This window comes from Streptosporangium sp. NPDC004379, assembly GCF_042873875.1.
In the GTDB taxonomy this organism is placed as follows: Bacteria; Actinomycetota; Actinomycetes; order Streptosporangiales; family Streptosporangiaceae; genus Streptosporangium.
Window position 1 is genome coordinate 57518 of the sequence record NZ_JBIAMC010000012.1, and the last position, 57671, is coordinate 115188.

Consider the following 57671-nt stretch of genomic DNA (forward strand, 5'->3'; position numbering starts at 1 on the left):
GCGGCCCCGGTGGTCTCCCCGTTCTCGCCGGGACCCTCGCCTGCGTCGTCGATGCGGGCGGACGTGGACGCCTCCCCGGACCGGTCCGGGGAGGGAGGCGCGGAGGTCGCACCCTCGGGAGAGCCCGGAGAGGCCCCGGGAGAGCCTGCGGAGGTCACGCCCTCGGGAGAGTCTGGAGAGGAGACCGGGGCGTCGCCCACGGGGGCCTTCTCCACGGGAGCGCTGCTCATGGGGGCGGCTGATGAGGCTTCATGACCGCCCGCCGGCGACGCGGGCGCGTCGCCGGTCAGGGCCGCGATCCTCGCCTGGGCCGCCGCCGCGGCGGCACGGAAGGCGGCCATCGGGTCGTCGGCCGTCGCGGCGGCGCGGAAGTCCGCGAGCGGGTCGCCCGTCGGCGGGCCGGCGGGACCGTTCACCGGCGGGGAGGCGGCCCCACTCCGCGGGGGCACCTCGCCCGAGGGCCGGGCAGGCGCGTCCGCGGGCCGTCCGGGAACATCGGGCCGCGCGGGCGTTCCCCCCGGATGACGGGCAGGCCCCGCACCCGGCGGGGGCGGTCCCGCGGCGCCCTCGCGGGGCGCGGGCGCGTCGCCGGTCAGGGCCGCGATTCTCGCCTGGGCCGCCGCCGCGGCGGCACGGAAGGCGGCCATCGGATCATCGGCGGGCGGGGCGGTGGATCCGCCGGCGTCCCCGACGGCCGGGGGCCGGCCGGACGCGCGGGGGTCCTTGGCGGGGTCGATGGCTCCGAAGGCGAGGGTCTGCTCCCCGGGCGACTCGGCGTCGTCCGGAGCGGCGTCGCCGGAGGGCTCCCGTGAGGCGCGGGCGACTCGGCGATCACGCTCGTCCGGGTGGGGGGGCCTGTTGGCAGGCGACTTCACGGTACGCGCTCCGCTCGAACCATATCGACCTCCTGGCCGACCTTCACGACATCGCCGACGATCACGATCGCAGGTGGCCGGATCCCGGACGCGGTCACGCGCTCCGCCACGGTGGACAACGTCGCGTGGAGAGCCCGTTGGGTGGGAAGAGTACCGTCCTGTACCACCATCACGGGAGTTTCCGGCGAACGTCCCTCATGGATAAGAGTTTCGGCGATTATCCCGATTCGTTCGACGGCCATCATGAGCACCAGGGTTCCGTTGGAACCCGCCAGGTTCGGCCAGTCGACGGTCGATCGCGGATCGCCGGGCGGAACATGGACCGACACCACGTGGAACTCCTGGCTGACGCCGCGGTGCGTCACCGGGACACCCGCCGCGGCGGGCACCGCGACGGGGCTGGTGATGCCCGGTACGACGATGACCGGGATGCCTTCGCGGGCGCAGGCGAGCAGTTCCTCTCCGCCGCGCCCGAAGACGAATGGGTCGCCCCCTTTGAGGCGGACCACGAATTTGCCCTGCTTGGCGTGCTCGACCAGCAGTCCGTTGATCTCCTCCTGGAGCATGGACCGGCCGTAGGGGACCTTCGCGGCGTCGATCAGTTCGACGTCCGGGGGAAGCTCGTCGAGCAGGGCGCGCGGCGCGAGCCGGTCGGCGACGACCACGTCGGCCTGGGCGAGCAATTGCCGGCCGCGCACCGTGATCAGGCTCGGGTCACCGGGACCCCCGCCGACCAGCGCCACACCCACCGGTTTGGTACGGCCGCGCCGGGCGTCGATCGTGCCGTCGCGCAACGCCGTCACCACGGCGTCCCGGATCCCCGCCGCCCGGCGGGGATCACCACCGGCGGTGACCGCCACGTCGATCTCGTCGACCCGTCCGCGGGCGGGGGTCCACGCCGCCGAGGCCTCCCTGTCGTCGGCGCGCACGCACCAGATCCGCTTGGCCTCGGCCTCGGCGGCCACCGCCGCGTTGACCGCCCGGTCGTCGGTGCACGCCTGCACCAGCCAGGCCCCGTCCAGGTCGCCCACCTCGTACGGCCTGGCCTCCCAGATCACGCGGCCGGCCGCGATGAGGTCGTCGAGGGCGTGGGTGACCTCCGGAGAGATGACGGTGACCAGCGCACCGGCGTCGAGCAGCGCCGGGACCCGCCGCTGGGCGACGCGTCCACCGCCCACGACGAGCACCCGCCGTCCGGAGAGGCGCAAACCCAGCAGATAGGGCGACATGCGGCAGATCTCCTGTTCGCGGTCGATCGGTGGGCATGGAGCGTCAGGAGGCAAACCTACCGGCTTGTGACGTGTAGTTGACTGCCTCCGCCCCAACAGAGTTCCCAACAGGGTAAGGAACACATCCCCGTCGCCCCCACGACTTCCCGCTCCCCCCGGAACCTCCGTTTTCCGTGATCTCCCCGGAACCTCCGCGTGGTCTCTCCGGAACCTTCGCACGGTCCCTCCGGGGTCTCAGGCGATCTCCGGACGGCCTTCCGTGATCTCGCCCGGTCTCCCCGGCCTTCCGGCCTCCTCCGGCCTCCCGGTCTCCCGACCTCTTCCAGGCTCACCGGGTCCTCCGGTGATCGGTACGGCGGGCCCCGCACCGATCACCGGATCGGGGAAGGCTCACGCCTCCTTGTCCGTGACCCCGGCCGAGTCGAAGGTCGCGACCTCGTGCATCACTCTGACGGCGGCGCAGACCAGCGGGTGGGCGAGCAGCCCGCCGGTCCCCTCCCCCAGTCGCATCTCCAGCTCCACCAGGGGCCGCAGGCCCAGATGATCGAGGGCGACGGCGTGGCCCGGTTCGGCCGAGCGGTGTCCGGCGACGCAGTGGTCCACCGAGCCGGGGGCCAGCGCGGCGGCCGCGAGCGCGGCCGAGCCCGCGATGACGCCGTCGAGGATGACCGGCACCCGGGCGGCGGCCCCGCCCAGGATGAACCCGGCGATCGCCGCGTGCTCCAGCCCGCCGACCGCGGCCAGCGTCTCCAGCGCCGATCGCGCCGGCGCTTCGCCGGACGCGCCGCCCGAGCCCTCCCGGCCGCCCGAGCCCTCAGGACCGCCCCGACCGTCCGAGCTCCACGAGCCCTCCGAGCGGCCCGAGCCCTCCGAAGCGTCCAGGGCGTCCGCGCTCTCCGCCGGGCCGGCGGCCAGGCCGTTGATCCGCAGCGCGCGCCGGATCACCGCGACCTTCCGTGCCAGCGTCTCGTCGTCGACGCCGGTCCCCCTGCCGGTCACGACGTTCGGGTCCCGGCCGGTGAAGGCACAGATCAACGCGGCCGAGGCCGTGGTGTTGGCGATGCCCATGTCCCCGGTGACCAGGCACCGGGCGCCGTGCTCGACGAGGTCTCGGGCCACGGTGATTCCGGCTTCCAGGGCGGCGACCGCCTGATCGGCGGTCATCGCCGGCCCCTGCGACATGTCGGCGGTGCCGTAGGCGACCTTGCTGACCGTCAGGCCCGGCGCCGGTTCGAGGTCGGCGGCGACGCCGACGTCCACGACCGTCACCGAGGCGCCGACCTGGGCCGCGAAGGCGTTGGCCACCGCGCCGCCCGCGAGGAAGTTGCCGACCATCTGGGCGGTGACCTCCCGCGGCCACGGGCTCACCCCCTGGGCGTGGACGCCGTGGTCGGCGGCGAAGATGGCCAGCGCCGCCGGGAACGGCATCGGCGGCGGGTTGACCGCGGCGGCTCCGGCCAGCCGTACCGCCACCTCCTCCAGGGCGCCCAGGGATCCGCGGGGTTTGGTCAGGTTGTCCTGGTGGGACCTGGCCGCGGCCAGCGCGGCGGGGTCGGCGGGCCTGATCGCGGTGATGGTCTGCTCAAGGAGGGTCATGCCGTTCAGTTTCCGCGAAAACCCGGCGTTCCGCGAAACCCTGGCGTTCCGTGGAACCCTGGCGTTCCGTGGAACCCCGCGCTCCGTGGCGTGAACGCCCCGAACCCCTCCCGGGCGGCGCGACGGTTTCGAGGCCCCGCAGCGAGACCTTCCGTTCGCCGGCCTTGATACCCCGGAGCGTCCAGAGCCCGTACAGGGCCAGCAGCGGTTTGACGGCCGTCCACTCGCCGGGGCGGTAGTCGTCCGCGCGTACGAGCCTCCTGGCCAGATCAGGACGCTGCCGCCGCAGATACGCGCGGGCCTTGAGCGCGTGAGCCGGCTGGGAGACGATCTTGATGCGGTCGGCGCCCTCAAGCAGCGGGATCACGTTCGTGATGTTCTCCCACGTCGTGGCGCTTTGCTCCTCAAGGAGCAGTGTGCCGTCGAACCCGAGCACCGACTTCGCGTAGTCGGCCATCAGCCGGGCCTCCGGGACGGCACCGCCGACGGCGCCGCCGCTGAAGATCACGCGAGTGTCGCGTGCGCGGTCGGCGGAGACGGAGCGGATGCCGGCACGGACCCGCCAGCGATTGACGAGGTTCGCCGTCGCCTGGGGGTTCCGATAGCCCAGCACGACCACGGCCTCGGAGTCGCCCTCGCCGTCTCCCACGAGGGCCCGGGACCAGCGCCGGTTCAGCCACTCGCCCCAGACCAGGATCGCAGCGCCGGCCATCGCCGGCCCCGTCCTTCGTCGCATGCGGCAACATTAGGACACCCCGGCAGGACGTCCCCGGCGCCGGGCGGCGAGGACACACGCCGCGCCGGATCCCCCGCCTTCCAGGCGGGAGGGGCCGTCAGCAGATGACGCCGCCGAGCGCCTCCTCGTAGCGGTCGACGACCACGTCGGCCAGGCCCTCGCAGTCGCCGATGACGTCGGCGCACCGGACGTCGAGGTCGGGGTGGCCCGCGGCGTAGGCCATGGCCTGGGCCCAGACGCGGTCGAGCACCCCGCCGCCGAACAGCAGGTAGGGGACGACGATCACGCGCTTGGCCCCGAGCCGGCGGCAGCGCTCGATACCGCCGGGGACACCGGGCGGGGTGAGGGAGACGAACGCCGTCTCCACGGTCATGTACTCGTGGGCGTGCGTCTCCCAGAACAGGCGGGAGACCCGGTGGACGTCGGCGTTGGCGGCGGGGCTGGTGGAGCCGTCGCCGACCAGGACCACGGCGGTCTCGCCGATCTCGATGCGTTCGGGCTCGTCGTCGAACGGACCGGCGGCCGCGGGGACCAGGCGGAGGCTGGCGACCTCGGCGGCGGCGTCGGCCAGGCGCTCGGCCAGCAGCGTCAGCACGCGGGGGTCGGGACCGAGCGGGCGGCCGTAGTCGCAGGAGAGCGTCGGATGGCGCTTCTGTTCCAGGGCCATCACGGAGAGGAGGTCGGCGTCGGCGCGCATGTCCTCGATGAGGCTCAGCGGCAGCGCCACCATCCGGTGATGTCCCCGGGCGACCAGCGAGGCGATCGAGTCGCTGAGGCGGGGCCTGGCCTTGCTGGTGTATCCGCCGGAGACGTCGGCCGCCGTCCGGTCCAGACGGCAGCGGAGCCGGTGGACGAACCTGCCGAATTCCGCGGAACCCGCATCATCGTGCGAGCCCTGCCCGACGAGCAGCAGCGGCGGTTTCATCAAGGAGGGACTCCAATGACCTTGACCTGGCAGTACGCGGTGGATCTCGACCCGGGGACACTCGGTCGCGAGTGGCGAGGATATCCGATGGCGCGGCGGCGCGAGCAGGTAACGGACTGTCCAAAAGCGGCACGGCGCCTCTTCGCCCCTTCGGGCGACGATCCGGGCCGATCCCTCCGGACCGGGGCCGACCAGGCAGGACGTCCGGAATTCCATGGACCGGAACGGCCGGCCGGGCCGCACGCCGCCTCACCGCGACACCCCGGCGCGACGCCTCACCACCTCACCGCGACACCTCACCCGACGCCGGGCCGTACCGTCGCCGCGCCGGAACGGAACGGAACGGGACAGGACGGTCAGTGGATGACGATCACTTCCAGCACGCGCGGGCCGTGCACGCCCTCGATCCGGTTCAGCTCGATGTCGCTGGTCGCCGAGGGACCGCTGATCCACGTCAGCGGCCGGGCCGGGTCGAGCCGCCCGACGGCATCGGGCACGTCGGCCACGATCTGATCGGCCCGCACCACGCACAGGTGGTAGTCCGGGACCAGGGTCAGCGCCCGCCGTCCCTGCCCGGGGCCGGCGTCCAGCACGATCGTGCCGGTCTCGGCGATCGCCACCGCGCATCCGGTGATCACACCGTCCACGGTGTCCAGTTCGGCGGCACTCAGCGGCGGATCGTCGGCGACCGGCTCGGGGGGCGTCCACTCCGGGGGCAGGCCCGCGGGGACGACCATCCGGGCGGCGCCGCGTCCGGCCAGCGCCGCGGTGATCGTCGCGGTCGCCTCCTCCTCGGCCACCACGTGCACGGCGGCGCGGTAGTCGGCCACCCGCTCGGCGAACAGCTCCACCGCGCCGGGCAGGTCGCGTGTCCCGCGGTAGGCGCGGGTGATCTCCACGTCGGGCGCCCCGGCCACGGCCGCGCGGATCCTGGCCAGGATCAGCTCTCTGCTCCCGCTCATCGGGTGCCTCCGTCCGTACGGTTCCACCAGTCGCGGAAGGACTCGGCGGGGATGTCGGGAAGGTCGCGGGTGTCGGTCCAGGCGGCCATCGGACCGGGCAGCCGTCCGGGGACGAAACGGCGCAACCGCCCGGCGAGCCGCTGGGCCCCCGCCAGACGCGCCGGGCGGTCGAACACCCATCCGGCGGCGCGCATGCCGAGACGTTCGGCGCGCGGGTGGCGGGCCCTGCCCCGCAGGTGGACCAGGACCTCGGGGATGTCGATCGCCACCGGGCAGGCGTCGAAGCAGGCGCCGCACAGGCTGGAGGCGTACGGCAGCGAGGCGTCGAGCTCGGAGGTCATGCCGCGCATCTGCGGGGTGAGGATCGCGCCGATCGGGCCAGGGTAGACCGAGCCGTAGGCGTGGCCGCCGGCGCGCTCGTAGACGGGGCAGACGTTCAGGCAGGCCGAGCAGCGGATGCAGCGCAGCGCCTGCCGCCCCACCTCGTCGGCGAGGACCCGGGTGCGGCCGTTGTCCAGCAGGACCAGGTGGAACTCCTGCCCCTCGACGGCACCGGTCCAGGTGGAGGTGTAGGGGTTCATCCGCTCGCCGGTGGAGCTGCGGGGCAGCAGCTGGAGGAAGACCTCCAGGTCGCGCCAGGTCGGCAGGAGCTTCTCGATGCCGACCACGCTGATCAGCGTCTCGGGCAGGGTCAGGCACATCCGGCCGTTGCCCTCGGACTCCAGCACCACCAGCGTGCCGGTCTCGGCGATCATGAAGTTGGCACCGGAGATCGCGACCCTGGTGGACAGGAAGCGCTCCCGCAGGTGGAGGCGGGCCGCCTCGGCCAGGGCGCGGGGGTCGTCGGTCAGCCCGCCGGGCGCCGGGCGGCCCCAGTCCGCCATCTTCGCGCGGAAGATCTCGCGGATCTCCGAGCGGTTGCGGTGGATGGCGGGGACCAGGATGTGCGAGGGCCGATCGTCGCCGAGCTGCACGATCAGCTCGGCGAGGTCGGTCTCGTAGGCGGTGATGCCCGCGCGGCCGAGCGCCTCGTTGAGCCCGATCTCCTGGGTGGCCATCGACTTGACCTTGACGACGCTGGTCTCGCCGGTCGCCCTGACCAGGCCGGTGACGATCCGGTTGGCCTCGGCGGCGTCGGCCGCCCAGTGGACGTGGCCGCCGGCCGCGGTGACGGTCTCCTCCAGCCGCAGGAGGTGACGGTCCAGGTCGCGCAGCGTGTGGTCCTTGATCTGCCGGCCCGCGGCGCGCAGCTCCGCCCAGTCGGGAAGCTCGGCGACGACGGAGGCCCGCCGGCCGCGGATCGTGCGCGTGGCCTTGCGGAGGTTGAACCTGAGCTGGGAGTCCTGTACGGCGGAGGCCGCGTTGCGCGGGAACGCGGGCATGCCGAGGAACGCGGCGTTCCCGCTCACCGGCCGTCCTCCGCGGGGTTCTCAATGGTCTTCTCCATGGTGTTCTCCATGGGATCCTCCACGGCGGCGAGGATCTCGGCGAGGTGCATGGTCCGCACCCCGGTGCGCTGCCGCCGCAGGGCGCCGCCGATGTGCATCAGGCAGGAGTTGTCGGCGGCGCAGACCACCTCCGCGCCGGTGTCCATGACGTTGCGCACCTTGTCGGCGCACATCGCCGCGGAGACCGCCGGGTTCTTCACCGCGAAGGTCCCTCCGAAGCCGCAGCACTCCTCGGCCTCGGGCAGCGGGACCAGCTCCAGGCCCCGCACCCGCTCCAGCAGGCGGAGCGGCCGGTCGCCCAGGCGCAGGCCGCGCAGCGAGTGGCAGGTCGGGTGGTAGGTCACCCGGTGCGGGAAGTACGCGCCGACGTCCTCGACGCCGAGGACGTCGAGGAGGAACTCCGACAGCTCGTGGACCTCCGGCCCGTCCGGGGCGGCGCGGACCAGCTTCGGGTACTGCTCCCGGACCATCGCGGCGCACGACCCCGACGGCACCACGACCGCGTCGTAACCGGCGAAGACGTCCGCAAAGTGCCGTGCCAGCCGCCTGCCCTCCGCGAGGTAGCCGGTGTTGACGTGCATCTGGCCGCAGCACGTCTGCGCCGCGGGGAAGTCCACGTCGCATCCCAGGCGGCGCAGCAGGGTCACGGTCGCCTGCCCGGTGCCGGGGAACAGCGTGTCGTTCACGCAGGTGACGAAAAGGGCGACGCGCAAGGCACTCCTTCCCGAGTGTGACGGGACACATTACCTGTCCGGCTTCCGCAGCCTCGGGAAGGGTGCGGGTCAGGGCCGGAGGGCCGCTCCCGGCGTGTCCCCTGAGGTTCCGGAGGTCACGGAGACCGGGACCGGGACGACCCCGGACGACGGGCCGGGGACCCCCAGGGAGACGGGCCCGAGTGAGGACGCCGGGGACGGGACGGTGCCGGTGATCGAGGGCGGCCGGACGGAGTCCGCCACCCGGCACGACGCGCCCGAGCACGTCGCCAGCGCGTCGAGCTGCCGGTCGAACGCGGAGATCACCGACGGCGGCACCCCGGCCGCGAGGTTGTGGAGCTGGTAGGGGTCGGTGACGAGGTCGTAGAGCTGGTACTCCCCGGTCGCGTAGCGGACGAAGGTGTAGCGGGCGGTCCGCATCCCCCGGTATTCCGGGACCGGCGTCTGGCGGGCCGAGCTCAGGTTGAACGGGCGGTTGAACTCCAGCAGCACGTTCTGCCGCCAGGACGGGGGCGTGCGGCCGCGCAGCAGCGGCACCAGGGACCGTCCCTCGGCGAAGGAGGGCAGCCGTGCCCCGCCTAGGTCGGCGAAGGTCGGGGCGAGATCGACGTTGGCGCCCATCTCCTCGACGACGCCGCCGGGTTGCACGCCCGGCCCGCGGACCACGAGCGGGACCTTGATCGCCTCGTCGAACGGGGTGGTCTTGCCGTGCTGGAGCCGGTGCTGGCCCAGGTGGAACCCGTTATCGGAGCCGAAGAAGATGTAGGTGTCGTCCAGTTTCCCGGCGGCCCTGAGGGTCTCGACCAGGGCGCCGACCATGTCGTCCACGCCCAGCATGGCGCGGAGCCTCCGGCGGTAGCGCTCGTCGATCCGCTGGGTGGCGAGCGCGCCGAACCGCGGGCGCATCCGCATCCAGAGGGGCTCGGCGGAGACGTCCTCCTGGTTGAACGACGGCGTCCGCGGCGCCGTCGCGTAGGGGAACGCCGCGGCGTGCCGGGGCGCGCAGTTGGCCGGGTTGTGCGGGGCGATGGGCGCGAGGTAGAGGAAGAAGGGCTGGTCGCCCGGCTGGGAGACGAACGTCTGGGCCTTCTCGCTCAGCACGTCGCCGAGGTAGTCCTCGGGCAGCGAGCCGTACGACCGTACGGTGCCGTTCTCGTTGAGCGCGTAGTCGTACTCCTTGTAGAGGTTGCGTACAGGGACGTCCCATTCGTCCCAGCCGGGCGGCACGTGGTCCGGCGGGGCGATTCCGCCGGGGTAGTGGTTGAGGTACTTGCCCATCAGCCCGGTGCGGTACCCGGCGTCCTGCATCCAGGTCCCGATCGTGGAACGTTCCAGACCTGAGGTGAAGAACTTCTCGAAACCCCCTTCGGGGCCGGTGTTGGTCAGCACGCCGTGGCTGTGGACGTACTGGGAGCGCAGGATCGACGAGCGGGAGGGGCAGCACCAGGAGTTCGACACGAAGAAGCGCTCGAAGCCGGTCCCGGCGAGGACGAGCTGGTTCCAGATGTTCGGGAAGAGGTGGAGGTTCCCGGCCTCCAGGTCGTCGGTGAGGATGAACACGATGTTCGGCCGCCGGACGGCCTGCGCCGCCGTGGGGGCCAGTCCGGACGCCGCCGCGAGGACGGACAGCAACGTCAGGCACAGGAGCTTGCGGGCGGTGTTCAGCACAAGCTCACGTTTCCCACCTGCCACGACGCCGACACCTCCCCCTCGACCACCACCACTGGAACGTGTTCTCATCGGGTAGGCGCACGACTTCTCGCGGGAGGCCCCCATGACCGCCGATCTGAGGCTCGGACTGAACCTCGGCTACTGGCAGCGCGAACCCTCCGACGCCACGCCGCTCGTCCAGGCCGCCGAGCGGCTGGGCTACGACTCCGTGTGGACCGCCGAGGCGTACGGCAGCGACGCCTTCACCCCGTTGGCCTGGTACGGCGCCCGTACGTCCCGGATCAGGCTGGGCACCTCGGTGGTCCAGCTCTCGGCCCGGACCCCGGCGGCGACCGCGATGACCGCGATGACGCTGGACCACCTGACCGGCGGGAGGCTGCTGCTCGGGATCGGCGCCTCCGGCCCGCAGGTGGTCGAGGGCTGGTACGGCGTGCCGTTCCCCCGGCCGCTGGCCCGCACCCGCGAGTACGTCGAGATCATGCGGAAGGTCTGGCGGCGCGAGGAGCCGGTGACGCACGACGGCGAGCACTACCCGCTCCCCTACCCGGGCGGCGCCGGCCTCGGCAAGCCGCTGAAGCTGATCACCCGTCCGCTGCGCCCCGACATCCCCGTCTACCTGGGCGCCGAAGGCCCCCGGAACGTCGCGCTCGCCGCGGAGATCTCCGACGGCTGGCTGCCGCTGTTCACGCTCCCGGAGCGGATCGGCGAGATGTACGGCCCGTCGCTCGCCGGGGCGGCTCCGGACTTCGACATCGCGGCGATGGTCATGACACTGCTCACCGACGACGTCCGGGGCGCCCTGGACGCGGTGAAGGCGATGCTGACCCTCTACATCGGCGGCATGGGGGCCAAGGGCCGCAACTTCCACTCCGACATCGTCGCCAGGATGGGGTACGGCGAGGCGGCCGAGCGGATCCAGGCGCTCTACCTGGCCGGGCGCAGGCAGGAGGCGTTCGCGGCGGTCCCGGACGAACTGGCCGACGGCATCTCCCTGGTCGGCCCGGCCGGGCGGATCCGCGAGCGCCTCGCCGTGTGGCGGGCGAGCCCGGTCACCAGCCTGCTGGTGATGGGCCCGCGGGACGAGGACGCCCTGCGGACGATCCGCGACCTGGTCCTGGGCTGACGCTCCGCGCCGCGGTCCCGGCCCGGCACCCCGGCCCGACGTCCGGTCCGGCCGCGGCGCGGGGTCGGTCCGGCCGCGGCGCGGGGTCAGTCCGGCCGCGGCGCGGGGTCGGCGGTGACCGACCGCAGCAGCGGAGCGCTGGCCGCCCCTGCCCCCGCCACCCCGGCGAAGCCGAGGACCACGCAGGTCAGCAGGACCATCAGCCCGCTCGTGTTCATCGCGGCGTACACGAACGGCAGGGCGCAGAGCATGCCCGCCGCGATGGTGCCGCCGCCCATGACCGTCAGCGGGATGAGCGTCTCGGACCGGCGGGCCGCGTTCAGCACCGAGAGCGGGGTGCCCGCCAGCCTGAGCAGCGCGTAGGTCTGCCGCCGGTCCAGGACCGAGGAGGCGGCGGTGATCCCGGCGCTGGCGATCGCCACCAGGAAGGACACCGCGAGCACGGCGACCACTCCGGTGCGGATGTCGCCGATCACCCGGTTGCTGGCCCGCTGGTCGTCGGCCGCCGTGGTGGCCACGCCGCCCGGGACCAGGCCGGACAGCGCGGTGCGGGCCCGGTCGAGCGTCGCGGCGTCGCGCGCGCGGGGCGTGACGGCGACGACCTTCAGTCCGCCTTCGCGGCCCTCGCCTCCGCCGGTCGTCCGCACCGCCGCCGGGACGCCGGCCGCCGACAGCCGCTCGCGGGCCTGGCCCGCGACCTCGGAGAGACGCACGGGAGGCGCCGAGACGCGCAGGACGGCGGCGTCGGGGGAGCCGAGCAGGCCGCTGTCCGGGACGAGCAGGCCGATGAACCCGGCGATGAATCCGATCATGGCGACGCCGCTCACCGTCCGCCAGGCGGACCTGGGGTCGTCGATCAGGCGGCGGCCGGCCAGCAGCCGGGCCGGGCCGCGCGCGGTGCGCGCGACGATCCGGCCGATCCGGCCGACCACCCAGGGACCGGCGAGGTTGACGGCGCCGAAGGCCAGCCCCAGGGAGAGGGCGAAGATCCCCACGCCCGCCCCCATGCCGCCGACGACGGGCACCGTGGCGAGGGCGGCGAGCAGCGCGACGACCCGGACGAAGCGCATCGCCGGGGGCGTCTCCCGCCGCGCGACGCCCAGCGGGCTGACCACGACGCGGCGCAGCCCGGCCACCGCCGACAGGCCGACGAGCAGCGGCACGGCCGCCAGCACGCCCGCCACCGCCGGCACGCCCGGCCACAGGTCGGCCAGGAACCAGGAGCCGCCGGCCACCTCGATCCCGGTGAGCAGCGGGGAGCAGGTCCCGTACAGGGCCAGGCCGAGCAGCGCGCCGCAGAACGCGGTGATCACCGCCTCCGCGACGGTCATCGTGACGACCTGCCCCGGGGTCGCGCCGACCAGCCGGAGCGCGGCCAGGCGCTGGTCGCGGCGGGCCACGGTGAGCCGGGCCGCGGCGCCACCGAACACCAGCAGCGGCACGACCATCAGGACGCTGGCGATCACCCCGAGGATCTGGTAGCCGATCGCCTCGTCGGTGCGCTGCCCGGCGAAGGAGGAGATCCGTACCGGCCCGAGACCGCGGTCCCGGTCGTCGTGGCCCGGCGCCTTGGCGGTCATCTCCGGGGAGTCCGCCGACTGCCCGCGGACGACCAGGAGTTCGCCGGGGTGGACCAGCGTCCCCTCCTCGACGGTCCCGGCGCGCCGGCCCGGGAACCGGTCGGCGAGCTGGTCCGCGGGAAGACTCCCGGCGAGTTCTGCGAGCGCCGGGGAGAACCAGACCTCTCCGGGGGCGGGGAAGCGGGTCAGGCCGGGCGGAGCGGGCGCGTCCGGCTTCAGCGCCGTCAGGTTCACGACGGTGATCCGCCGGCCGCGCACGTGGTCGGTGCGCACCGACTCGGCCGCCGCCGCCGCCGTCCCGTCCGCGGCGGCCACCGGGTTGCGCCACGCCTCCCGGTCGGCCCGGCCCTGGAAGGCGAAGTTGACGGCCACGGTGAACAGCAGGAGCGCGGTGCTGATCGCCACCGCCGCCGCGGTCAGCCCGGCGCCCAGCAGGCCGCGGCGGCCCCCGCCGCGCAGCAGCCGCCAGGCCAGTCCGACCAGGTTGCCCATCGCGCTCACCGGTCCGCCCCGGGCGGCACCGGGGCTCCGGTCTCCCGGTCCCATCCGCCCGGACCGGCCGCCGCGGGCGCGGTGGGCATGACGACCGTGGCAGGCGCGGCAGGTGCTGCGGGCGCGGGGGACCCGGCGTCCCGAGGTCCCGGCCGGCCGGGCAGGACGCGGCCGTCGCGGACCTCGACCACGCGGTCGCACCAGCGGGCCACCCCGTGGTCGTGGGTGACGACCACCAGCGACGCCCCGTTGTGCTTGGTGGCCTCCACCAGCAGGCGCATCGTCTCCTGTCCCGTGACCTGGTCGAGCGCGCCGGTCGGCTCGTCGGCGAAGATCACCGCGGGCCGGGTGACGAGCGCCCTGGCGATCGCCACCCGCTGCGCCTGACCGCCGGAGAGCTCACCCGGGCGCCGTCCCTCCATCCCGGCCAGGCCGAGCGGGGCGAACCACTCGCGGGCCCGCCGTACGGCGTCGGCCCGGGAGACGTCGCCGAGCATGAGCGGCAGCGCCACGTTCTCGTCGGCGGGCAGTTCGGGCAGGAGCTGGCCGAACTGGAACACGAACCCGAACCGGGTGCGGCGCAGGGCGCTGCGCTCGCGCTCACCCAGCGCGTCGATCCGCCGGTCCAACAGGCGCACCTCTCCCTCGTCCGGCTTCATGATCCCGGCCAGGCAGTGCAGCAGGGTCGACTTGCCCGACCCACTCGGTCCCATGATCGCTACGGCCTCGCCGCCCCGGACGGCCAGCCCGACGCCGCCCAGCGCCACAGTCGGGCCGAACCGCTTGACCAGGCCGGCCCCTTCAAGCACAACATTCATGGCGACGACTCTTCCGCCCGAGGGGGCCGCGGCGGATCGGCCGGGAGTCCGATCCGGGCCCGCCGGCCTCGGCCGAAAGTCGGGGTCCGCGCCTCCCTGCGGCCGGGGGCGCGGATCCCGGGGAACAGGCGGCGCGGGTTCCGGGGCCGGCCTCCGGAGGCGTCCCGTGGCCGGTGTCCGGGGTGTTCCGTGGCCGGTGTCCGGGGTGTTCCGATGCGAGGGTCCGAGCCCCCGGTACGGCTGGCAGAATCCATCGGGTGACGATTCGGGTGCTCATCGCTGACGATCAGGAACTGGTACGGACCGGGTTCAAGATGATCCTGGACGCCCAGCAGGACATGGAGGTCGTGGCGACCGTCGCGAACGGCGCCGAGGCGGTCGAGCACGCGCGCAGGCTGCGGCCCGACGTGTGCCTGCTCGACATCCGGATGCCCCTGCTGGACGGCCTGGAGGCCACCCGCGCCCTGGCCGGGCCCGGCGTCGCCGACCCGATGCGGGTGGTCATCGTCACGACGTTCGACCTGGACGAGTACGTCTACGGGGCGCTTCGGGCCGGGGCCACCGGGTTCCTGCTCAAGGACAGCGGGCCGACGCTGCTGATCGAGGCGATCCGGGCGGCGGCGGCCGGGGACTCCCTGGTGTCGCCGTCGGTCACCGTGCGGCTGCTGGCGCACCTGGCCCGGCCCAGGTCCGGCGGCGGCCGGCCGCCCGCCGAGCCGCTCACCGAGCGCGAGCTGGACGTCGTCCGCCTGGTGGCCAGGGGGCGGTCCAACCAGGAGGTGGCCGCGGAGCTGTTCGTCTCGCTGTCGACGGTCAAGACGCACCTCGGCAGCATCCAGGCGAAGCTCGGGACCAGGAACCGGGTGGAGACCGCGGCCTGGGCCTGGGAGTCGGGCGTGGTCGGCTGACGGCGGGGAACCGTTTCCGACCTGCGGTGGGCGCGGTTGACGAAGAGCCCTGCTGGATAGGAAAAGGGCAGACACTTCAGCGCATGCCGGGGGGAGATGACCATGCGCTCTGTCCCGCTGGCGCCGAGGAGGCCCGTCATGGTCGTCTACGTGCTCCTCGCCGCCCAGGTGCTCGCGGTCGCCTGCCTGACCGCGTTCGAGGAGACGCGCGGGCGATGGCTGGCCCGCCGGCTGGCGACACTCGGCGGCGACCACCACGCTCCCGCGGCGCAGGCCGTCGCCGGGGCCGCAAGCGCCTTCGCCCTGCTGCTGATCCTCGTGGTGGCGACCACGGTCGCGGCGGCCGTCGCCTACCTGTCGTGGCTGGTACGGGCCCGGCAGAGCATCGCCCCCTCCCGGTCTCCGGTCGCCCCTGTGCTGGCGGCGTGGTTCGTGCCGGTGGTCAACCTCGTCGCCCCGCCGCTGATGCTGCACCGCCTGTGGCGGGACTCCCGTCCGGCGCCCGGCGGGGGCGGCCACTGGCCGGTGCTGCTCACCGCCTGGTGGCTGAGCTGGCTGGCCGTACTGGCCGTGGTCACCGTACGGCTGATCGGCGGGCGCGGGGACGGGGGCCTGACCGGGCTCGGCCCGGCCGAGCTGGCCGTGGTCGCCGCCTGCGCCGCGCTGTGCGCCGCGACCGTCCGGGAGGTCACCCGGGCGCAGGACCCGGACGCCCGCCGCCGCCTCGCGGGGACGCGGGCCGAGGCGGGGCGTCAGTCCCAGGCCCTGATCAGCAACCAGCCCTCGGCGGCGGTGTCGAAGCGGAGCTCGTAGGTGCCGAGCCGGTCACCGGGATCGGCCTCGACCCGCCAGAAACGGCGCTCTCCGGGGTCGCTGTCGGAGATCTTCCACCACTCCCGGGCGACGACCCAGTGGTCCAGCACCCTCTGCACGGTGTGGAGCCGGTCGCGCCAGAGGAACCGGACCGGCAGCCCGTCGTGGGTCCACACGTCGATCGGGTCACCGTAAAGTCTGCTCAAGGCGCTCTTCTCCCGCGGCCGTCGAACTGATCACCCGGGGGAAGACGGGCCTGGGCGTCGAACATACGTTCTTATCCGGCGCAGTGCAAGCCGCAGGCCGTCACAACTGCCGATCATCGTGAAGATCTCGGTAGTGTGAGCCACCCAACGGATGGCATGCGGTTAGGTATGACGGTGAACAACCTCGAATCCGGCGACTCTCCACACATCGGCCGCTATCGCGTGCTCCGGCCGCTGGGCCGGGGCGGGATGGGCACGGTCTATCTCGGCGAGTCGCCCGAGGGACGGCAGGTCGCCATCAAGGTGATCAACCCGGAGTACACCCGTCACGAGCAGTTCAGGATGCGTTTCCGCAGGGAGGCCGAGGCCGCCCGGCGGGTCCGCCGGTTCTGCACCGCCGCCGTGATCGAGGCCGACCTGGACGGCGACCAGCTCTACGTCGTCACCGAGTACGTGGCCGGCCCGAATCTGGAGGAGGCCGTGCGGGCACAGGGGCCGCTGTTCGGCTCCAGCCTCGACGCGCTGGCGGTCGGCGTGGCGACCGCGCTCACCTCGATCCACGGCGCCGGGATCGTGCACCGCGATCTGAAGCCCTCCAACGTGCTGCTCTCCTCCCTCGGCCCCCGGGTGATCGACTTCGGCATCGCCCGGGCGCTGGACACCCTCAGCGGGATCACCGGGACGGGCGAGATCATCGGAACCCCCCGCTACATGGCGCCGGAGGTGCTGCGCGGCGAGCGCGTCTCCCCCGCCTGCGACGTGTTCTCCTGGGGCTGCCTGATGGCCTTCGCCGCGAGCGGCCGGCCGCCGTTCGGCGGGGACTCGCTGCCCTCGGTGATGTACCAGGTGCTGAACACCGACCCCGCGCTGGAGGGCATGGAGCCCGCGCTGCGCGAGCTGGTGGCCCGCGCCCTGGTCAAGGACCCGGAGCGCCGGCCCACCGCCCAGCAGATCCTCGACCACCTCATCGGCCGTTCGGCCGAGCCGGAGCAGGCCGCCCGCTCGGTCCGGACGGTCTGGCAGCAGGACCCACAGGTCACGGCGCCGGGCGCCCCGCAGCCGACCGCGCCGTGGCCGGGAACCGCCGAGCCGCGGACCGCCCCCTGGCCCGGCGCCGCACCGGGCGGACCGGGTGCTTCCGGGGGACACCACGCGCCGGGCCTTTCCGCCGGACCGGGTGCTTCCGGTGGCCCCGGCGGTCCCGGCGGGCCGGGTTTTCCGGGGTGGCCGGGCGCTCCAGGCGCTCCGGGCGGACACGCCGTACCCGAGAGGTCCGCCGTACCGGGCGGGCAGGTCCCGGGCCGTCCGGAAGAGTGGACCGCGCAGGAGACGCGCGCCGGCGGGCCGGGCGGGGCCCCGCCGGCGGGCCCGGCCGGTCCGCCCGCGGCGCGCGGCGGCCGGACGGGAGGGCGGCTCCGCCTGGCCGTCGCGGCGACGGCGGCCCTCGTCGTGGCCGGCGGAACGGGTCTGTATTTCCTGCTGTCCCCGAGCGGCCCACCGGACGACCTGCCCCTGCTCTACCAGGACGACTTCACCCAGAGCACCAACTGGGACAGCTCCGAATACGACCCGCCCACGCGGAAGTGGGGTTACTCCCACGAGGGCTACATCGCCATCGACGTCGACGGAGAGGACGCCGGCCACCGGATGGACGCGCCCATACCGTTCGTGACCGCGCCACCGGCCACCCCCGCCCCCTCGGCGAGCCCCACGCCCGTCGTCCCGACGCGGCTGCTCGTCGGCGTGGACGTCAGGATCCGCGGCGGCTCCGGGCCCGGCGACTACGGCGTGTTCTGCCGCGGCGACAAGGACAACCTCAACGCCACCCGGTACGAGTTCCTGCTCGACACCTCGGGCAAGGCCCGCATCCGCAAGACCATCGACAACGCCGGAGGAGAGCTCGCCGCGCCCGCCGAGGTGGACCTGCCGAAGGGCGAGGCCGCCCGCGTCCAGGCCGAGTGCGCCGACGAGGGCGAGAGCGGCGTGCGGCTGACCATGTGGGTCAACGGCAGGCGGGTGCAGACCGCCCGTGACGGCACCCCGCTGCCCAACGGCTCGGTCGGCGTGTTCGCCAGGGTCGCCGAGAAGGGCCGCGCCACGCTCAAGACGTCCTTCGACAACTTCACCCTGAACGGCCCGCTCCCGCCCAAGGGCTCCGCCGGGAAGGGCGGGTGACCCCCACGGGGCTCCGGCGACCTCCCCCGGACGACCCTGTGACGGTCCGGGACCCGGCCGGGGAGAGTGATCGGCTCCGGGGTCCGGCGGTTCCGCCCCGGACGGCCGACCCCGCCGGAGGGCCGATCCCGCCGGAGCGTTCCCGCCGGGAAGAGTGAGCGGCCCCGCGCGGTTGGGGACGAAAGGATCACACACCGAATCCGAGGAGTCGAGCGCGATGCATGCCATAGTCGTCCGTGCCACCGGCGGTCCCGAGGCCCTGACCTACACCGAGCACCCCGACCCCGTGCCGAACCCCGGGGAGGTGCTGGTCGACGTCGCCGCCGCGGGCGTGAACTTCATCGACGTCTACCACCGCACGGGCCGCTATCCGCTCTCCCTTCCGTTCGTCATCGGAGGCGAGGGCGCGGGCACGGTCACCGCGGCGGGTGAGGACGTCGAGGGCGTCTCGGCCGGTGACACCGTGGCGTGGACCAACGTGATGGGAAGTTACGCCGAGAAGGTCGCGGTGCCGGTCTCCCGCCTGGTCCGGGTGCCGGAGGGGGTCTCCGCCGAGACCGCGGCGGCCGTCACCCTGCAGGGGCTGACCGCGCACTACCTGACCCACTCGGTCCACGAGGTCAAGCCCGGTGACGACGTTCTCGTGCACGCCGCGGCCGGGGGTGTGGGCCTGCTGCTCGTCCAGATCGCCAAGCTGCGCGGCGCCCGGGTGATCGGGACCGTCTCCACCGAGGAGAAGGAGAAGCTGGCCCGCCAGGCCGGCGCCGACGAGGTGCTCCGCTACGAGGGCTTCTCCGAGGCGGTCCGCGACCTGACCGGCTCCGGCGTGCACGTGGTCTACGACGGCGTCGGCGCGGCCACCTTCGACGGCAGCCTCGCCTCGCTGCGCCCGCGCGGCATGATGGCTCTGTACGGCCAGGCCAGCGGCCCGGTCCCGCCGATCGACCCGCAGGTCCTCGGGCAGCACGGGTCCCTCTTCCTGACCCGGCCCTCCCTCGCCCACTACGTCGCCACCCGCGAGGAGCTCGCCTGGCGGGCTTCCGACCTGTTCGGTTGGGTGGCCGAGGGCAGGCTGAAGGTGCACGTCTCCGGCCGCTACCCCCTCGCCGAGGCGGCCAGGGCCCACGAGGACCTGGAGGCCCGCCGCACCACCGGCAAGCTCCTGCTGCTGCCCTGAGCCCCGCGTCCCGGGGCCGGCGCCGTGCCCGCCGTACGGCGGCGCCGCGGGTCATCGGCCCCGGGACCGGTTCCCTCGGCGAGGTTCAGCCGCGCAGGGCGCGCCAGAGCACGCCCGGCCGCATGAGGGCCGAGGGCGGGTCGAGCAGGCCGGTCACCCGGCCGAAGGCGACCGCGACCGCGGGATCGTGCGCGGCCGCCCGCTGCAGCCTGCGGACGTAGGCGTTGAGGACGCGGACCCGCGGCGGCCGGCTCCCCTCGGCCTCACGCATGGACAGGTCGGCGCCGGTGGCCAGCTGCCAGGCGGGGTCCACCGCCCTGGCCGCGGCGGCGAAGTAGCGGCGGGCCAGATCGCCGGCGCCCTCGCGCAGCCGGTCGCGCAGCGCGAGGGCGTCCAGCGCGCCGACCGCCATGCCCTGGCCATAGATGGGGTTGAAGTTGCACAGGGCGTCCCCGGTGACGAGCAGCCCCTCGGGGAAGCGGCCCAGCCGCTCGTAGCGGCGCCGCACGCTGGTCGGGATCCTGGCCGCCCCCACCTCTCCGAGGGGCTCGCCCCGGCGGACGGCCGCGGCCACGTCGGCGGGGGCGACCTCGTCGAGCCACGAGAAGAAGCCCTCGGCGTCGGACGGCGGGCGCACCCCCGCGTTGCCGCCCAGTGTCACCAGCCAGCGGCCGCCCTCCACCGCGCAGAGCGCGGCGCCCTTGCGCTGCCCCGGATGGGAGCCCACGAGGACCATCCGGTAGCCGCCCATGGCCTCCTCGGGGATGCGGAAGTACCAGGTCGCGTAGGCGACCTCGACCTTGACGACCTCCTCCTCCGGCCGGTCGAAGCCCATCTCCCCCAGCCAGACGAGCGTCCGGCCGCCCCGGCCCATCGCGTCGACCACCAGGTCGGCGGGCAGTTCCCGCTCGCCGTCGTCACCGGCGACGCGCGCGCCGGAGACCCGGCCGCCGTCCGCGACGATCCCGGTGACCTGGTGGCGGTCGGCCAGGACGAGGTTCGGCAGCGCGCGCGTCCGCCGCAGCAGGTGCCCCTCCAGGAACGGCCGGGTCGCCGACACGCCCTGATCCGGGGTCGGCGTCCTCGCGAACTCGTATCCGCCCATGATCATGCGGAGCTGCGTCGTCCCGTACGGCACGGCGCCCGCGTCGATCATCTCCGCGGTGACGCCGGGGAACAGCTCCTCGATGACCTGGAGGCCGCGCGGCAGCAGGCCGTGCGCGTGGAACCCCTGCGGCACGCCCCGGCGGGGGCCTCCGCCGTCCAGCGCGTCGCGCTCGACGAGCGTCACCCGGTCGTAGAAGTCGGTCAGCACGCGCGCGGCCAGCAGCCCGCTGACCCCCGCCCCCAGCACGACCGCGTGCTCCCCGGCTCTGCGGATCATGAACCCCTCCCGGGTGACGGCGTCGTGAGATCCGTCTCCGAGTATCGCCGCGCACCGGAGCTTTGTGATCACCAGGAGTGGAATCCACGCCCGGAATCCGGCTCGGGGGGCGGCCGGAATCAGGGACGACGCCGGAGCGAGGACGCGGGGACCGGGGCGCGTCCGGACCCGCGTCCGGACCCGCGGATGGAACCCACGGCCGGACCCCCAGCCGGATTCCGGCCCGGTGGCCGGGACCCACGGTCGAAACCCCGGCCGGATTCCGGCCCGGCGGCCGGGCGCCGCCGGGTCTATCTTTGGGGCATGAATGTGGACACGGCGTTCGTGCTGGGCGGCGGAGGGGTGCTCGGCGCGCATGAGGTCGGCATGCTGCGGGCCCTGGACGAGGCGGGCGTCAAACCCGACGTGGTCGTCGGCACCTCCGTCGGCGCGCTGAACGGCGTCGTGCTCGCCGCCGACCCCGCCGCGGCCGTCTCCCGGCTGACCTCCCTGTGGGAGACGGAGGCGGTCCGCACCGCCTTCGGCGGGTCGTGGATGACCCGGCTGTCCACCCTCGCCAGGAGCGGCACCCACCTGCACTCCGCCGCGCCGCTGCGCGCCATGCTGGCCGGGATGCTCCCGGTGACCCGCATCGAGGACCTGGCCGTGCCGTTCCAGTGCGTGGCCGCCTGCGTCGAGCGGGCCACCGCCCACTGGTTCACCGAGGGGCCGGTCGTCGAGGCGGTCCTCGCCTCCTGCGCCGTCCCGGGGCTGCTGCCGCCGGTCCGCATCGGCGGCGACCACTTCCTCGACGGGGGGCTGGTCCACAGCATCCCGGTCGGCCGCGCCGTCGCCCTCGGCGCGCGCCGCGTCTACGTCCTGCACGTCGGCCGGATCGAGCGGCCCCTGGCCCCCCCGCGCCGGCCGTGGGAGGTCGGCCTGACCGCCTTCGAGATCGCCCGCCGGCACCGTTTCACCGAGGAGATGGCCGCGCTGCCCACCGGCGTGGAGGTGCACGTCATGCCCGCCGGAGCCGAGGCCAGGCCCGGCGTGGACCTCTCCCAGCTCCGCTATCGCGATTCATCGCGTATATCTGGGTACATCGAGCGTGCGTACCGGGCGTCGTCGGAGTATCTCGCCCGTCGGTCGCCCGCCTGAGCCGCGCGCCCGCCCGAGCAGGGGCGGTGCCGCCGGCCGTACGGCGCGGCGGCCCCGGGGGCACGGACCGGTGCCGTACGGCGAGCCGCGGAGGAAGGAGGGACCGGTGCTCCCTCCCCGCATCGTCCGCCGCCTGGTCCTCGCGCCCCTGGTGGTGGTGCTCGCCGTGGCCGCGCTGGTCACGCTTCCGGTCTGGCTGCTGGTGGTCGCCGCGGCCTCACTGCGCCTGCCGCCCCCGCAGCGGCGGGGCACCCGCCTGGTGTGGTTCGCGGTGGCGTGGCTGACGCTGGAGACGATGGCGCTGCTGGCCTGCTTCGGCATCTGGGTGGTCTCCGGGTTCGGCGGACGGCTCAGCCGCGACGAGTACGAGGACCGCCACTACGCCCTGATCAAATGGTTCCTGGGACAGGTGTACGGCGCGGCCGAACGGATCTTCCGCCTGCGTGTCCTCATGGAGGCGCCCCCGCCCACTCCGGACGAGCTGTCCCGGCGGCTGACCCGCCCGGTCATCGTGCTCGCCCGCCACGCGGGCCCCGGCGACTCGGTCCTGCTGGTGCACCACCTGCTCAGCGTGTACGGCCGGCGCCCCAGGATCGTGATGAAGGCGGCCCTGCGGCTGGACCCCTCCCTGGACGTGCTGACCGGCCGGGTGCCCAGCGCCTTCGTCTCCCAGGGCGCCGGAGCGGGCGGCATCATCGCCGAGATCCGCCGGCTTGCCGCCGACATGGACCCCGACGACGCCCTGGTGATCTTCCCTGAGGGCGGGAACTTCACCCCCAGGCGGCAGGCGAGGGCCATCCGGCGCCTGGAGAACAAGGGGCTGGCCGAGGAGGCCGCCCGCGCCCGCCGCCTGGAACACGTACTCCCCCCGCACCCCGGCGGGGCCTTCGCCGCCATCGACGCCTGTCCCTCCGCCGCCGTGGTGTTCGTCGCCCACACCGGCCTGGACGACCTGGTCACCCTCCACGACCTCTGGAGCAAACTGCCCACGCACGCGGAGGTGCGGGCGACGTGGTGGCGGGTCGACGCGGACGACGTCCCCCGGGACCGCGAGGAGCAGGTCCGCTGGCTTTACGACAACTGGGCGCGGATCGACGCCTGGATCGCCGCGAACCACCGGGTTCCGGCGGCCGAGGCGTGAGGGCGGTTCCGCGCCGGAATTCCGGGGGGCCGGGAGCGCGGGCGATCCGCACCTCCGGAGCGGGCGTGGCCGGTGCCCCGGCGCCTCCGGATCGGCCCGATCACCGGGACACCGGCACGCGCGTGACCTTCGCGGTCGGGTGGAGAAGGTGGACGTTGCGGAGCTCCTGGTCGGAGCCGGCCGTTATCCGCAACCCCGGCCTGCCCGCGAGCGGCGCCAGGTCGAGCACGGGAGCCGTCCCTCTCAGGGAAAGCTCCTCCAGATCCTCCAGGCCCGCGAGCGGGGAGAGGTCCGTCACCCACCGCGATCCCCTGAGGTGGAGGTAACGGAGTTTCGGAAGGTCCGTCAACGGACCGAGGTCGGCGGCCTCGGACTCCTCCAGCACCAGCATTTCGAGGCCGCGCTGACGGGCCAGCGGCGTCAGGTCCGTCACGTCCCGGCATCGGATCAGTCGAAGCGTGATGAGGTCCAGGGCGTCCAGCACGGCCAGGTCGCCGAGGGAACCGATGCCACTGAGGCCGAGGGAGTGCAGCCCCGGGGCGTGCCCGACGACGGCGGCCAGACCTCCCCGGATGTCGGCTTCGCCGAGGGTGAGCATCTCCAGGCGGGAGAGATCCGTCAGGAACGCGACGTCCTTCAGGTGGCGCGCTCCATGAAGCGTCAGATCCTGGAGCGCGGTGTGCCGGGCGACCGGGCCGAAGTCCCGGACCGAGCCCACATCGCCGAGCCGGAGCGTGTCGAGCCGGGGAAGTCCGTCGAGGAACGCGAGGCTCCCCGCGAAATCGAAGTTCTCCAGGTACAGATCCCGTAGCTCGGGCAGACGGGTCAGGCAGCCGGGGTCGCTCCAGCGGCGCGACGTCATCGCGGCGTAGAGCAACGTCAGCGTCGGCTGGTACGCGAGGTCGCTCAGGTCGGCGTCGCCCACACCGAACATGTAGAGCCAGCGCAGCGGCGGTGCGGACCGGAGGAACCGCAGGTCCCCCGATACGGGGCAACTCACGATCACCTTCTTGGGGTTCTTCAGGTGACGGAGGGCGCTCAGCATGCGCGGGTTCATGACGCTGAAGAGCTGGGGGAGAGCCGCGTCCGCCAGGACCCGGGCGGCGTACTCGTCGGCGTCGAAGTACCCCCACCCGGTCGCCAGCTCCCGCTGGACCGCCTCGCGGGAGTCCCCCGCGTACCCGGAGAGCCTGCGCAGCGCCTCCTCCCCGTTGATCAGCCAGCAGGTCCGCACCGTCGCCGCCGCCCGCGCCTTCGGCAGGCCGCGCACGTCGTCGGGGAGGCGGCGCAGCACCTCCTCCCCGGCGAGCGCGAGCGTCCTCGCCTCGGCCTCGTTGCGCGGCGGGATCACCGCGGCGAGGCATGCCTCCAGGCGGTCGCGCAGGCCGCCGGGGAGTTCCTGGATCGTCTCCAGGCAGCCGGCGACCAGCAGCCGCAGCCGCCTGCCGTACCGGTCCTCGGCGTCGATCCGGTCGAGCAGCCCGCGCAATAGGTCCCGCCGTACGGGCGCGTTGGCGTGCCCGGCGGCCATGACCACCGTCTCGCGCCACTGGTCCAGGTGTGCGCGCTCCACCAGGGGCTCGACGTCGGCGTCGTCGGCGGCCTGCTTGGCGGCGAGATACTCCTGCACGGTCCGGTGCACGAAGTCGATCCGGCCCGGCACCGGCTCCCGGATCACCCCGCTGCGCTGGAGCAGGTGGCCGAGCACCGCCTCGGCGGTCGCCTCCACCCGGGGCATGGTCCGGATCTTCTCCTCGACCCGCCGCAGCGCCGTCGCCCTCGCCAGCTCCGAGCGGCCCCACACGGCGAGCTGCCAGGCGAGGTCCTGCAGGATGCGGATCTTCTGCTCGGCTTCGAGGGCGACGTCGGCGGCGATGCCGCGCTCGGCGTCCCGGCGTTCCAGCAGCAGTTCCAGCGCCGCCGCGTACAGGCCCATCCTGTTGCGCGGCAGCTGCTTGCCGCGGTCGAGGTTCAGCGCGCACAGCATCGCCGCGAGGAGTGGCGTCGCGGCGAGCGCCCGCAGGTGCGGGCCGCTCTCGAAGCGGGCCAGCAGCGCGCCCTCGTACTCGTCCAGCCGCTCCGGCGGGCACGGCAGGCTCGGTGACCCGCGCATCGCCGCGTGCCACTGCCGCACCAGCTCCCGTAGGTCGGACGGGGTCATCGGCTCCAGCGTGACCGGGGAGAAGCCCTCCTCGGTCAGCCAGCGGGCGTCGGCCGCCGCGGGGCGGGAGGTGACGACGGTCCGGGTGCCGGGGTAGGCGGCCAGCAGCCCGGCGAGCCACCTGCGGACCACGGGGCGGTGCCGTACGGCCAGCTCGTCCACCCCGTCGACGAGCAGCAGCGCCCGTCCCGCGTCGAGCACCCGGTGCGCCCACCCGGCGGGCATCCGCCCGGCCACCGGACCGGCGACGTCCGCGAGGAGGTCCTCGGGCATGGGCAGGTCGCCGGAGGGGTGGCTGCGGAGCTTGACGACGAACGGGACCGACCCGTTCCAGGACTCCAGGTCGCCTGCGAAGCCGCCGCGCGCCGCGGTCACCGACAGCCAGCGCAGCAGCGTGCTCTTGCCGGACCCGGCGTCGCCGCGCAGGAGGGTGCGCCGGGACCGGCCGAGGGCGCTCTCGACGCGCAGGGTGGCCGGTTCCGTCTCGGCGGCCGTCCCGGCCAGCTCGGCCAGGCGCATCCGTTCCGGGACGCGGTGGCGCGTCCTGCCCTCCGCCGAGACGCCGAGGCTGATGTAGGCGACGCTCAGGGTGGCGCGGGGCCGGTAGTTCTCCACGCGGACGCCGAACAGCTCGACCTCGTCGAGGGTACGGCTGAGGTGTTCGAGGTAGCGGCGCTCGAACTCCGCGTCGTCCTGGGTGCCGCCGGGCGCGTCGAGGGAGCGGGCGGGCAGCCGGGCCAGCGCCGCGGAGACGTGCCGCCCGAGGTCGGCGATCCGTTCCTCGACGGCCGACAGGCGGCCGAGGGTCTCGGTGGCGGCCCGCGGCAGGTACTGCGGGAGCTGCTGGACGATCCGGACGAGGCAGTCGAGGCACTCTTCCAGCAGCACGTCGTACAGCCGCCCCCCGGCCTCGCCGAGCTGCCGGGCCGGGTCGGGCAGCCCGGTCCGGACGGCTTCGGCGAGCTTGATCGGGTCCATGTCGGCCGCCAGGACGGCGCCGTCGGTGAGGTCGGCGGCTTTCAAAGCGGCCAGCACCTCGTGCAGGACCGCCGCCCGGTCGTTCTCGGTGAGCCCGCCGTACTCCCGTTCGACGAGTACGGCCAGCCGCCGTTCCACCCCGTCGGCGATGGCCTCCAGCTGGCGTTCGAGGCTTCGCCGGACGAACCGGTCGGGGAACCCGCTGCGGATCAGCGTCGCGAGGTCGGCCTTCCGTTCCGCCCCGTCCGCCCGCGCGGCCAGCCCCTCCCGTACGGCGCGCTCGGCGACGGCCTTCCCGGCCGCGGCGACGACGGCTTCCAGTCCCGGCATTCCGCTCCTCGGCGACGCTGTGCGGTTCGCTTACCAGGATCGCGTGAAATGCGGGATTCCGCGGGGTTCTGTGGGGATCCACGGCGAGAATCCGATCATCGCCGCCACGACGGGCCACGCCCACCCATGAGCCGCGCCCGGCCCCAGATCCGTGATCGGCCCCCGCACCGCGACCCGCACCCGACCCCCGCACCGCGACCCGCGTCCGGCCCCTACACCGCACCTGGCGGGAACCGGCCTCAGGCCCCGTCCCGCTGGTGCTCCTCAAGCGCCGCGCGCAGAGTGGCGAGCGTCGCGGCGGTCCGGGTGAGGTCGGCGGCCGGGACGGCGGCCGTGCGGGCGGTCAGCTCGTCCTCGACGGTGGGGCGGGCGGCGGCCAGGATCCGGGCGCCCTCCGGGGTGAGGCTGAGGACGGAGGACCGCCGGTCCTCGGGATGCGCCGCGCGCACGCACAGGCCCGCGCTCTCCAGCCGGTCCACGCCCTTGCTCACGGCTCCGACGGTGATCCCGATCTCGCGCACGATGTCGAGCACCCGGCATCCGGGACGGTCGTCGATGATCTCCAGGAACTCGAACTGTCCCAGGCCGATGCCGTGCTCGGCGCGCAGCCGGTCGCTCACCGCGTTGTACAACCGGGTCTCGGCACGGACGAGGTCGGTGAACAGGCGAGTGATGTGCGTCACAGTTTCCGCTCCAATATATTCCCAGGAATCATCTTCCCTGGAATCGGGTTGAGGATCGCAAGTGCATTCCAAGGAATGCATCCTCTCATCCCCGACACCACGGAGGCCCGGATGACCCGCTCGCAGCGCGAGGCCGTCGACGCCCTGCACCGCAACGCGCCCGCCAACCCGAACCCGGCCCTGGCCGAGCAGCGTGCCGGATTCGCCGGCGCCCTCTCCCGGCCCCTGCCCGACGACGTCACGGCGCACGAGACGGTACTCGGCGGCCGTCCCGCGCTCGACCTGACCCCGGCCGCCGCCACCGGCCGCGGGCGGCTGCTCTACCTCCACGGCGGCGGCTACGTCCTGGGGTCGCCCGGCACGCACGCGGGGCTCGCCGCCCGGCTGGGACTCCGTGCCGGGCTGCGCGTGACGTCCCTGGACTACCGGCTGGCCCCCGAGCACCCCTTCCCCGCCGTGGTGGACGACGGCCTCGCCGCCTACCGGGCAATGCTCGACGAGGGGGTGCGCCCGGAGGAACTGGTGCTCGCCGGAGACTCCGCCGGCGGCGGGCTGGCCGTCGCCACCCTGGTCGCGGCCCGTGACGCCGGACTGCCGCAGCCGGCGGGCGTCGCCGTCCTCTCCCCGTGGACCGACCTGACGCTCGGCGGGCGGAGCACGCGCACGAAGGAGGGCATCGACCCGATCTTCACCCGGGAGGCGGTCCAGGCGTTCGCCACCCGCTACCTGGCCGGTCAGGACCCCGCCCACCCGCTGGCGAGCCCGATCTTCGCCGACCTGCGGGGCCTGCCCCCGCTGCTGGTGCAGGCCGGCTCGAACGAGCTCCTGCTGGACGACGCCGTCCGGCTCGCCGGGCGCGCGGCCGCGGACGACGTGGAGGTCACGCTGCGGGTCTGGCCGCAGGTGCCGCACGTCTTCCAGAACCACTCCGGGCGCCTCGACGAGGCCGACGAGGCACTCGGCGAGGCCGCCCGCTTCCTGTCCGCCCGGGTCCGGGCCGGGCACGAGGCGCCGGTGAGCTGACGCCGCCGCGGCGGGACCGCCGGACGCGCGGGCGGGCGGTCCCGCGGGCCCCGGACGCGCGGGCCGCCGGACGCGTGGGCCGGCGGTCCCGCCACGGCGCTCCCGGCACCGTCCGGCGGCAGGGGGCGCCGTACCCGCTACGGCGCTCCCCCGGCGCCGCCCGGCGGCAGGACCGGCAGGCCCTCCGGCGCCCCGCCCTCCAGGAGCCGGAGCAGGGCGCCGGTGTCCAGGTGGTGTTCGACCAGGTCGCCCAGGGCGTCCAGCCGCTCCTCGCGCAGCGCGGCGAAGGAGACGTCCGGGGCGGGCACGAAGTCGCGGCCGGTCACCGCCGCCACGTCGGCCAGGAACGCCCGGCGGAAACCGTCGTTCTCCAGGGCCCCGTGCCAGGTGGTGCCCCAGACGGTGCCCGAGCGGCAGCCGTCGAGGAACGGCTCGCCGCCCTCGGGTGTCACGACCCCGTGGTGGATCTCGTAGGCCGCGACGGGACAGCCGTACGCCGCGCCGACCGGCCGGCCCAGCGTCTTGTCCGCGGCGAACACCACCGTCGCGGGCAGCAGGCCCAGCCCCTCCACCCGGCCGGCGCCGGACTCGACGTCGTCGTGGATGGTCCGGGCGAGCATCTGGTAGCCGCCGCAGACACCCAGCACGGCCCGGCCGGGCAGCGCGTCGGCCAGGCCGGTCGCACGCAGCCAGGCCAGGTCGGAGACCGTGGCGCGGGAGCCCGGCAGCACCACCAGGTCGGCGTCGTCCAGCTCGGCCGGGGAGGTGACGAAACGGACCGTCACCCCGGGCTCGGCGGCCAGGGCGTCGACGTCGGTGAAGTTGGAGATACGCGGCAGCCTGACCACCGCGACCCGCAGGGTCTGCCGGCCGTACGGCGGACGCGTCCCGACCGCGGGGCGGTTGTCCAGGGCGAGGGAGTCCTCGGCGTCCAGCCACGCGCCCTCCAGCCACGGCAGCACGCCGTAGACCTCCCGGCCGGTCAGCTCCCGGATCATTCCGAGGGCCGGTTCGAGGAGCTCACGGGCCCCGCGGAACTTGTTGACCACGAATCCCGCGATCAGCGCCTGGTCGGCGGGCTCCAGCAGGGCCACCGTCCCGTACAGCGCGGCGAAGACCCCGCCACGGTCGATGTCGCCGACCACGACGACCGGCAGGCCGGCGGCGCGGGCCAGGCCCATGTTGGCGATGTCGCCCTCGCGCAGGTTGATCTCCGCCGGGCTGCCCGCGCCCTCGCAGACCACGACGTCGTAGCGGGCGCGCAGCCGTTCCAGCGCGTCGACGGCGACCGTGCGGAGGTGGTCCTTGAGGTCGCGGTACTCCATCGCGTCGACGTCGGTCAGCGGCCGTCCCATGACCACGACCTGGCTGCGCCGGTCACTGCCCGGTTTGAGGAGGATCGGGTTCATGTCGGCCGCGGGTTCCAGGCCGCACGCGGCGGCCTGCATCGCCTGCGCGCGGCCGATCTCGGCGCCGTCGGCGGTGACGAAGGAGTTGAGGGACATGTTCTGCGCCTTGTACGGCGCGACCTTGACCCCCTGGCGGGCCAGCCAGCGGCAGATCCCGGCGGTGACGACGCTCTTGCCCGCGTCGGAGGTGGTCCCGGCGACCAGCAGCGTGCCCTTCAACGGTGCACCTTCCCGTCTTTTCCATCCGTTCCCATCCATACCGTCCGGCTCATCGCCCGGCCGCCCGGCGCGCGGGCCGTCCGTCCACCGGTCCGGTACGGCGGGCGAGCAGCGCGGCGGCGGCCAGGCCCGCGGCGGCGAGGTTCACCGCCCGTGCCAGCCGTACGGACCTGCGGATGTCCGCGACCGACGGTTTGGCCCCGTCGCCCATCTCCGGGCGGTGCTCCACGCGCTCGCCGTAGACGTTCACGCCGCCGAGCGTGAGGTCCAGCGCCCCGGCGAAGGCCGCCTCGCACCGGCCCGAGTTGGGGCTCGGGTGGCGGTGGCCGTCCCGGCGCAGCACGGCCGCCGCCCGCCGGGCCGAGCCGCCGGCCAGCGGGGCGGCGAGGACCGTCAGCAGCCCGGTGATCCGGGCCGGGACGTAGTTGGCCACGTCGTCGAGCCGGGCCGCGGCCCAGCCGAACCGCTCGTAGCGCGCACTGCGGTGGCCCACCATCGCGTCGAGGGTGTTGACCGCCCGGTAGGCCAGCAGGCCCGGGATCCCGGCGACCGCGCCCCAGAACAGCGGCGCCACGACCGCGTCGGAGGTGTTCTCCGCGATCGACTCGACGGTGGCCCGGGCCAGTTCGGGCGCCTCCAGCCGGGACGGGTCGCGCCCGCACAGGTGCGGCAGCCGCCGCCGGGCCCCGGCGAGGTCGCCGGACTCCAGCAGCCCGGCCATGGCGGCCCCCTCCCGTCCCAGGGTGGTGCCGCCCAGCACCGCCCAGGTCGCCGCCGCGGTCAGCGCGCACCGGACCCGCGGGTCCGCCGTCCGGGCCGCGGCGAGCCCGAGCAGCGCCACCGGGCCGACGCAGGCGGCGACGTGACGGATCCCGGCGGGGCGGGCGTCGCCGTACAGGCGCCTCTCCAGCGCGGCGGCGGCCCGGCCGAACAGCGCCACCGGGTGGCCGCGCCGGGGGTCGGCGAGCAGCGCGTCGAGGGCGACGCCGGCGAGCACGCCGAACGCCTCGGCCCGGCCGGGCCTCACCCCGAGGGCTCCCCGCGAGGAGACCCGCCGGGTCCTTCCTCCGGCGCGGGTCCGCCGGAGGAAGGACCGGGAGGAGAGACCCGCGGAGAGACCGGCGGAGGTGCCTGCGGAGAGACCGGTGACGGTGCCTGCGGAGAGGCTTGCGAAGAGGCCCCCGGAGGAGAAGGAAGGACGGTCAGAGGAGATGGGCATGAAGCTCATCATGATGGGTGTCGAGCCAGGCGAGCGCCCGGCGGATACGCTCCCCCGCGCCCGACTCCCACATGCGGGCCCAGCCGCCGCCGGCGGTGACGGCCCTGGTCCGCATGACGTGGTAGGAGCGGCCGAAGCGCAGGCGGGCGAGGTCGAGCAGGCGGCGGCGGTCGCGGGGGGCCAGGCCGTACGCGTCGCAGAACAGCCGCAGCCGCGGCCCGGCCGGCAGGGAGCGCTGGAGCGGCTCCAGGTCCAGCGGGTCGGCGAGCGGCGCCCAGTGGCGCAGGGTGGTCACCACGTCGAACAGCCGGGTCGTCGGCCGGGCCATGTCGAAGTCGATCAGCGCCGCGGGCAGGCCGTCACGGAAGATCACGTTGTCGAGGTTGACGTCGCAGTGCCCGACCAGCTCCGGCGCCGCGTCGTCGTTGGAACCCGCCTCCCACACGGCGCGCGGCGGCGGGGTGAAACCCGCCGCCGCGTCGTGGAACCGGCGCAGCAGGACCGCCAGCGCGGCCAGCGCCTCGTCGGTGAGCGCGTAACCGGGCAGCGGCCTGGGAGCGGAGCGGCCCTCGACGTAGGAGAGGATCTCCCGGCCCCGCTCGTCCGTTCCCAGCGCCCGGGGCGCGCCGTCGAACCCGGACGCCTCCAGGTGCCGCAGCAGAGCGTGGACCGCGGGCGTGGACGGCCGGACGGGCCTGCGGACGGTCTCCCCGACCCGGACCACCCCGCGGGTCACGTCACCGCCCAGCAAGGGGATCTCCTCGTGGGCGGTGAGAGCGGACATGGCATACGAGGGTAGACCCGCGCGAGGGCGGCCGGGAACGTGTCCGTGCGAACCCGTCCGGCCGAGCGGGAACGTGTCCGTGCGAACCCGTCCGGCCGCCCGGCCCCCGTCGCGCCCTCGGCCCGAGCCGCACCGGACCTCGGCCCGGCTCACGCCGGACCCGGGTTCGGTCCTCGCCCGCCCCCGGGTCCGGCCCACCCCGGATCCCATCGGATCGGGGTTCGACCCCGGAGGACTCCCGCCTTCCGGGGCGCGCCGCCGACCTGCTGACGCTCAGCGCACCGGACGGCCTCCGGATCCCCTACAGTGATCCTCACAACACAGCCTGATAACTGATGCGTGACCGCTTCCTGAATCATGCACAATTAGGCGGGAGCGCCCTTAGCTCAGCTGGATAGAGCATCGGACTTCTAATCCGACGGTCGCAGGTTCGAATCCTGCAGGGCGCGCTTTGATCATGGATTGACCTGCGGTGATGTGGGGCCGGATACGTTCTGGAATTCTCGTCCAGCGCTCGCCCGCACCGAGCCAGCACACACCGTGATCCATTCGCCGTGGGGTCCGGCCCGCTGTCGCTCGTAGAGCGGCGCCCCCGGCTCCGGCGACCGTGCCATCCCCGGGGATCGCGCGTCACACCTTCGTGTCAGGCGTGGCGCGCGAGGCCCTGAGCGGGCAGCTCGCCGGCGGCGACCACGTCGCGGTACCAGTGGGCGCTGTCCTTCCAGGTGCGCTCCATCGTCTCGCGGTCCACGCGCACGATGCCGAAGCGCTTGGCGTACCCGTGCGCCCACTCGAAGTTGTCCATCAGCGACCACACGAAGTACCCGCGCACGTCGGCGCCGCCCGCGATGGCCTCGCTGACGGCGGCCAGGTGGCGGTGCAGGTAGTCGATGCGGTCCGCGTCGTGGACGCGGCCGTCGGCGGCCACCGGGTCGGGGAACGCCGCGCCGTTCTCGGTGATCATCGTGGGCATGTCCGGGTAGTCGCGGTGCAGGCGCAGCAGCAGTTCGGTCAGGCCGGTCTCGTCGATGTTCCAGCCCATCTCGGTGTACGGGCCGGGCTGCTTGACGAACTCGACGTCCTCGCACGCGATCCACGGCGAGGCGGCACCGTCCTGGTGCCCGTCGGCGGTCTCCCGGGGGCCGTCACCGTCCCACCGGCGTACCAGGGTGGGGTTGTAGTAGTTGACCCCGAGCACGTCCAGCGGCTGGCGGGCCGTCGCCTCGTCGCCGTCCCGCACGAACGACCAGTCCGTCACCGAGGCGGTGTCGGCGATGAGGTCGCGCGGGTAGGAGCCCTCCAGCATCGGGCCGAGGAAGGCCCGGTTGGCCAGCGCGTCCGCGCGCCGCACCGCGTCGGCGTCCCGTTCGGACGTCCCGCGCACGTGGTGCAGGTTGAGCGTGACGGACATCTGCGCGTCCTCGGCGGCGGTCGAGCGCAGCGCCTGCACGGCCAGGCCGTGACCCAGGTTGAGGTGGTGCACGGCGGCCAGCGCGGCGGCCGGCTCGGTCCGCGCCGGGGCGTGCACGCCGGAGGCGTAGCCCAGGTACGCCGAGCACCACGGCTCGTTCAGCGTGATCCAGGTGCGCACGCGGTCGCCGAGCGCCTCGCCCGCCAGCCGCGCGTAGTCCGCGAAGCGCGAGGCGGTGTCCCGGTGCGGCCAGCCGCCCGCGTCCTCCAGCTCCTGCGGCAGGTCCCAGTGGTAGAGGGTGGCCACCGGGGAGATGTTCCTGGCCAGCAGGCCGTCCACCAGGCGGGAGTAGAAGTCCACGCCCGCCCGGTTCACCGGTCCCGTGCCGCCCGGCTGCACCCGCGGCCAGGAGATTGAGAACCGGTAGGCGCCCACGCCCAGCGCGGCCAGGAGATCGAGATCCTCCTCGAGGCGGTGGTAGTGGTCGCACGCCACATCACCCGTGTCACCGCCCGCCACCAGGCCGGGCGTGTGGGAGAAGGTGTCCCAGATGGACGGGCCGCGGCCGTCCTCGTTCCACGCGCCCTCCACCTGGTAGGCGGCGGTGGCGGTGCCCCACAGGAAATGCTCGGGGAAAGTCGTCATGCGTGCTGCTCCTCAGCTGCCGTGCCGGTCCGCCGGACGGGGTCATGGAGGGTGATCTCGATCTCTCCCGCGCCGGGATCGGCGGTGACCCGCACCCCGTCCGGCGTCGGCTGAGCCTGCGGATGACGGGCGTCGTGCACCCCGGCGAGCAGCAGGCTCCACACGGCGGGCACTCCTTCCAGGCGGCGGGCGCGCACCCGGTCGCCGGTGCGGGACACCTCGAACACCGCCGCGGCGGTGCCGTCCCGGCCCGGCACGGTGACCTCGCGGCGGTCGCCGTCGGCCGGCCGGTAGGCGTTCAGGGTGACGCCGTCGGCGTAGTCGTAGTCGGGGCGGTCCTCACGGGCGCCGGTCGCGATCACCGCGCCCGGCCGTACCAGCAGCGGCAGACTCTCGAACCCGTGCCGCTCGGTACGCCAGCCCGGTCCGGACACGGTCTCCCCGTCGAGCAGCCGCGTCCACACGCCCTCGGGGACGTAGTACGAGACATCGCCCCCGGCCGACAGCACCGGCGCCACCAGCAGGTCCGGTCCCAGCATGTACTGGGCGTCCAGGTGGTCGCAGGCCCGGTCCGCGGGGAACTCCAGCTGCATCGCCCGCATCACCGGGATGCCCTCGGCCGCGGCCTGCACGGCCGCCCCGTACAGGTACGGCATCAGCCGCGCCTTCAGCCGCGTGAACGAGCGCAGCACGTCCACCGACTCCTCGTCGAACAACCACGGAACCCGGTACGACCGGCTGCCGTGCAACCGGCTGTGCGACGACAGCAGCCCGAACGCCACCCACCGCTTGAACACCGCCGGGTCGGGCCGCCCCTCGAACCCGCCGATGTCGTGGCTCCAGAACCCGAACCCGGCCATGCCCAGCGACAGCCCGCCCCGCAGCGACTCGGCCATCGCCTCGAACGTCGACTCGCAGTCGCCGCCCCAGTGCACCGGCAGCCGCTGCCCGCCGACCGTGGCCGAGCGCGCGAACAGCACCGTGTCGCCGGCCCCGCGCCGCTCGGCGAGCACGTCGTGGACGGTCTGGTTGTAGATCAGGCTGTAGTAGTTGTGCATGCGCTCGGGGTCGGAGCCGTCGGCGTACAGGACGTCGGTCGGGATGCGCTCGCCGAAGTCGGTCTTGAACGCGTCCACCCCCATGTCGAGCAGCCCGCGCAGCTTGCCCGCGTACCACTCGCGGGCGGCCGGGGAGGTGAAGTCCACCAGCGCCCGGCCCGCCTGCCAGTGGTCGTCCTGCCAGACCGTGCCGTCCGGGCGGCGTAGCAGGTGGCCGGCCGCCGCACCCTCCTCGAACAGCGCCGACGCCTGCCCGATGTACGGGTTGATCCACAGGCAGACCTTCAGCCCCCGCTCCTTGAGCCGCCGCAGCATGCCCTCGGGGTCGGGGAACACCTCCGGATCCCACTCGAAGTCGCACCAGCGGAACTGCCGCATCCAGAAGCAGTCGAAATGGAACACGCTCAGCGGCAGGTCCCGCTCGGCCATCCCGTCCACGAACGACGTCACCGTCGCCTCGTCGTAGTCCGTGGTGAACGAGGTGGACAACCACAGCCCGAACGACCAGGCCGGCGGCAGCGCCGGACGGCCGGTCAGCGCGGTGTAGCGGCGCAGGATGTCGGCCGGCGCCGGCCCGTGGATGATCAGGTATTCCAGGTCGTGGCTCTCGACGCTGAACTGCACCCGTGAGACCGTCTCCGAGCCCACCTCGAACGACACCCGCCCGGGATGGTTGACGAACACCCCGTAGCCGCGGTTGGTGAGGTAGAACGGCACGTTCTTGTAGGCGATCTCGCTGCTGGTGCCGCCGTCCTCGTTCCAGATGTCGACGGACTGGCCGTTGCGGACCAGGGCGCCGAAGCGCTCGCCGAGGCCGTAGACCAGTTCGCCGGCGCTCAGGCGCAGCTGCTCCACCATGAAGTGGCGGGCGTCGGGGTCGTGCATGACGCCCAGGCTCTTGCCGCCGCTGCGGGTCAGCTCGCGCCCGTCCGCGCTGAACGTCATCTCCCACGGGGCGTCCCTGCGCACCCGTACGGTGAGCCCGCCGCTGGTCAGAGCGGCTTCCTCGCCGTCCACGGCGATCTTCACCTCGGGGTCGTCGTCGCGTACCGCGAAAGCGGGCGCGGTGGGCACGGACCCGGCGAAGTGCACCGCGCGGACGCGGATCACGTCCGGCATCGGGGAGGACAGGTCCACACGCAGGACCGGCCCGTCGATGGTGTTGCCTCGCCGGGTGATCTCCCGCGTGGGGGCGAGGACGCGCAGCGAGCCGGCGTCCGCGGTCACGTCGTAGGCCGCGGTGGCGTAGTCGCCCCGCACCCCTGGACGCATCCGCCAGTAGCCGTCTTTGAACTTCATGTCGATCCGTTCTTGAGGAGGTCAGCCCTTGACGCTGCCGGCCACGAGGTCGAGCCGCCAGAAGCGCTGCAGGAACAGGAACAGCGCGACGATCGGAATGATCGACAGCAGCGAGCCGCTGATCACCAGCGTGTACAGCGCGGGCTGGGAGGCGCCGCGGTTGAGCAGCGAGTAGAGCCCCACGGTGAGCGGGAAGAGGTCGTCGTTCGCCAGCATGATGTACGGCAGCAGGAAGTTGTTCCAGATGCCGATGAACTGCAGCAGGAACACCGTCACCAGCCCCGGCGTCATGATCGGCACGCCGACCGACCACAGCAGCCGGAACTCCCCGGCCCCGTCCACCCGCCCGGCCTCCAGGATCTCGTCCGGCACGGCCGCCTCGGCGTAGATGCGGCACAGGTAGATGCTGTACGGGCTGATCACGCTGGGCAGGATGACCGACCAGTAGGTGCCGACCAGATTCATCTCCGACAGCAGCAGGTACTGCGGGATGGCCAGGGTGATGCCGGGCACCAGCACGCCGGCCAGCAGCGAGGCGAAGATCAGCCGCTGCCCGGTGAAGCGGTACTTGGCCAGCGCGTACCCGCACGCGGCCGAGATGACCACGGTCAGGAACGCGCCGCCGCCGGCGTAGATGAGGCTGTTGAGCATCCACAGCCAGAACCGGCCGTCGCCGTACGAGCCGAGCGCCGCGATGTTCTCCGTGAACCCGCCGTTGAAGCTGGGCCAGCCCGAGAACGTGGTGAACAGCTCGTCGGAGGACTTCGTCGAGGCGAAGATCACCCACAGCAGGGGCAGCACCGCGTACACGCCGCCGAGGGCGAGGATCAGCGTGGGAACGATCTTCGTACGCGCTCTCACCGCTCGCTCCTCGCGCTCCGGGACCTGAAGACGACCAGCGCGCCCAGCGACAGCAGCACCGTCGCACCCGCCAGGAGCACCGAGCTGGCCGCGCCCAGATAGGTGTCGTTGTCCACGAACGCCTGCTGGTAGATCCGCATCAACGGCACCCAGTCCTGGGTGATGGTGTTGCTCATCGGCCGTAGCGTGGCCGGCTCGCTGAACACCTGCAGCATGCCGATCAGCGTGAACACCGACGTCATGACGAGCGCCGGGCGCAGCAACGGCACCTTGATCCGCAACGCGATCCGCCACTCGCTGGCGCCGTCGAGGCGGGCGGCCTCGTACAGTTCCTTGGGAATGGCCCGCAGCGTCGTGTAGAGCACCACCATGTTGAACCCGACCGAGCCCCACACGGCGATGTTGGCCACCGAGAAGAAGACCGACACGTCGCCGAAGAAGTCCGGCGCGTCCAGCCCGACCGCTTCGAAGGCCGCGCCGACCGGGCTGACCGCGGGCAGGTAGATGAAGCCCCACAGGAGGCTGGCGATCACGCCCGGCACCGCGTACGGCAGGAAGATCGTGATCCGCGACGCGCGCTTGCCGCCCACCCTGGGGGCGTCCAGCAGCAGCGCGAACAGCAGGGCCAGGCCCATGGTGGCGGGCACCATGATCACGCCGTAGGCGAGCATGTGCCGCATGGCCTCGTACAGCGCCGTGTCCTGGACGGCCTCCAGATAGTTCTCCAGGCCGACGAACACCTCGGCCCGGATGCCGAACCCGGTGCCGCGCACGCGCATGGCGTGCAGGCTGAGCCAGACCGCGTACCCGATCGGCACCAGGATGAAGACCACGAACAGGATGACGGCCGGGGCCGCCATCAGGTACGGCGCGCGGGTTCTCCTCCCGGTCATCCGCCGACGACCTGGTAGCCCTGCTTCTTCAGGTCAGCGACGCTGGCCTGCTGCACCTGGGTGGCCACGGCCGCGAGGTCGGCCTTGTTCTTCACCGCGGTCGGGAGCAGGTCCTCGAACCGGCCGTAGGTGACATTGGTGTTCGGGCCCCAGCTGCTGAAGCCGCGGGCGGTCTGGGAGATCTTCGAGGCGGACTCGTAGTAGTCCGGCTGGCTCGTCATGTACTCGGGCGCGGTGTCGAGCCCGCCGGAGGTCTGGCCGAGCGTGGCGGCCGGGTAGAGGCCGATCTCGACCAGCACCTTCAGGGCCTCGGGGTCGGTGCTCAGCCAGCGGGCGAACTTGGCGGCCTGCGGCTTCTGCTTCGACGTCGCGCTGACGGCGGTGGACGAGCCGCCCCAGAAGCCGGTGACGTTCTCGCCCGCGCTCCACTGCGGCAGCGGGGCCATCTTCCACTTGCCCTTGCCCTTGGGGGCGACGCCCGCCAGGACGCCGGTGCCCCAGACGGCGCTGGGCCAGGCGATGATCGTGCCGTCGTTCATCTGGGCGTTCCACTGCGGGGTGTACATCGGGTCGCCGAGCACCGCGCCCGAGTCGACCAGGTCGCCCCAGAAGCCCAGCACCTTGCGGGTGGCCTCGTCGTCGATGGCGACCTTCCAGGCGCCGTTCTCGTTGGTCCACCAGTCGGCGCCGGCCTGCTGGGCGAACCCGGCCACCCAGCCGGCGTCGCCGGGGGAGAACGTGGTCAGGTAGCGCTTGGCGTTCTTCTTCCGCACGGTCTCGGCCAGCGCGCCGAACTCCTCCCAGGTCTTCGGCACCTCCAGACCCATCTCCTCGAACAGGTCCGCGCGGTAGAAGAGCATCATCGGGCCGACGTCGGCGGGTACCGCGTACGTGGTGCCGCCGAACGAGGTCAGGTTCCAGGTGCCGTCGGGGAAGGCCGACCTGACCGGCGCGATCGCACCGGTCAGGTCCTGCAGGGCGTTGTTCGTGATCAGCGTCGGCAGCGACTGGTACTCCGCCTGCAGCACGTCGGGCGCGTTGCCCGCCTTGACCGCGGTCAGGAACTTGGCGATCAGCTCGTCGCTGGCGGCCTGGCCGCTCAGGGTGACCTTCTGCGTGGGGTTCTTCTGGTTCCACAGGTCCACCACGCGCTGGATGTTCTCCGCCCAGCTCCAGAAGACCAGGTTGGCCGGGGCGTTCTCGTCGCCGGCGATGGGAGAGGCGGCCGGGGCGGCGCCGCCGGAGTCGTCGGCACCGCAGCCGGCCAGGAACAGCGTGGCCGCCGACGAGACGAGGAACGTTCTTCTACGCATGGGGATCTCCAGGTTCTGCGTGAACACGTGGGCGCACCGCGGCGACAGCGCGGGGGGCCAGGGTGACGTGGCCCTCGGTGGGGGACCCGGTCAGCAGGTCGTCGGCCAGGCCGGGAACGGGCACCCGCACGGTGGCGGCGCCGTGATTGAGCAGGAACAGGACGTCGCCGCGGCGCACGGCCTCGACGCCGGCCGGCAGGCCGGGCAGGACGCCCTCGACGCCGGCGTCGGCCAGCACCCGGCCGGCCAGCGCGGCGAGCGCGCTCTCGTCGGGCATGGTCGCGACGTACCAGGCGGAGCCGTCGCCGAAGGCGTGCCGCAGCACGGCGGGCCGTCCGGCCAGGTCACCCTCGGCGAACTCGGCCACGGTCTCGGCGCCCTCGGCGGCGACCAGCTCGGTCCAGGTCCGCGCGGCGAACTCGGAGCCGCCGCTCCACCGGCAGCGCACAGGGCCGTCGGGGGCGGGCCGCCACTCCTCGCCGGCCGCGCCGAGCACCTCACGCAGCGGCGCGGGGAAGCGCCCGGTACGGATCTGCGCCCGCGGGTCCACGACCCCGGAGAACGGCCCGACCACCAGCACTCCCCCGCCCCGCGCGTACGCGGTCAGCGCGGCGGCGTCCTCGTCGGCGACCAGGAACAGGTTCGGCACCACGACCAGCGCGTACGCCGACAGGTCCGCGCCCGGCGGCACCACGTCCACGGCGACCCCGCGCTCCCAGAACGGCACGTAGTAGCTCAGCAACTGGTCCACGGCGTCGATCCGGTCGCTGGGCAGGCCGCGCTCCTCCAGCGCCCACCAGCTTTCCCAGCCGAAGACCATCGCCACCCGCGCGGGCACCGGCGTGCCCGCCACGGAGGCGAGCCGGCGCAGTTCCCGCCCGTGGGCGCGCACCTCGGCGTGCAACCGGGTGTCCGCCCCCGCGTGCGGCACCATCGCCGAGTGGAAGCGCTCCGCGCCGAAGCGGGAGGCCCGCCACTGGAAGTAGCACAGGCCGTCCGCGCCGCGCGCCAGCGCCTGCAGCGACTCCAGGCGCAGCCGTCCGGGCGGCTTGGGCAGGTTGTGCGGCCGCCAGTTGACGGCTCCGGTGGCCTGCTCCATCAGCAGCCACGGCCGGCCTCCTGCCAGGCCGCGCATGAGGTCGTGCGTCAGCGCCGCCCGCGCGGGGGAGAGCGGGTCGTCCGGGTCGGGGTACCAGTCGTTGGAGACGACGTCCTCCTCCCGCGCCCAGGCCCAGGAGTCGACCGGCTTGAACAGGCCCATGAAGTTCGTCGTCACCGGCGTGCCCGGGGTGCGCTCGCGCAGCACGTCGCGCTCGGCGCGGAAGTGGTCGAGCAGCGCGTCGGAGCAGAAGCGCCGCCAGTCCAGCAGTTGGGCGGGGTTGTGGAGGTAGGGGGCGCGGCGCGGGGTGACGATCTCGGCCCAGTCGGAGTAGCGCTGGCTCCAGAACGTGGTGCCCCACGCCTCGTTCAGAGTGGCCAGGTCTCCGTAGCGGGCCTGGAGCCAGGTCCTGAACGCGGCCGCGGACTCGTCGCAGTGGCAGATCTGGCCGTACTCGTTGCCGACGTGCCACAGGGCCAGCGCCGGATGGCTCGCGTAGCGGTCGGCGAGGTCGGTGACCAGGGCCAGGGCGCGCTCGCGGTAGATCGGCGAGGACGGGCAGAACTGGTTGCGGGAGCCGTACCAGAGGCGGTGGCCCGACTCGTCGACCGGCAGCGTCTGCGGCCAGCGGTGGCCCAGCCACGGCGGGGGCGAGGCGGTCGGGGTGGCCAGGTCCACCCCGATGCCGTTCGCGGCCATGAGGTCGAGGACCTTGTCGAGCCAGGCGAAATCGCGCGCGTCCGGCTCAGGCTCGATCCGCGCCCAGCTGAACACGCCGACCGTGACCAGGTTGACCCCGGCCGCCCGCATCAGCTCGGCGTCCTCGGCCCACACGTGCTCCGGCCACTGCTCGGGGTTGTAGTCCCCGCCGAACAGCAGGCCGCGGCCCTCGGTGAGCGTGTGCATGCCCGGTTCCATGTCAGACCTCCGCACGCGGCGGCGCGGAGCTGTCCCCGGCCACCAGCCGGCAGGGCACCAGCCGCTGCCGCGGCGGGCCGTCACCCCGCAACCGGTCGATGAGCATCTGCGCCCCGAGCCGTCCCAGCTCGGCGCTGGGCGGCTCCAGCACCGTCAGCCTGGGATGGAACATCTCCGCCACGCGCTCCGAGGAGAGCACCAGCATCAGCGTCAGGTCATCGGGGATCCGCCATCCGCGCCGGGCCACAGCGGCGATCACGCCGACGGCCGCGTGGTCGTCCATCACGGCCAGGGCCGTCACGTCGGGATGCGCGGCGAGGAGGCGCTCGAACGCCTCGCCGCCCTCCTCGGCGGAGCCGGCGCGGTGGTCGTCCACGTAGGCGATGCCGGCCTCCCGGGCGGCCGCCGCGAACTCCTCGCCGGCCCGGATGGTGGGGCCGTACTGGGCGGCGTACGCGCCGGTCGAATGGTTGAAGAAGGCCAGCTTGCGATGGCCGAGCCCGGCCACGTGCGCCACGGCCTCGCGCGCGGTGGCGGCGAAGTCGATGTCGGCGTAGTCGATCGTGCCCGGGTCGCGGGTGCGCCCCACCATGCTGAACGGCACCCCGGCCTCGGACAGGAAGTCCGGCCGCTCGTCGTCCAGCCGCACCTCCATCAGCAGCACGCCCTCCACCAGCCCCAGACCGGTGATGTGCCGCAGCTCCTCGACCGGGTCGGCGCTCTCGGGCGACAGCAGCAGGTGGTAGCCCAGCTCGCTGGCCGCCTCGGCGGCACCGGTGGCGAACTGCATCTCGGTCACGCCGAGGCCGCCACGCGGAGCGGGGTAGAACAGCGCCAGGATCTTGGTTCGCTTGCTCTGCAGGCCGCGGGCCAGCAGGTTGGGCCGATAGCCGAGATCGACGGCCGCCTGCTCGATGCGCCGCTTGGTCGCCGCCGCGACCGGGCGGGTGCCGTTCAGCGCGGCGGACACGGTGCTGATGGCGACCTGTGCGCGCTCGGCGACATCACGTAGCGAGGTCATAGAACTCCGGCCCTGGACACGATCGGCCCGAACCGGGCCGATACGGTTGTCGAAACGTTTCGCAAAACCTAGGGGGCATTTTGCGTAGATGTCAATGGTGTTAATTCGGATGTCCTAAATGCCCGTCGGCCGAGGTGGCAGGGCCTCAGGACCCGACGCTCCTCAAGGAAGATCGGACAGCGACCGGCCCGGGGCGTCGGGGGGACCGTTCGGGCGCGCGAGCCTGACCATCGACCCCGCCCGCGACCGCCGGCCCCAGGCAGGCCCCGACACGACGAAACCCCCGAACCCGTAGGTTCGGGGGTTTCCCATGTCCTGAGACACCGCGCTGCGGGGCGCGCCACCCAGACCAGGCCACCCGCCGTACGGCCTGGGCTTTCGCGGGTGATCAGCCCCGTCGCCGTACGCGGCCTCCGCGGACGGCGCCCGGGGCTTTCAGCCGGTGGCTCCCCGGACGAGGGCGGCGCGCAGGGGTTCGACCTCCGCCAGCAGCGATCGGCCGCCGTCGGCCTCCTCCCACAGCTCCCAGAGCTCGGAGTCCTCGCCGAGGGCGCGGTCCAGCGCGCGCAGCGCGAGCGGCACGAGGTCGCCGGAGAGCCCGATCCCGCCGCCCTCCCGCAGGAAGTCCGGCGCGTACGCCGAGGTGACCGGCGGACCGCCGCAGCACTCCGCCGCGACGACGGCCGCCGCCGCCACCGCCGCGGATCCCTCGTCCACCTCCAGGTAGTCCGCGGACTCCGCGGCGCCGAGCAACGCCCGCCGGACCACTTCCGCCCGGTCCTCCGGCGCGGCGTCGCCCAGTTCACCGCACCAGTCGGCGGCCGAGTCGTTGTCGAAAGGACCGCTGTCCCAAGCACCCACGCCGTTCCACTCCCATCCGAAGGATCACGTGCTGACGAGGGCATCAACGTACAGACCAGGACCGACATATCCGGCCGGGGCGTCCCGCCGCCCGTCCGGCCCCTGACCGGTCCCATGACCGGTCTCCCCGACGGCGGGCGCGCGATCCCGGGGCCGCCGGCCGGTCCCGTCGACGGCGGGTACGTGATCCCGGGGCCGCGTCACGGATCGGGACGCCGCCCTGTCTATCTTCGAGACGACCGTACGTCGCGGAACGACAGGAGCGAGACCTTGCCCTCAGAAGGCACCACGATCCGGATCCGGGTCCGGATGAACGCCCGTGCCGTGGACGAGCCGCACCGCGTTTCGAGCCCGCTGGAACTGCTGTTCGACCTGACCTTCGTGGTCGCGGTCGCGGCCGCCACCGCGCAGTTCGCGCACGGCATCGCCGGCGGTCACGGCCTGGCCGGGCTGGTGCCGTTCCTCCAGGTGTTCTTCGCGATCTGGTGGGCGTGGATGAACTTCACGTGGTTCGCCTCGTCCTACGACACCGACGACGTCGCCTACCGGCTGCTGACCATGGTGCAGATGGCCGGTGTGCTGGTCCTCGCCGCCGGCGTGCCCGCGGCGGCGGACCACTCCGACTACGGGATCATCACACTGGGCTACTTCGTCATGAGGATCGGGCTCGTCGTCCAGTGGCTGCGGGCCGGCCTGGAGGACCCGGAGGGGCGGCGCACCGCGTTCCGTTACGCCGGCGGCATCGCCTTCCTTCAGGTGGGCTGGCTGGCCAGGCTCGCCCTCATCGAGACGGGGGTCCTGTCCTCCCCCTTCGGCCTGCCGTCCTTCGTCCTCCTGGTCGCCTTCGAGCTCGCGGTGCCGTGGTGGGCGGAGCGGATCAGGGCCACCAGCTGGCACCCGCACCACATCGCCGAGCGCTACGGCCTGTTCACGATCATCCTGCTCGGGGAGAGCGTCCTGGCCGCGAGCCGGGGGGTCGGAGGAGCGCTTGAGACGGGCGGGGCCGGCGGTCGCCTCGTCGTGATCGCCGGCGCCGGCCTCGTCCTGCTGTTCGCTCTCTGGTGGCTGTACTTCCTCGCACCGGCGGGGGACGGTCTCAGTGACCGCCGCAGGCGTTCCTACCTGTGGGGATACGGCCACTACGGCATCTTCGCGGCCCTTGCGGCCCTCGGCGCCGGGCTGGAGGTCGCGGTGGAGCGGAGCGGGCACGACGTCGCGGTGTCGCCGCTGGCGCTCGGCTACGCGGTCGCCGTCCCGGTGGGTGTGTACCTCGCCCTGCTGTGGGCGGTGCACGTGCTCGTCAGCGCGGAGCCCCTCCTCCTCACCGGCGCGACCGCGGGATGCGTCGTCGCCGTCCTGGCGCTGCCGCTCGCGGCGCCCTGGATCGGCGTGGCCGCCGTGGTCGGCGCGATCGCGGCCGTCTGCGTTCTGCTGGTCGCCGTCACGATGTGGACGGCCGCCGCCGGGGCCCGCGCCGGAGCGCGGTGAGGCGACCGTCCTCCGCCGCGGGTCATCCGACGGAGATTCTCTGAGCGAGGTCATCCGGCGTGGGTTCTCCGCCGTACCAGGGCGAACAGGCGGCAAAGGTTCGGCTCGCCGCCGCTGACGTGCCGGTGATCCGGGAAGAATTCCGCGGCGGCCGTCACAAACCCGGAGGCTGCCCGGTCCTGGCTGGCGACCGGGTGGCGACGACGCGGCCCGGCGGACGGAGAGGGAACGCGATGAAGATCGTGGTAATCGGCGGAACCGGCCTGATCGGGTCGAAGCTGGTGAGGAAGCTGAGCGAGCACGGCCACGAGGCGGTTGCGGCGGCGCCGAGCACCGGCGTCGACACGCTGACCGGTGAGGGGCTGGCCGAGGTGATGGCGGGCGCGCAGGTGGTGGTCGACGTGTCGAACTCGCCGTCGTTCGAGAGGGAGGCGGTGATGAGGTTCTTCGAGACCTCCACCGGCAACCTCCTCGCGGCGGAGGCGGCGGCGGGCGTGGGTCACCACGTCGCGGTGTCGATCGTGGGCACGGAGCGCATGCCCGACAACGGCTACTTCGCGGCGAAGATCGCCCAGGAGCGGCTGATCGAGAAGTCGGGGATCCCGTTCTCGCTCGTGCACTCGACCCAGTTCTTCGAGTTCGCCCGCGGCATCGCCGACGAGGCCACGGTGGACGGTCAGGTGCACATCGCGCCCGTGCTCTTCCAGCCCATCGCGGGCGACGACGTCGCCCAGGCTGTCGGCCGGACCGCGGTGGGGTCGCCGCTGAACGGCAGGACCGAGATCGCCGGGCCCGAATCGTTCCGGATGGACGAGTTCTTCCGTCAGGCGCTGGCCGCCTGGGGCGACCCGCGTGAGGTGGTCACCGACCCGCACGCGCGTTACTTCGGCAGCGAGCTGAGCGAGCGGTCACTGGTCCCGGAGGGCGGCGCCACCCTCGGCACGATCGGCTACCGCGACTGGCTCGGCAGCGCCGCCTCCGGCAGATAGGCAGACAGGAGGAACGATGAGCGCTCCGAGCGACCGGAATGACTTTCTGCACGAACTCGAGGCCGAGGTGGAGATCGAGGTGAACCGGGTCGAGTCCAGCCATCCGGAGGCCGCCTTCGGGCTGCCGGTCACCGAGTGGCTGTTCGACCCGATGGACGCCGAACGCGAGGAGACGGGCCTGCGAGGTCTGCTCGGCGCGATCGAGGCCCTGGAGGGCGCGCCCCGGCCCGGCGCCGACGGCCGTACGGCCTAGCGGACGGCACCGGAGGTGGGGATCGGACCCGGTTCCCACCTCCCCCGTCTCCGGCTCCGGCGCTTCTCAGCGCGCGGCGGCGGACGGGGACGCGGGTCCCCGCACCGCCTGTCCGGTGGTCACGGCCGCGGCGCGCGGCGGTCCCGCCGCGCTTCCAGTTCCTCCGGCTCGACCAGGGTCAGCATCGGCTGTCCGGGCGCGCAGAACATCGTCACCACGAACACCGTCTCCTCGTCGGTGAGATGGTTGCCGTCCTGGTAGTGGATCACGTCCCCGCCGGGCTCCCAGAACGTCTCACCGGCCCGGACGACCCGCGCGGGCTCGCCTTCGACCTCGAAGTCGACGGCTCCCTTGATCACGAAGCCGAACGCGGGGCCGGAGTGCCGGTGAGGTGGCAGTCCCGGGCTGTTCGGCGGCGAGGTGACCAGGATCGTCATCACCTCGGCCCCCTCCGGCACGGGCGGCGCCCCCGGCACGGTGCCGACCACGTCGATCTTCGGTGGCGGCCCGCTCCCGTCGGGGTTCTCAAGGTGGTGGGCGCGCTCCTGATCGGTGCTCATCGGGTCTCCTTCGCGCTGGCGGCGGCCGACCGGCCCGGCCGTGTGCGGGCTCGGACAGGACGGCGCCCCGACACGTGACGGTGCCCCGGAAGGAGCACCCGCCGGAAGCCTCGTCGACGCGGTCCGGGTCGCATGTCGCCCCGGGCCACCCTGCCCTCTCATTACCGGCGGCGTCTTCGAAAATATCGCCGTCGCAAACTCATTGACACCAGGAAAGCGCCGTGGTTGCGCCATGAAACTTTCATTGACCGGCAAATCCGCGACAGAACCGTTATTTGTATCGTTCCATCGAATCTCCGCACGTCAGGCTCTTCCTCGCCAGTCTTCGGCGGGACATCCCGGCGGCCTCTTCCACGGTTCCGCGCGCCGCCCGGATCGAGCGGAACGGATTTCCGGCACCCACCCTTGCCATTCCGGCGGGTACCGCTCTATTCTCGCCGGAAAGCGCTTTCCCCAATAAGAGCCACTTTGGCGGAAACGGCGCCTGCGCGCCCGAGCCCGGATCGACCGGCGGCCTGCCCGGCGACGGGCCGCCGACGTCCACGGCCCGCCGGAACACCCCGATATGCGGCGGCAGCATCCAGCGTTCAGCAACGAAAGGGACATCCATCATGAAACGACCAGTCGCGCTGCGACTCTGTGCGGCACTGGCCACGACGGCCGTCGCGGCCGCGACCGGCACGGTCCTGTCCTCGCCCGGCGCCTCGGCGGCGGCCGGCGGCGCCACCGGCTACGCGACCCAGAACGGCGGGACCACCGGCGGCGCGGGCGGACGGACGGTACGGGCCACCACAGGGACCGCGATCCACCAGGCCCTGTGCAGCCGGGCCGCCAGCAGCACCCCGATCGTCATCGAGGTCGAGGGGACCATCGACCACGGCAACACCGCCAAGGTGTCGGGCGACAGCTGCGACACCGCGGCCGGCGTGATCGAGCTCAAGCAGATCAGCAACGTCACGATCATCGGGGTCGGCGGCGGGGCCGTCTTCGACCAGCTGGGCATCCACATCCGCGACTCCAGCAACATCATCATCCAGAACGTGACGGTCAAGAACGTCAAGAAGTCGGGCTCCCCCACGTCCAACGGCGGCGACGCCATCGGCATGGAGAGCACCGTCCGCAACGTCTGGGTCGACCACGTCACCCTGGAGGCGTCGGGCGGGGAGTCGGAGGGCTTCGACGGCCTCTTCGACATGAAGGACAACACCCAGTACGTGACCCTGTCCTACAGCGTCCTGCGCAACTCCGGCCGCGGCGGCCTCGTCGGGTCCAGCGAGAGCGACCGCTCGAACGGCTTCATCACCTACCACCACAACCTGTACGAGAACATCGACTCCCGGGCACCCCTGCTGCGCGGCGGCGTCGCCCACATCTACAACAACCACTACGTGCGTCTCAACGAGTCCGGCATCAACTCCCGGGCCGGGGCCCGCGCCAAGGTGGACAACAACTACTTCAAGGACTCCCGCGACGTCCTGGGCACCTTCTACACCAGCGAGGCCGGCTACTGGCAGGCCGCCGGGAACATCCTGGACAACGTGACGTGGTCGGCCCCCGGCAGCGAGACGAACCCCGCCGGCCCCGGCATGCGGTCCACCACCACCGTCAGCGTCCCCTACTCCTACAGCCTCGACGCGGCGAGCTGCGTGCCCGGCGTCGTGAGCCAGACGGCGGGCGCGAACAAGGGGCTGAAGGTGTCGGACGGCAGCTGCTCGCCGCAGACCCCCGCCCCGACCGCCACGCCCACCTCAGGGCCGACCTCCACCCCCAGCGCCACGCCCACCACCGGGCCGACCCAGCCCGGCGGCACCAACCTCAGCCTCGGAGCCGGCTCCGACGGATCCAGCAAGGCGAGCGGGACGAGCTACGGCGACGTGCGGGACGGCGACATGGGCACCTACTGGTCACCGGCCGGCTCCACCGGCTCCATCTCGATCAAGTGGGGCTCCGCCACCGCGGTTTCCAGGATCAACATCAGGGAGGCCGCGGGTTCCACGGGCGCCATCAGGACCTGGAGGGTCCTCAACGGCGACACCGGAGCCGTGCTGACCTCCGGCAGCGGGGCGGGCGTCATCACCTTCCCCCGGACCTCGCTGCGCAAGCTCACCTTCGAGATCACCGGCTCGACCGGAACGCCGAAGGTCGCCGAGTACGAGACCTACGCCTGACGACGGCGCGGGTCCCGCCGTACGCCCGGGTCCGGAGCCACCGGTCCCGGGCGTACGGCGGGCACGGCCCCGATCCGGCATGACGAACGGCTCCGAGCGACCCCGGAGATCACCGGGAGGCTCATCCGCCGGGGTGCGGCAGGGCACGGAGAAAACCCGGTGAGGTGGCAGAACGTCACTCATCGGCATGAGCGGAATCCGGCCCAGAGGCTACGCTGAATTCACGACCAGGCGACGCGACCAGAGGAGTGAAGCCACGGTGAGCGTGGATCTCGAACATGAGCCCATTCATGACCTCGCCCGCCGGGTCATCCGACTGGCCGAGGAGACCCAGCAGGCCGCTCAGGTGCTCGAACGACGTCTGGAAGCGCTGGAACGCCGCGGCGGGGCCGCAGACAGAGCCGAACGCATCCTGAGCATCGCCGCCGACATGCGGGTTCACCTCGGTCAGAACAACCTGTCCACCGATGACCTCTACGACCCGGGCACCGGTCTACCCGCATGATCATTGATTCCAGCGCCGTCATCAACGGCGTCCGTCCTGCGGCATGCGGGGAGCCCGAGCGGGTAGGGAGAATCCGCGGCCGGTCGTGAGCCGCCCGGCGCGGCCCGTCCGCGTCCGGGAGTGGTACGGCGGGCCGCTCGCGATGTCCGGTGGCGGCTGGACCCTAGGGGGACGGGTGGGACACGGATTTCGGGTGTGGGCGCCGGCGCGTGAGCGGGTCGACCTGGTGCTCGGCGAGCGCAGGCTGCCGATGCGGCGCTCCGGGGGCGGCTGGTGGGAGCGCGCCGTCGAGGAGGCCGGGCCGGGCACCGACTACGCCTACTCACTGGACGGCGGACCGCCCCGGCCCGACCCGCGCTCGCCGTACCAGCCGTACGGCCCGCACGGCCCCTCCCGGCTGGTCGACCACGCCGCCTTCCGCTGGACCGACGACCGCTGGCGCGGGACGCCGCTGCCGGGGGCGGTGCTGTACGAGCTGCACGTGGGCACCTTCTCCCCCGCCGGAACCTTCGACGGGGTGATCGAGCGTCTCCCGCACCTGGTGGAGCTGGGCGTCGACGCGATCGAGCTGATGCCGGTGGCGGAGTTCTCCGGCGGCCGGGGCTGGGGGTACGACGGGGTGTCGCTGTTCGCCCCGCACCACGCCTACGGCGGGCCGGACGGCCTCAAACGGCTGGTGGACGCCTGCCACGCCCACGGGCTCGGCGTGGTGATGGACGTCGTCTACAACCACCTGGGGCCCTCGGGCAACTACCTGCCGGAGTTCGGCCCCTACTTCGCCGGCCGCCACACCACAAACTGGGGCGACGCGGTCAACTTCGACGGCCCCGGCAGCGACGAGACGCGCGCGTTCGTCATCGGCAACGCGCTGATGTGGCTGCGCGACTACCACGTGGACGGGCTGCGCCTGGACGCCGTCCACGCCATCGCCGACGACTCGGCCGTGCACGTCCTGGAACGGCTGGCCGAGGAGGTGGAGGCGCTGGCCGCGCACGTGCGCCGGCCGCTGTTCCTCATCGCCGAGAGCGACCTGAACGACCCCCGGTTCGTGCGGGCGCGGGAGGCCGGCGGGTACGGCCTCGACGCGGCGTGGGCCGACGAGTGGCACCACGCCCTGCACTCGGTGCTGACCGGGGAGCGCGGCGGCTACTACTCCGACTTCGGCCCGCTGTCCCTGCTCGCCAAGGGGCTGCGGCAGGCGTGGGTCTACGACGGCACGTGGTCGCCGCACCGCGGGCGGGTGCACGGCAGATCCCCGGCGGGGCTGTCCGGGCACCGGTTCGTGGTGTGCGCGCAGAACCACGACCAGGTGGGCAACAGGGCGCAGGGCGAGCGGAACCCGGCGCTGATGAGCGAGGGCCGGCTGCGGATCGCCGCCGCGCTGCTGCTCACCGCGCCCTTCGTCCCGATGCTCTTCCAGGGTGAGGAGTGGGGCGCGACGACCCCGTTCCAGTACTTCACCGACCACGAGGACCCCGAGCTCGGCCGGGCGGTCAGCGAGGGCCGCCGCCGGGAGTTCGCCGCGTTCGGCTGGGAGCCCGACCAGGTGCCCGACCCGCAGGACCCGGCCACCTTCGAACGGTCCCGGCTGGACTGGAGCGAGCGGGACAAGGAGGCCCAGGGACGGCTGCTCGACTGGCACCGGGAGCTGATCGCGCTGCGGCGGCGCGTACCGGCCCTCACCGACGGCCGGCCGGACCGGGTCCTGGCCGACTGCGACGAGGACGCCGGACTGCTGGTCGTCGAGCGGGGGCCGGTGCTGGTGGCGGTGAACCTCGGGGCGGAGACGCTGACCGTGCCGGCCCGGGGCCGCGGCGGCGTCCTGGCCTCCTCCGACCCGGGTGTCGCGCTGTCAGGGGCGGATCTGACGCTGCCGCCGGACACCGTGGCGATCCTGGAGGACTGAGACGCCGTCCGCCGCGGTCACCGTCGTGTTCTCACACAGCGGGCCGGCGCCACCGTGACGCGGCCAGGGCCATGGCCAGGGCCGCATGACCGCAGAGCACGCCCAGCCCCGCCCACCACGGCAGGGGGAAGTAGCCCTCCGACGGCACGTAGTGGGCGACCACCTGCGGGTAGCGGACGGCGGTCTGCTGTACGGCGAACCCGGCCGCCGGGGTGAGGCGCAGCGACCACCGGGCCGCCTCGTCGGGCAGCAGCGGCAACGCTCCCAGGACGTATGGGAGGATGACCGCCGACATCGCGCCGAGGACCGCCGCCCACGTGCGCCGCAGCAGCGCGCCGAGGGCGAGCGCGAGGACCGCGGTGACCGCGAACAGGACGGCGACGCCGAGGACGACCCGCGACAGGGTGAGCCAGGACACCGGGAGGACGGCGTTGCCGTTGGCGCGCAGGATCTCCGCGCCGACCGGCATCGTGACCCCGGCCGCGACCAGTCCGGCCGAGAAGGCCGCCGCGCCGGCGACGACCGCCCTGGCGGCCAGATCCCGGCCGCCGGATGGCGGGACGCCGCCGCGCGCCGTACGGACCGCGGCGGTGGTGGAGCGTGTCATGCGGGGCTCGGTGGTGACGGAACGCGCCGTGCGGGGAGCCGCGACGGCGAAGCGCGCCGCCACCGCGATGACCACCGCCAGACCGGCGGCCAGCCCGACCAGGGTGTCTTCCATGTCGTGGCCGCCCTCCGCGCCGGCCGGGCCGATGTCCCCGGACCCGGTGACGGTGAACGTGCCGTCCGCCTCGACGAGCCCGGGGGCCCGGTGGTTCCGCTCCCAGTCGGTATGGCCCATCTCGCCGACGGCGCCGTGCCGCCATCCGCCGGCCGGCGCGCCGTCGAGGCTGACGTCGTCGAAGACGGCGGTGGCCTGGGTGAAGCGCGTCTCCGTGGTACCGCCGCCCAGGCCGGTGCGCCGTACCGTCAGATCTCCGGGGGAGGTGACGAAGAGCCCGGCCTCCACCGTGCGGGGCGCTCCGGCCAGGCGAGCCGTGCCGACCCTCGTCCACCGGCGGCCGTCGGCGGATTCGTACCCGGTGACGGTGTCACCGGAGCGGACCAGGCGCAGCCAGCGCGGGGAGCGGGGGGAGACGCCTTCCGGGCGGCCGGCCGTGTCGTGGACGTAGTCGTGCTGCATCCGCACACCGTGGCCCCCGGTGACCATGAGCGCCGCGTAGGTGGAACCCTGCCCGGTGCCGTCCTTGACGATGATCCCGGCCTTCGCCCAGGGCACCAGGCCCGGGACGATCTTGTCGTGGTCCGGGGGCGGATAGGTGATGACGCCCGTCATCGAGGTCACGCGTGCGGTGATGACGCCGTTCTCGCCCAGAGGCCGGTGCACGAAGAAGAACTGGTCGCTCACCGCCCGGCCGTCCGGCCCGGCCGGATCCGTGGGACAGGCGATCTCCACGCCCCCCGCGCCGCATGAGGCGCGGTCGCCGTACGCGGTGAGCAGGCCGGGCACGATGACGGCCAGCGCCGCCGCGATCATGGCGATCACCCGGCCCCGGCTGCGGAATACGGCCCACTCCCGGCGCACGGCGGACGTGACAGGTGACATGGCGGTGGTTTCGTCGGTTGACGTCATGCGGCCGGTTCTACGGCTCCGCGCCCGACACCGCGCGAACCGCCGCCGTCATGCCGTTGTTATGCGCGACGGGGCATCCTGGTGGTCCGCACGTCACCGGGGAGAGGACCGATGGGCAAGCCGCGAGGTCTCACGCTGAGGGGCCGGACCGTACGGCAGCGCTTCACCGTCATGTACGCCGCGCTGTTCCTGGCCTCCGGGACCGCCCTGCTGACCATGACGAATCTGCTCGCCGTGGGGTGGCGGGCGTCCCGGGCCGCCCCCGGGACGCCCGATCCTCAGTCTGATCTCACGGCCCTCCGGGGGCACGTCGAGCGGCTCCAGGCACAGCTGGCGGACGTCCACGTGACGCAGTCGCGGCAGCTCCTGGCGGGCTCCCTGATCGCGCTGGCGGTGATGGGGGCGGTCTCCGTCCTGCTCGGCGGGATCGTCGCCGGCCGGGTGCTGCGTCCACTGCGTACGATCGCCTCGGCCACCCGGCGGATCTCCGCCAACAACCTGCACGAGCGGCTGGCGGTACCGGGCCCCGCCGACGAGGTCAAGGACCTCGCGGACACCGTCGACGGGCTGCTGGAGCGCCTGGAGGCGTCCTTCGCCGCCCAGCGCCGGTTCGTGGCCGACGCCTCCCACGAGCTGCGCACGCCGCTGGCGACCATGCGGGCGTCGCTGGACGTGGCCGCGGCCAAGCCGTCGGCGACGTCCCAGACGGTCGCGCTGACCGATCGCCTCCGCACCGAGCTCGACCGGATCGACCACCTCCTGGAGGGTTTCCTCCTGCTCGCCCGCGCGCAGCACGGCGCGCTTCCCGGCCGGGCGCCGGTCTCGCTCGCCCGGCTGCTGTCCGAGGCGCTGACCGGCCGCTCCGCGGCCATCGCGGCGAAGGACCTGACCGTCCACGCCGACACGGGGGACGGCGCGTGGACCCGGGGCAGCCCGGTTCTGCTGTCCCGGGTGGCGGAGAACCTGATCGACAACGCGGTGATCCACAACCGGCGCGGCGGCTGGATCCGGGTGGCGACCACGACGGCGGGTTCCTCGGCGCGGCTCGTCGTGGAGACGGGCGGGGCCGTCCTCGACCAGGAGCACGTCGCCCGGCTCACCGAGCCCTTCCGGCGGCTCGCCGCGGACCGGACCGGATCGGAGGCCGGTTCCGGCCTCGGCCTGTCGATCGTCGCGGCCGTCGTCGGCGCGTACGGCGGACGTCTGGAGTTGCTCGCCCGGCCGGAAGGCGGCCTGCGGGTCGCCGTCTCGGTGCCGTCCGCGCCCGCGCCGGCGGGTGCCGCCGTATGAGGATCCTGGTCGTCGAGGACGCCCGCGCGCTGGCCGACGTCCTGGCGGAGGGTCTGCGCGACCGGGGCATGGCCGTGGACACGGCCCACGACGGTCTGGCCGCCGCCGCCAAACTCGATCTCAACGCCTACGACGTGGTCGTCCTCGACCGCGACCTGCCCGGCATCCACGGCGACACGCTCTGCCACATGATCACCGAACGCGCCGACCGCCCCATGGTCCTGATGCTCACCGCGGCCGGCTCACCGGGGGACAGGGTCAGCGGCCTGACCCTGGGAGCCGACGACTACCTCGCCAAGCCGTTCCACTTCCCCGAACTCGTCCTGCGGATCCAGGCCCTGGCCCGGCGACGCCCTTCCGCCCGCCCGCGGACGCTGCGCGCGGCCGGCATCGAACTCGACGCCGCACGCCACGTCGCCATCCGCGACGGCCGTCCCCTCGATCTCTCGCCCAAGGAGTTCGCCCTCCTCGAAGCCCTCCTGAGCGTCGCCCCCGCTTTCCTCAGCGCCGAGGCCCTCCTGGAGCGGGTCTGGGATGAGAACGCCGACCCCTTCACCAACACCGTGACCGTGACCGTCGGCCGTCTGCGCCGCAAGCTGGGTGACCCGTCACCCATCACCACGAGACCCGGCGTGGGCTACCGCATCACCGATCCGGCGGGTTAGCGCGGGCCGGCGCCGCCCGGACCCGGGAGGGGAACGGGGCCGGACGGCACGGCGCGGAATCGGGCGGCGGACCACGGGACCGGGCGCCGGCCGTGCCGTGGGCGGAAGGGTCACCCATCGGTTCCGCCTGTCCGTGCCCTTGCCAAGAATCGGCAGACCGGTCTATTTTCATCCCGTGGGTCAGAAAGGTGAGGAGACGCGCGGACGCCTGCTGGACGCCACCCGGGACCTGATCGAGACCGGGGGCTACTTCGGGACCGGGCTGAACCAGGTGATCGCGGCCAGCGGCACGCCCCGGGGCTCCCTGTACTTCCACTTCCCCGGCGGCAAGGACCAGCTGGTCGGCGAGTCCGTACGGCGGGCGGGCGAGGAGATCGGCCTGGCGCTGCGCGCGCTGGCGGAGTCGTCGTCCGGCACCCGCGGCATGGTCGCCGGGATGCTGGCGTTCCTGGGCGACCGGCTGGAGGAGTCGGGGTGGCGCAAGGGCTGCCCGGTGGCGACGGTGGCGCTGGAGACGGCGGCCACGAGCGACCCGCTCCAGCGGGTCTGCGCCGAGGTCTACGACTCCTGGGAGGAGGGGCTGCGCCGGCGCCTGGCCGCCGAGGGGCATCCCGAGCCCGCCGACACCGCCGTCACCGTCCTCGCCCTGATCGAGGGCGCGCTGCTGCTGGCCAGGGCCCACCGGAGCCGCGACCCGCTGGAGCGCGTCGCCCGCCGGATCGAGGCGCTGCTGTAGCCCGGACACCGTCCCGCGAGGGCCCGCTTCCCGGCGGGCCTTCTTTTCGGCCAAAAAATATGTAGACCGATCTATTTACAAGGAGTGTCATGACCTCTCATCCGCCCGACTCGGTCGTCTTCGGCGCCGCCGGCTTCATCGGACGGTCCCTCGTCGCCGAGCTGCTGCGCCAGGGACGCCGGGTGGCCGCCGCGGTGCGCGGGCCGGGAGACCGGCTGACCTCACGGCTGGCCGGGCAGGGGGTGGACACCGCGGGACTGACCGTCGTCACCTGCGACATCACCGCGCCGGGGCTGGGGATCACCGGCCTTTCCGGGGTCCGCGACATCTACAACACCGCCGCCCGCTTCGCCTTCGGCATGGACGTGGCGGAGGCGCGGCTCGCCAACGTCACCGGCGCGGTCAACGTGACCGAGTGGGCCGCGGCCCGGACCGGCCTGCGCCGCCTGGTCCACGTCAGCGGCTACCGCGTCAGCGGGGTGGAGCCGGACTACCGGAGGCTGGGCGCGTACGAGGCGTCCAAGGCCGAGGGGGACGCGGCGGTCCGCCGCCGGGCCCGCGAGCTGGACGTCCCCCTGACGATCGTCAACCCCGCCACGGTGATCGGTCCCGGCCAGTTCATCGGCCTGGCCTCGCTGGTCCACGACCTGTGGCGGGGGCGGCTGCCGCTCCTGCCCGGCGGCCCCGGCGTCTTCGTCCCGGTCGTGGACGCCGGCCACCTCGCCCGTTTCATGGCCGCGGTTCCCGAGCACGAGGAGACAGCGGGCAGGGCGTACTGGGTGCTCGACGACGACACGCCCGAGCTGCCGGAGCTGGTCGCGCTGCTCGCCTCCCACCTGGGGGTTCACGCCCCGCGCCGGTCGATCCCGGTCTGGCTGCTGCGGCGGCTGCCCCGGGCGCTGACCGGGGCCGACCCGGAGACGCTGTCGTTCCTGTCGGGCGACCGCTACGACACGGCCCCGGCGCGGGCCTTCGCCGAGCGGGCGGGGCTGCGCATGCCGCCGGTGGAACAGGCGCTGCGGCGCTGGGCCGACGATCTGGTGGCCGCCCGCTTCGGCGCCGGTACGGCCGGCACTACCGGCGGGCGGCGCGCGGGGGGCGTTCGAGCAGGAGGACGGTGACGCCGCGCAGCGGCCAGGTCCGGGTCACGGTGAACCGCTCCCTGAGCAGCGTGTCGATCTTGGGGATCATCGCCGGGGCCACGCCGTTCCTGGACGGCAGCGCGGTCCCGGGGCGGACCGCCCGTCCGAAGTCGCTCCGGACGAGCCAGACCCGCTCCCCCGCCGCGTCGCCGGAACGCCTCTCGGGCGGCATGGCCCCGTAACGGGTCAGGCCCTGGCGTGCCCAGGGCACCACGTAGACGGTCCGGTCGCCGACCTCGCGCTGCGCGGCGACGATCCCGGCGGCGACGCGGTAGCTCACCTGGTGCCCCGGCTCGGTGCGCAGCAGGACCTGCTGCCGGGCCCCCAGCGCCACGGCCGCGCAGAGCCCGGCCACCAGTACGGCACGCGGCAGGCGGGCCGCCCCCAGCCCGGCGAGCAGCGCGAAGGCGGGCGCGGCGAACAGGACGTACCGGGAGCTGTACACCGGGGTGACCAGGTGGGACACCGCGACCAGGACCGGCATCGGCAGCACGCCCCACACCACCGCCCCCGCGGCGAAGGCCCGGAGCGCGGGATCACCCGCGGGCGGCCCGGCGGCCTCCCGGTCGCCGTTCCCCCGCCTTCCCCGCAGGAGCAGGACCGCCGCCGAGACCAGCCCGGCCAGGGCGACGGCCCAGCCGAGGAGCACGGCCGGCAGGTCCCCCGGCTCGGGCTGCGGCTGCCAGCCGGTGATCGCGCTGCGGACCAGGACGACGTTCTCCCATCCCGGCGCCTCCAGCCAGTTGACCTGCCCCACCTGCCCGGCCGAGATCGCCGCGACGGCGAGCGTGACCGGCGAGCCCAGCGCCAGCCACCGCAGGCAGCGCCGGGAGACGACCAGGTGGGCCGGGAGGGACAGCACCGCGAAGAGATGCGTGCAGGGCAGCAGCGCGACGGACAGGACATAGCGGCCCCAGCGCCCGGTCTCCAGCGCCCGGTGCAGGCACCAGAAGGAGAAGACCGCGGCGGCGACGGCCAGCGTGTACGGCCTGGCCTCCTGCCCGAAGCGGGAGATCGCCGGCAGCGCGAGCAGGACGGCTCC

45 protein-coding genes, 1 tRNA gene and 2 pseudogenes (1 of these 48 cut by a window edge) are annotated in these 57671 nt (G+C 73.5%); 19 read left to right on the top strand and 29 right to left on the bottom strand.

From position 1 onward, the window contains the following. Positions 1–871: 871 nt before the first annotated feature. The 8 genes from cobA to ACFYSC_RS24815 all read right to left on the bottom strand — a co-directional run bounded on the left by cobA (position 872) and on the right by ACFYSC_RS24815 (position 10152). Complete coding sequence (gene cobA, locus ACFYSC_RS24780; protein ID WP_389966034.1) at positions 872–2104, bottom strand: uroporphyrinogen-III C-methyltransferase; 1233 nt, start codon at positions 2102–2104, stop codon at positions 872–874. Positions 2105–2494: 390 nt separating this feature from the next. Then, a complete protein-coding gene (locus tag ACFYSC_RS24785) occupies positions 2495–3700 on the bottom strand; it encodes a nicotinate-nucleotide--dimethylbenzimidazole phosphoribosyltransferase (protein ID WP_389966037.1) in 1206 nt (401 codons plus the stop codon). Continuing rightward, positions 3687–4436, bottom strand: a complete 750-nt coding sequence (locus tag ACFYSC_RS24790; protein ID WP_389966040.1) for a YdcF family protein — start codon at positions 4434–4436, stop codon at positions 3687–3689. The genes ACFYSC_RS24785 and ACFYSC_RS24790 overlap by 14 nt, the downstream gene beginning before the upstream one ends. Before the next feature lie 97 nt (positions 4437–4533). After that, on the bottom strand, positions 4534–5361 hold the full coding sequence (locus ACFYSC_RS24795) for a sirohydrochlorin chelatase (protein ID WP_389966042.1): 828 nt from the start codon (positions 5359–5361) through the stop codon (positions 4534–4536). A gap of 356 nt (positions 5362–5717) precedes the next feature. Next, a complete protein-coding gene (locus tag ACFYSC_RS24800) occupies positions 5718–6323 on the bottom strand; it encodes a lactate utilization protein C (protein WP_389966045.1) in 606 nt (201 codons plus the stop codon). Next, positions 6320–7705, bottom strand: coding sequence for a lactate utilization protein B (locus ACFYSC_RS24805; RefSeq protein WP_389966500.1), 1386 nt, complete (start codon positions 7703–7705; stop codon positions 6320–6322). Before ACFYSC_RS24805 ends, ACFYSC_RS24800 begins: the two co-directional genes overlap by 4 nt. Before the next feature lie 23 nt (positions 7706–7728). Continuing rightward, positions 7729–8484: a (Fe-S)-binding protein gene (locus ACFYSC_RS24810; RefSeq protein WP_389966048.1), complete on the bottom strand. Its 756-nt coding sequence runs from the start codon at positions 8482–8484 to the stop codon at positions 7729–7731. Positions 8485–8553: 69 nt separating this feature from the next. Beyond that, positions 8554–10152 carry a sulfatase gene (locus tag ACFYSC_RS24815; protein ID WP_389966051.1) on the bottom strand — a complete coding sequence of 533 codons (1599 nt, stop codon included), beginning with the start codon at positions 10150–10152 and terminating at the stop codon, positions 8554–8556. 106 nt (positions 10153–10258) lie between these two features. Between ACFYSC_RS24815 and ACFYSC_RS24820 the strand changes: the two genes are divergently transcribed. Continuing rightward, a complete protein-coding gene (locus ACFYSC_RS24820) occupies positions 10259–11278 on the top strand; it encodes an LLM class F420-dependent oxidoreductase (RefSeq protein ID WP_389966054.1) in 1020 nt (339 codons plus the stop codon). 86 nt (positions 11279–11364) lie between these two features. Here the strand turns inward: ACFYSC_RS24820 and ACFYSC_RS24825 are convergent, their stop codons facing one another. Then, positions 11365–13350, bottom strand: a complete 1986-nt coding sequence (locus ACFYSC_RS24825; protein WP_389966502.1) for an ABC transporter permease — start codon at positions 13348–13350, stop codon at positions 11365–11367. Between the two features lie 161 nt (positions 13351–13511). Then, positions 13512–14168 (bottom strand): annotated as a pseudogene (locus ACFYSC_RS24830) (ABC transporter ATP-binding protein); the annotation flags it as partial. Positions 14169–14425: 257 nt separating this feature from the next. Here ACFYSC_RS24830 and ACFYSC_RS24835 point away from each other — a divergent pair. Both ACFYSC_RS24835 and ACFYSC_RS24840 read left to right on the top strand, forming a co-directional pair. Continuing rightward, positions 14426–15076: a response regulator gene (locus tag ACFYSC_RS24835; protein WP_389966057.1), complete on the top strand. Its 651-nt coding sequence runs from the start codon at positions 14426–14428 to the stop codon at positions 15074–15076. Between the two features lie 102 nt (positions 15077–15178). Further along, positions 15179–15889: a DUF4328 domain-containing protein gene (locus ACFYSC_RS24840; RefSeq protein WP_389966060.1), complete on the top strand. Its 711-nt coding sequence runs from the start codon at positions 15179–15181 to the stop codon at positions 15887–15889. Here the strand turns inward: ACFYSC_RS24840 and ACFYSC_RS24845 are convergent. Then, positions 15829–16095, bottom strand: a complete 267-nt coding sequence (locus tag ACFYSC_RS24845; RefSeq protein ID WP_389966063.1) for a DUF6504 family protein — start codon at positions 16093–16095, stop codon at positions 15829–15831. The genes ACFYSC_RS24840 and ACFYSC_RS24845 overlap by 61 nt on opposite strands. Positions 16096–16263: 168 nt before the next feature. Between ACFYSC_RS24845 and ACFYSC_RS24850 the strand changes: the two genes are divergently transcribed. Both ACFYSC_RS24850 and ACFYSC_RS24855 read left to right on the top strand, forming a co-directional pair. Continuing rightward, complete coding sequence (locus ACFYSC_RS24850) at positions 16264–18270, top strand: serine/threonine-protein kinase (protein WP_389966504.1); 2007 nt, start codon at positions 16264–16266, stop codon at positions 18268–18270. Between the two features lie 217 nt (positions 18271–18487). Further along, a complete protein-coding gene (locus ACFYSC_RS24855) occupies positions 18488–19447 on the top strand; it encodes a quinone oxidoreductase family protein (RefSeq protein ID WP_389966066.1) in 960 nt (319 codons plus the stop codon). 85 nt (positions 19448–19532) lie between these two features. Here the strand turns inward: ACFYSC_RS24855 and ACFYSC_RS24860 are convergent, their stop codons facing one another. Then, positions 19533–20831, bottom strand: a complete 1299-nt coding sequence (locus ACFYSC_RS24860; protein ID WP_389966069.1) for an FAD-dependent oxidoreductase — start codon at positions 20829–20831, stop codon at positions 19533–19535. Between the two features lie 303 nt (positions 20832–21134). Between ACFYSC_RS24860 and ACFYSC_RS24865 the strand changes: the two genes are divergently transcribed. Continuing rightward, positions 21135–21968 carry a patatin-like phospholipase family protein gene (locus ACFYSC_RS24865; protein ID WP_389966072.1) on the top strand — a complete coding sequence of 278 codons (834 nt, stop codon included), beginning with the start codon at positions 21135–21137 and terminating at the stop codon, positions 21966–21968. Between the two features lie 106 nt (positions 21969–22074). Further along, positions 22075–23109, top strand: a complete 1035-nt coding sequence (locus ACFYSC_RS24870; RefSeq protein ID WP_389966075.1) for a 1-acyl-sn-glycerol-3-phosphate acyltransferase — start codon at positions 22075–22077, stop codon at positions 23107–23109. Positions 23110–23209: 100 nt separating this feature from the next. On the opposite strand, the gene ACFYSC_RS24875 is transcribed toward ACFYSC_RS24870, so the two are convergent. From ACFYSC_RS24875 to ACFYSC_RS24885, 3 genes and pseudogenes are all read right to left on the bottom strand, one after another. Beyond that, a complete protein-coding gene (locus ACFYSC_RS24875; RefSeq protein ID WP_389966506.1) occupies positions 23210–25789 on the bottom strand; it encodes an NACHT domain-containing protein in 2580 nt (859 codons plus the stop codon). 258 nt (positions 25790–26047) lie between these two features. Further along, positions 26048–26578 (bottom strand): annotated as a pseudogene (locus ACFYSC_RS24880) (hypothetical protein); the annotation flags it as partial. A gap of 239 nt (positions 26579–26817) precedes the next feature. Further along, positions 26818–27261, bottom strand: coding sequence for a MarR family transcriptional regulator (locus ACFYSC_RS24885; RefSeq protein WP_362930252.1), 444 nt, complete (start codon positions 27259–27261; stop codon positions 26818–26820). Positions 27262–27336: 75 nt separating this feature from the next. Here ACFYSC_RS24885 and ACFYSC_RS24890 point away from each other — a divergent pair, with 75 nt between their 5' ends. Further along, on the top strand, positions 27337–28284 hold the full coding sequence (locus tag ACFYSC_RS24890; protein WP_389966079.1) for an alpha/beta hydrolase: 948 nt from the start codon (positions 27337–27339) through the stop codon (positions 28282–28284). Positions 28285–28421: 137 nt separating this feature from the next. Here the strand turns inward: ACFYSC_RS24890 and ACFYSC_RS24895 are convergent, their stop codons facing one another. The 3 genes from ACFYSC_RS24895 to ACFYSC_RS24905 form a co-directional block, all read right to left on the bottom strand. Beyond that, a complete protein-coding gene (locus ACFYSC_RS24895; RefSeq protein ID WP_389966083.1) occupies positions 28422–29912 on the bottom strand; it encodes a cobyric acid synthase in 1491 nt (496 codons plus the stop codon). Between the two features lie 49 nt (positions 29913–29961). Further along, a complete protein-coding gene (locus ACFYSC_RS24900) occupies positions 29962–30939 on the bottom strand; it encodes a cobalamin biosynthesis protein (protein WP_389966086.1) in 978 nt (325 codons plus the stop codon). Between the two features lie 175 nt (positions 30940–31114). Next, a complete protein-coding gene (locus ACFYSC_RS24905; protein ID WP_389966089.1) occupies positions 31115–31915 on the bottom strand; it encodes a phosphotransferase in 801 nt (266 codons plus the stop codon). Positions 31916–32290: 375 nt separating this feature from the next. On the opposite strand from ACFYSC_RS24905, the gene ACFYSC_RS24910 reads away from it, so the two are divergent. Beyond that, a tRNA-Arg gene (locus tag ACFYSC_RS24910) sits at positions 32291–32364 on the top strand. Between the two features lie 194 nt (positions 32365–32558). Here ACFYSC_RS24910 and ACFYSC_RS24915 read toward each other — a convergent pair. The 8 genes from ACFYSC_RS24915 to ACFYSC_RS24950 form a co-directional block, all read right to left on the bottom strand. Beyond that, positions 32559–33971, bottom strand: a complete 1413-nt coding sequence (locus ACFYSC_RS24915) for a GH1 family beta-glucosidase (RefSeq protein ID WP_389966092.1) — start codon at positions 33969–33971, stop codon at positions 32559–32561. Beyond that, positions 33968–36328 carry an alpha-xylosidase gene (gene yicI / locus ACFYSC_RS24920; RefSeq protein WP_389966095.1) on the bottom strand — a complete coding sequence of 787 codons (2361 nt, stop codon included), beginning with the start codon at positions 36326–36328 and terminating at the stop codon, positions 33968–33970. The genes ACFYSC_RS24915 and yicI overlap by 4 nt, the downstream gene beginning before the upstream one ends. Positions 36329–36349: 21 nt before the next feature. Beyond that, positions 36350–37189, bottom strand: coding sequence for a carbohydrate ABC transporter permease (locus tag ACFYSC_RS24925; RefSeq protein ID WP_362930238.1), 840 nt, complete (start codon positions 37187–37189; stop codon positions 36350–36352). Beyond that, positions 37186–38082 (bottom strand): carbohydrate ABC transporter permease, encoded by an 897-nt coding sequence (locus ACFYSC_RS24930; protein ID WP_389966099.1) that lies wholly within the window; start codon positions 38080–38082, stop codon positions 37186–37188. Before ACFYSC_RS24930 ends, ACFYSC_RS24925 begins: the two co-directional genes overlap by 4 nt. Further along, complete coding sequence (locus ACFYSC_RS24935) at positions 38079–39395, bottom strand: ABC transporter substrate-binding protein (RefSeq protein ID WP_389966102.1); 1317 nt, start codon at positions 39393–39395, stop codon at positions 38079–38081. The genes ACFYSC_RS24930 and ACFYSC_RS24935 overlap by 4 nt, the downstream gene beginning before the upstream one ends. After that, positions 39388–41400, bottom strand: a complete 2013-nt coding sequence (locus tag ACFYSC_RS24940) for a beta-galactosidase (RefSeq protein ID WP_389966105.1) — start codon at positions 41398–41400, stop codon at positions 39388–39390. Before ACFYSC_RS24940 ends, ACFYSC_RS24935 begins: the two co-directional genes overlap by 8 nt. A gap of 13 nt (positions 41401–41413) precedes the next feature. Next, positions 41414–42433, bottom strand: coding sequence for a LacI family DNA-binding transcriptional regulator (locus ACFYSC_RS24945; RefSeq protein ID WP_389966108.1), 1020 nt, complete (start codon positions 42431–42433; stop codon positions 41414–41416). Between the two features lie 435 nt (positions 42434–42868). Continuing rightward, a complete protein-coding gene (locus tag ACFYSC_RS24950; RefSeq protein ID WP_389966111.1) occupies positions 42869–43294 on the bottom strand; it encodes a DUF4259 domain-containing protein in 426 nt (141 codons plus the stop codon). A gap of 270 nt (positions 43295–43564) precedes the next feature. On the opposite strand from ACFYSC_RS24950, the gene ACFYSC_RS24955 reads away from it, so the two are divergent. From ACFYSC_RS24955 to ACFYSC_RS24965, 3 genes are all read left to right on the top strand, one after another. Further along, entirely contained in the window at positions 43565–44782 is a 1218-nt protein-coding gene (locus ACFYSC_RS24955; RefSeq protein ID WP_389966114.1) for a low temperature requirement protein A, read from the top strand. A gap of 233 nt (positions 44783–45015) precedes the next feature. Continuing rightward, positions 45016–45771, top strand: a complete 756-nt coding sequence (locus tag ACFYSC_RS24960; RefSeq protein WP_389966117.1) for an SDR family oxidoreductase — start codon at positions 45016–45018, stop codon at positions 45769–45771. A 16-nt stretch (positions 45772–45787) separates the two neighbouring features. Further along, positions 45788–46024, top strand: a complete 237-nt coding sequence (locus ACFYSC_RS24965; RefSeq protein ID WP_389966120.1) for a hypothetical protein — start codon at positions 45788–45790, stop codon at positions 46022–46024. A gap of 119 nt (positions 46025–46143) precedes the next feature. Here ACFYSC_RS24965 and ACFYSC_RS24970 read toward each other — a convergent pair whose 3' ends face one another. Continuing rightward, entirely contained in the window at positions 46144–46584 is a 441-nt protein-coding gene (locus ACFYSC_RS24970; protein ID WP_389966123.1) for a cupin domain-containing protein, read from the bottom strand. A gap of 611 nt (positions 46585–47195) precedes the next feature. Between ACFYSC_RS24970 and ACFYSC_RS24975 the strand changes: the two genes are divergently transcribed. The 3 genes from ACFYSC_RS24975 (at position 47196) to treZ (ending at position 51163) form a co-directional block, all read left to right on the top strand. Continuing rightward, positions 47196–48752, top strand: a complete 1557-nt coding sequence (locus ACFYSC_RS24975; protein WP_389966126.1) for a polysaccharide lyase family 1 protein — start codon at positions 47196–47198, stop codon at positions 48750–48752. A gap of 259 nt (positions 48753–49011) precedes the next feature. Beyond that, on the top strand, positions 49012–49257 hold the full coding sequence (locus tag ACFYSC_RS24980) for a hypothetical protein (protein ID WP_389966129.1): 246 nt from the start codon (positions 49012–49014) through the stop codon (positions 49255–49257). Between the two features lie 175 nt (positions 49258–49432). Next, entirely contained in the window at positions 49433–51163 is a 1731-nt protein-coding gene (gene treZ, locus ACFYSC_RS24985) for a malto-oligosyltrehalose trehalohydrolase (protein ID WP_389966132.1), read from the top strand. A gap of 31 nt (positions 51164–51194) precedes the next feature. Here treZ and ACFYSC_RS24990 read toward each other — a convergent pair whose 3' ends face one another. Then, on the bottom strand, positions 51195–52796 hold the full coding sequence (locus ACFYSC_RS24990; RefSeq protein WP_389966135.1) for a hypothetical protein: 1602 nt from the start codon (positions 52794–52796) through the stop codon (positions 51195–51197). Between the two features lie 111 nt (positions 52797–52907). Here ACFYSC_RS24990 and ACFYSC_RS24995 point away from each other — a divergent pair, with 111 nt between their 5' ends. From ACFYSC_RS24995 to ACFYSC_RS25010, 4 genes are all read left to right on the top strand, one after another. Beyond that, positions 52908–54086 (top strand): sensor histidine kinase, encoded by a 1179-nt coding sequence (locus ACFYSC_RS24995; protein ID WP_389966138.1) that lies wholly within the window; start codon positions 52908–52910, stop codon positions 54084–54086. Then, positions 54083–54751, top strand: a complete 669-nt coding sequence (locus ACFYSC_RS25000; RefSeq protein WP_389966141.1) for a response regulator transcription factor — start codon at positions 54083–54085, stop codon at positions 54749–54751. The genes ACFYSC_RS24995 and ACFYSC_RS25000 overlap by 4 nt, the downstream gene beginning before the upstream one ends. Before the next feature lie 175 nt (positions 54752–54926). Next, positions 54927–55487, top strand: a complete 561-nt coding sequence (locus ACFYSC_RS25005; RefSeq protein ID WP_362930201.1) for a TetR/AcrR family transcriptional regulator — start codon at positions 54927–54929, stop codon at positions 55485–55487. Positions 55488–55576: 89 nt separating this feature from the next. Further along, the gene (locus tag ACFYSC_RS25010; RefSeq protein ID WP_389966145.1) at positions 55577–56608 is read left to right on the top strand and encodes an SDR family oxidoreductase; all 1032 of its coding nucleotides are present in this window, start codon (positions 55577–55579) and stop codon (positions 56606–56608) included. On the opposite strand, the gene ACFYSC_RS25015 is transcribed toward ACFYSC_RS25010, so the two are convergent. Then, positions 56562–57671, bottom strand: partial view of a glycosyltransferase family 39 protein gene (locus ACFYSC_RS25015; protein ID WP_389966148.1) — the 3' portion only. The gene runs 348 nt beyond the window's last position; the window shows 1110 of its 1458 coding nt (coding positions 349–1458); its start codon lies beyond the right edge, outside the window — the gene reads right to left on this strand; its stop codon occupies positions 56562–56564. The two genes, ACFYSC_RS25010 and ACFYSC_RS25015, sit on opposite strands and share 47 nt — an antisense overlap.

Excerpts from the sequence above, each read along its gene's own strand:
- cobA (WP_389966034.1), bottom strand. The coding sequence starts at position 2,104 with ATGTCGCCCTATCTGCTGGGTTTGCGCCTCTCCGGACGGCGGGTGCTC.
- ACFYSC_RS24970 (WP_389966123.1), bottom strand. The coding sequence starts at position 46,584 with ATGAGCACCGATCAGGAGCGCGCCCACCACCTTGAGAACCCCGACGGG.
- ACFYSC_RS24905 (WP_389966089.1), bottom strand. The coding sequence starts at position 31,915 with ATGTCCGCTCTCACCGCCCACGAGGAGATCCCCTTGCTGGGCGGTGAC.
- ACFYSC_RS24875 (WP_389966506.1), bottom strand. The coding sequence starts at position 25,789 with ATGCGCCTGGCCGAGCTGGCCGGGACGGCCGCCGAGACGGAACCGGCC.
- ACFYSC_RS24790 (WP_389966040.1), bottom strand. The coding sequence starts at position 4,436 with ATGCGACGAAGGACGGGGCCGGCGATGGCCGGCGCTGCGATCCTGGTC.
- ACFYSC_RS24960 (WP_389966117.1), top strand. The coding sequence starts at position 45,016 with ATGAAGATCGTGGTAATCGGCGGAACCGGCCTGATCGGGTCGAAGCTG.
- ACFYSC_RS24800 (WP_389966045.1), bottom strand. The coding sequence starts at position 6,323 with ATGAGCGGGAGCAGAGAGCTGATCCTGGCCAGGATCCGCGCGGCCGTG.
- ACFYSC_RS24915 (WP_389966092.1), bottom strand. The coding sequence starts at position 33,971 with ATGACGACTTTCCCCGAGCATTTCCTGTGGGGCACCGCCACCGCCGCC.
- ACFYSC_RS24890 (WP_389966079.1), top strand. The coding sequence starts at position 27,337 with ATGCATCCTCTCATCCCCGACACCACGGAGGCCCGGATGACCCGCTCG.
- ACFYSC_RS24995 (WP_389966138.1), top strand. The coding sequence starts at position 52,908 with ATGGGCAAGCCGCGAGGTCTCACGCTGAGGGGCCGGACCGTACGGCAG.
- ACFYSC_RS24990 (WP_389966135.1), bottom strand. The coding sequence starts at position 52,796 with ATGACGTCAACCGACGAAACCACCGCCATGTCACCTGTCACGTCCGCC.
- ACFYSC_RS24820 (WP_389966054.1), top strand. The coding sequence starts at position 10,259 with ATGACCGCCGATCTGAGGCTCGGACTGAACCTCGGCTACTGGCAGCGC.
- yicI (WP_389966095.1), bottom strand. The coding sequence starts at position 36,328 with ATGAAGTTCAAAGACGGCTACTGGCGGATGCGTCCAGGGGTGCGGGGC.
- ACFYSC_RS24935 (WP_389966102.1), bottom strand. The coding sequence starts at position 39,395 with ATGCGTAGAAGAACGTTCCTCGTCTCGTCGGCGGCCACGCTGTTCCTG.
- ACFYSC_RS24865 (WP_389966072.1), top strand. The coding sequence starts at position 21,135 with ATGAATGTGGACACGGCGTTCGTGCTGGGCGGCGGAGGGGTGCTCGGC.
- ACFYSC_RS25000 (WP_389966141.1), top strand. The coding sequence starts at position 54,083 with ATGAGGATCCTGGTCGTCGAGGACGCCCGCGCGCTGGCCGACGTCCTG.
- ACFYSC_RS24860 (WP_389966069.1), bottom strand. The coding sequence starts at position 20,831 with ATGATCCGCAGAGCCGGGGAGCACGCGGTCGTGCTGGGGGCGGGGGTC.
- ACFYSC_RS24930 (WP_389966099.1), bottom strand. The coding sequence starts at position 38,082 with ATGACCGGGAGGAGAACCCGCGCGCCGTACCTGATGGCGGCCCCGGCC.
- ACFYSC_RS25010 (WP_389966145.1), top strand. The coding sequence starts at position 55,577 with ATGACCTCTCATCCGCCCGACTCGGTCGTCTTCGGCGCCGCCGGCTTC.
- ACFYSC_RS24840 (WP_389966060.1), top strand. The coding sequence starts at position 15,179 with ATGCGCTCTGTCCCGCTGGCGCCGAGGAGGCCCGTCATGGTCGTCTAC.
- ACFYSC_RS24940 (WP_389966105.1), bottom strand. The coding sequence starts at position 41,400 with ATGCACACGCTCACCGAGGGCCGCGGCCTGCTGTTCGGCGGGGACTAC.
- ACFYSC_RS24975 (WP_389966126.1), top strand. The coding sequence starts at position 47,196 with ATGAAACGACCAGTCGCGCTGCGACTCTGTGCGGCACTGGCCACGACG.
- ACFYSC_RS24945 (WP_389966108.1), bottom strand. The coding sequence starts at position 42,433 with ATGACCTCGCTACGTGATGTCGCCGAGCGCGCACAGGTCGCCATCAGC.
- ACFYSC_RS24805 (WP_389966500.1), bottom strand. The coding sequence starts at position 7,705 with ATGCCCGCGTTCCCGCGCAACGCGGCCTCCGCCGTACAGGACTCCCAG.
- ACFYSC_RS24795 (WP_389966042.1), bottom strand. The coding sequence starts at position 5,361 with ATGAAACCGCCGCTGCTGCTCGTCGGGCAGGGCTCGCACGATGATGCG.
- ACFYSC_RS24850 (WP_389966504.1), top strand. The coding sequence starts at position 16,264 with ATGACGGTGAACAACCTCGAATCCGGCGACTCTCCACACATCGGCCGC.
- ACFYSC_RS24825 (WP_389966502.1), bottom strand. The coding sequence starts at position 13,350 with ATGGGCAACCTGGTCGGACTGGCCTGGCGGCTGCTGCGCGGCGGGGGC.
- ACFYSC_RS24965 (WP_389966120.1), top strand. The coding sequence starts at position 45,788 with ATGAGCGCTCCGAGCGACCGGAATGACTTTCTGCACGAACTCGAGGCC.
- ACFYSC_RS24855 (WP_389966066.1), top strand. The coding sequence starts at position 18,488 with ATGCATGCCATAGTCGTCCGTGCCACCGGCGGTCCCGAGGCCCTGACC.
- ACFYSC_RS24785 (WP_389966037.1), bottom strand. The coding sequence starts at position 3,700 with ATGACCCTCCTTGAGCAGACCATCACCGCGATCAGGCCCGCCGACCCC.